58 protein-coding genes (2 of these 58 cut by a window edge) are annotated in these 57,671 nt (G+C 38.4%); 34 read left to right on the forward strand and 24 right to left on the reverse strand.

What is annotated here, in order from left to right:
• On the reverse strand, positions 1-82 hold the 5' end (the start) of the coding sequence (locus QEN48_RS05140; RefSeq protein WP_280107830.1) for an LSM domain-containing protein. It extends 140 nt beyond the left edge of the window; 82 of the gene's 222 nt are visible here — the first part of the coding sequence; the start codon lies at positions 80-82; its stop codon lies off the left edge, out of view.
• Entirely contained in the window at positions 61-1,647 is a 1,587-nt protein-coding gene (tes, locus tag QEN48_RS05145; protein WP_280107831.1) for a tetraether lipid synthase Tes, read from the reverse strand. The genes QEN48_RS05140 and tes overlap by 22 nt, the downstream gene beginning before the upstream one ends.
• A 325-nt stretch (positions 1,648-1,972) precedes the next feature.
• Between tes and QEN48_RS05150 the strand changes: the two genes are divergently transcribed.
• The 9 genes from QEN48_RS05150 (at position 1,973) to serA (ending at position 10,507) form a co-directional block, all read left to right on the forward strand.
• Positions 1,973-2,584 (forward strand): DUF502 domain-containing protein, encoded by a 612-nt coding sequence (locus tag QEN48_RS05150; protein ID WP_280107832.1) that lies wholly within the window; start codon positions 1,973-1,975, stop codon positions 2,582-2,584.
• A 148-nt stretch (positions 2,585-2,732) separates the two neighbouring features.
• Positions 2,733-3,605, forward strand: a complete 873-nt coding sequence (locus tag QEN48_RS05155; protein WP_280107833.1) for an RIO1 family regulatory kinase/ATPase — start codon at positions 2,733-2,735, stop codon at positions 3,603-3,605.
• Between the two features lie 114 nt (positions 3,606-3,719).
• Positions 3,720-4,937, forward strand: a complete 1,218-nt coding sequence (locus QEN48_RS05160) for a DUF460 domain-containing protein (RefSeq protein ID WP_280107834.1) — start codon at positions 3,720-3,722, stop codon at positions 4,935-4,937.
• Between the two features lie 233 nt (positions 4,938-5,170).
• On the forward strand, positions 5,171-5,617 hold the full coding sequence (locus tag QEN48_RS05165) for a hypothetical protein (RefSeq protein WP_280107835.1): 447 nt from the start codon (positions 5,171-5,173) through the stop codon (positions 5,615-5,617).
• A gap of 103 nt (positions 5,618-5,720) precedes the next feature.
• On the forward strand, positions 5,721-5,891 hold the full coding sequence (locus tag QEN48_RS05170) for a 4Fe-4S binding protein (protein WP_280107836.1): 171 nt from the start codon (positions 5,721-5,723) through the stop codon (positions 5,889-5,891).
• Complete coding sequence (locus QEN48_RS05175; RefSeq protein ID WP_280107837.1) at positions 5,888-7,066, forward strand: NAD(P)/FAD-dependent oxidoreductase; 1,179 nt, start codon at positions 5,888-5,890, stop codon at positions 7,064-7,066. Before QEN48_RS05170 ends, QEN48_RS05175 begins: the two co-directional genes overlap by 4 nt.
• A gap of 113 nt (positions 7,067-7,179) precedes the next feature.
• Entirely contained in the window at positions 7,180-7,854 is a 675-nt protein-coding gene (gene rnhB, locus QEN48_RS05180) for a ribonuclease HII (protein ID WP_280107838.1), read from the forward strand.
• On the forward strand, positions 7,847-8,692 hold the full coding sequence (locus QEN48_RS05185) for a TatD family hydrolase (RefSeq protein ID WP_280107839.1): 846 nt from the start codon (positions 7,847-7,849) through the stop codon (positions 8,690-8,692). The genes rnhB and QEN48_RS05185 overlap by 8 nt, the downstream gene beginning before the upstream one ends.
• A gap of 237 nt (positions 8,693-8,929) precedes the next feature.
• Entirely contained in the window at positions 8,930-10,507 is a 1,578-nt protein-coding gene (gene serA / locus QEN48_RS05190) for a phosphoglycerate dehydrogenase (protein WP_280107840.1), read from the forward strand.
• Between the two features lie 361 nt (positions 10,508-10,868).
• Here serA and QEN48_RS05195 read toward each other — a convergent pair whose 3' ends face one another.
• The 3 genes from QEN48_RS05195 to QEN48_RS05205 all read right to left on the reverse strand — a co-directional run bounded on the left by QEN48_RS05195 (position 10,869) and on the right by QEN48_RS05205 (position 12,605).
• Positions 10,869-11,291 carry a translation initiation factor IF-2 subunit beta gene (locus QEN48_RS05195; RefSeq protein WP_280107841.1) on the reverse strand — a complete coding sequence of 141 codons (423 nt, stop codon included), beginning with the start codon at positions 11,289-11,291 and terminating at the stop codon, positions 10,869-10,871.
• Positions 11,292-11,295: 4 nt separating this feature from the next.
• Positions 11,296-11,820: a 50S ribosomal protein L16 gene (locus QEN48_RS05200; protein WP_280107842.1), complete on the reverse strand. Its 525-nt coding sequence runs from the start codon at positions 11,818-11,820 to the stop codon at positions 11,296-11,298.
• Between the two features lie 92 nt (positions 11,821-11,912).
• Positions 11,913-12,605 carry an RNA methyltransferase gene (locus QEN48_RS05205; RefSeq protein WP_280107843.1) on the reverse strand — a complete coding sequence of 231 codons (693 nt, stop codon included), beginning with the start codon at positions 12,603-12,605 and terminating at the stop codon, positions 11,913-11,915.
• A 353-nt stretch (positions 12,606-12,958) separates the two neighbouring features.
• Here QEN48_RS05205 and QEN48_RS05210 point away from each other — a divergent pair, with 353 nt between their 5' ends.
• The 12 genes from QEN48_RS05210 (at position 12,959) to rpoP (ending at position 20,384) form a co-directional block, all read left to right on the forward strand.
• Positions 12,959-13,786, forward strand: coding sequence for a hypothetical protein (locus QEN48_RS05210; RefSeq protein ID WP_280107844.1), 828 nt, complete (start codon positions 12,959-12,961; stop codon positions 13,784-13,786).
• Between the two features lie 16 nt (positions 13,787-13,802).
• On the forward strand, positions 13,803-14,570 hold the full coding sequence (locus QEN48_RS05215; protein WP_280107845.1) for a metallophosphoesterase: 768 nt from the start codon (positions 13,803-13,805) through the stop codon (positions 14,568-14,570).
• Positions 14,571-14,812: 242 nt separating this feature from the next.
• Entirely contained in the window at positions 14,813-15,484 is a 672-nt protein-coding gene (locus QEN48_RS05220; RefSeq protein ID WP_280107846.1) for a hypothetical protein, read from the forward strand.
• A gap of 21 nt (positions 15,485-15,505) precedes the next feature.
• The gene (locus tag QEN48_RS05225) at positions 15,506-15,838 is read left to right on the forward strand and encodes an Rpp14/Pop5 family protein (RefSeq protein ID WP_280107847.1); all 333 of its coding nucleotides are present in this window, start codon (positions 15,506-15,508) and stop codon (positions 15,836-15,838) included.
• Between the two features lie 51 nt (positions 15,839-15,889).
• On the forward strand, positions 15,890-16,657 hold the full coding sequence (gene psmA / locus QEN48_RS05230) for an archaeal proteasome endopeptidase complex subunit alpha (protein ID WP_280107848.1): 768 nt from the start codon (positions 15,890-15,892) through the stop codon (positions 16,655-16,657).
• A gap of 12 nt (positions 16,658-16,669) precedes the next feature.
• Positions 16,670-17,371: a ribosome assembly factor SBDS gene (locus tag QEN48_RS05235; protein WP_280107849.1), complete on the forward strand. Its 702-nt coding sequence runs from the start codon at positions 16,670-16,672 to the stop codon at positions 17,369-17,371.
• Positions 17,372-17,377: 6 nt separating this feature from the next.
• Complete coding sequence (gene rrp4, locus QEN48_RS05240) at positions 17,378-18,046, forward strand: exosome complex RNA-binding protein Rrp4 (RefSeq protein WP_280107850.1); 669 nt, start codon at positions 17,378-17,380, stop codon at positions 18,044-18,046.
• Positions 18,047-18,090: 44 nt separating this feature from the next.
• The gene (gene rrp41 / locus QEN48_RS05245) at positions 18,091-18,816 is read left to right on the forward strand and encodes an exosome complex exonuclease Rrp41 (protein WP_280107851.1); all 726 of its coding nucleotides are present in this window, start codon (positions 18,091-18,093) and stop codon (positions 18,814-18,816) included.
• Between the two features lies 1 nt (position 18,817).
• Entirely contained in the window at positions 18,818-19,609 is a 792-nt protein-coding gene (rrp42, locus tag QEN48_RS05250) for an exosome complex protein Rrp42 (RefSeq protein ID WP_280107852.1), read from the forward strand.
• A 12-nt stretch (positions 19,610-19,621) separates the two neighbouring features.
• Entirely contained in the window at positions 19,622-19,897 is a 276-nt protein-coding gene (locus tag QEN48_RS05255; RefSeq protein WP_280107853.1) for a 50S ribosomal protein L37ae, read from the forward strand.
• A gap of 37 nt (positions 19,898-19,934) precedes the next feature.
• Positions 19,935-20,183 carry a KEOPS complex subunit Pcc1 gene (locus QEN48_RS05260; RefSeq protein ID WP_280107854.1) on the forward strand — a complete coding sequence of 83 codons (249 nt, stop codon included), beginning with the start codon at positions 19,935-19,937 and terminating at the stop codon, positions 20,181-20,183.
• 63 nt (positions 20,184-20,246) lie between these two features.
• Positions 20,247-20,384 (forward strand): DNA-directed RNA polymerase subunit P, encoded by a 138-nt coding sequence (gene rpoP / locus QEN48_RS05265; RefSeq protein WP_280107855.1) that lies wholly within the window; start codon positions 20,247-20,249, stop codon positions 20,382-20,384.
• 160 nt (positions 20,385-20,544) lie between these two features.
• Here the strand turns inward: rpoP and QEN48_RS05270 are convergent, their stop codons facing one another.
• Positions 20,545-21,408 (reverse strand): ABC transporter permease subunit, encoded by an 864-nt coding sequence (locus tag QEN48_RS05270; protein WP_280107856.1) that lies wholly within the window; start codon positions 21,406-21,408, stop codon positions 20,545-20,547.
• A gap of 1 nt (position 21,409) precedes the next feature.
• Positions 21,410-22,321, reverse strand: coding sequence for an ABC transporter ATP-binding protein (locus QEN48_RS05275; protein WP_280107857.1), 912 nt, complete (start codon positions 22,319-22,321; stop codon positions 21,410-21,412).
• Between the two features lie 160 nt (positions 22,322-22,481).
• Here QEN48_RS05275 and QEN48_RS05280 point away from each other — a divergent pair, with 160 nt between their 5' ends.
• Together QEN48_RS05280 and QEN48_RS05285 are read left to right on the forward strand one after the other, a co-directional pair.
• A complete protein-coding gene (locus QEN48_RS05280; protein WP_280107858.1) occupies positions 22,482-23,012 on the forward strand; it encodes a CDP-2,3-bis-(O-geranylgeranyl)-sn-glycerol synthase in 531 nt (176 codons plus the stop codon).
• 91 nt (positions 23,013-23,103) lie between these two features.
• A complete protein-coding gene (locus tag QEN48_RS05285) occupies positions 23,104-23,625 on the forward strand; it encodes a nitroreductase (protein ID WP_280107859.1) in 522 nt (173 codons plus the stop codon).
• A 164-nt stretch (positions 23,626-23,789) separates the two neighbouring features.
• Here the strand turns inward: QEN48_RS05285 and QEN48_RS05290 are convergent, their stop codons facing one another.
• From QEN48_RS05290 to QEN48_RS05305, 4 genes are all read right to left on the reverse strand, one after another.
• On the reverse strand, positions 23,790-24,191 hold the full coding sequence (locus tag QEN48_RS05290) for a hypothetical protein (protein WP_280107860.1): 402 nt from the start codon (positions 24,189-24,191) through the stop codon (positions 23,790-23,792).
• Between the two features lie 96 nt (positions 24,192-24,287).
• Positions 24,288-25,496: a peptide-modifying radical SAM enzyme CbpB gene (gene cbpB, locus QEN48_RS05295; protein WP_280107861.1), complete on the reverse strand. Its 1,209-nt coding sequence runs from the start codon at positions 25,494-25,496 to the stop codon at positions 24,288-24,290.
• A 186-nt stretch (positions 25,497-25,682) separates the two neighbouring features.
• On the reverse strand, positions 25,683-26,393 hold the full coding sequence (locus QEN48_RS05300) for a DUF4010 domain-containing protein (protein ID WP_280107862.1): 711 nt from the start codon (positions 26,391-26,393) through the stop codon (positions 25,683-25,685).
• A gap of 3 nt (positions 26,394-26,396) precedes the next feature.
• Entirely contained in the window at positions 26,397-26,927 is a 531-nt protein-coding gene (locus tag QEN48_RS05305; RefSeq protein ID WP_280107863.1) for an MgtC/SapB family protein, read from the reverse strand.
• A 252-nt stretch (positions 26,928-27,179) separates the two neighbouring features.
• Here QEN48_RS05305 and QEN48_RS05310 point away from each other — a divergent pair, with 252 nt between their 5' ends.
• Together QEN48_RS05310 and QEN48_RS05315 are read left to right on the forward strand one after the other, a co-directional pair.
• On the forward strand, positions 27,180-28,553 hold the full coding sequence (locus tag QEN48_RS05310; RefSeq protein WP_280107864.1) for a dihydrolipoyl dehydrogenase: 1,374 nt from the start codon (positions 27,180-27,182) through the stop codon (positions 28,551-28,553).
• 23 nt (positions 28,554-28,576) lie between these two features.
• On the forward strand, positions 28,577-29,380 hold the full coding sequence (locus tag QEN48_RS05315; protein WP_280107865.1) for a 4Fe-4S binding protein: 804 nt from the start codon (positions 28,577-28,579) through the stop codon (positions 29,378-29,380).
• A gap of 9 nt (positions 29,381-29,389) precedes the next feature.
• Here QEN48_RS05315 and QEN48_RS05320 read toward each other — a convergent pair whose 3' ends face one another.
• The 5 genes from QEN48_RS05320 to QEN48_RS05340 form a co-directional block, all read right to left on the reverse strand.
• Complete coding sequence (locus QEN48_RS05320) at positions 29,390-30,736, reverse strand: PAS domain-containing sensor histidine kinase (RefSeq protein WP_280107866.1); 1,347 nt, start codon at positions 30,734-30,736, stop codon at positions 29,390-29,392.
• Between the two features lie 338 nt (positions 30,737-31,074).
• Positions 31,075-32,220, reverse strand: a complete 1,146-nt coding sequence (locus QEN48_RS05325) for a hypothetical protein (protein WP_280107867.1) — start codon at positions 32,218-32,220, stop codon at positions 31,075-31,077.
• Positions 32,221-32,270: 50 nt separating this feature from the next.
• Positions 32,271-32,837, reverse strand: a complete 567-nt coding sequence (locus tag QEN48_RS05330; protein WP_280107868.1) for a thiamine-phosphate synthase family protein — start codon at positions 32,835-32,837, stop codon at positions 32,271-32,273.
• Positions 32,838-32,851: 14 nt separating this feature from the next.
• Positions 32,852-33,877, reverse strand: coding sequence for an AIR synthase family protein (locus tag QEN48_RS05335; protein ID WP_280107869.1), 1,026 nt, complete (start codon positions 33,875-33,877; stop codon positions 32,852-32,854).
• A 105-nt stretch (positions 33,878-33,982) separates the two neighbouring features.
• Positions 33,983-36,736 (reverse strand): DEAD/DEAH box helicase, encoded by a 2,754-nt coding sequence (locus QEN48_RS05340; protein WP_280107870.1) that lies wholly within the window; start codon positions 36,734-36,736, stop codon positions 33,983-33,985.
• Positions 36,737-36,880: 144 nt separating this feature from the next.
• On the opposite strand from QEN48_RS05340, the gene QEN48_RS05345 reads away from it, so the two are divergent.
• Positions 36,881-37,909: a PAS domain-containing sensor histidine kinase gene (locus QEN48_RS05345; protein WP_280107871.1), complete on the forward strand. Its 1,029-nt coding sequence runs from the start codon at positions 36,881-36,883 to the stop codon at positions 37,907-37,909.
• A gap of 124 nt (positions 37,910-38,033) precedes the next feature.
• Here the strand turns inward: QEN48_RS05345 and coaBC are convergent, their stop codons facing one another.
• Together coaBC and QEN48_RS05355 are read right to left on the reverse strand one after the other, a co-directional pair.
• Complete coding sequence (gene coaBC / locus QEN48_RS05350; RefSeq protein ID WP_280107872.1) at positions 38,034-39,242, reverse strand: bifunctional phosphopantothenoylcysteine decarboxylase/phosphopantothenate--cysteine ligase CoaBC; 1,209 nt, start codon at positions 39,240-39,242, stop codon at positions 38,034-38,036.
• A 141-nt stretch (positions 39,243-39,383) separates the two neighbouring features.
• Positions 39,384-43,364 (reverse strand): PAS domain S-box protein, encoded by a 3,981-nt coding sequence (locus tag QEN48_RS05355; protein ID WP_280107873.1) that lies wholly within the window; start codon positions 43,362-43,364, stop codon positions 39,384-39,386.
• 253 nt (positions 43,365-43,617) lie between these two features.
• On the opposite strand from QEN48_RS05355, the gene pylSc reads away from it, so the two are divergent.
• On the forward strand, positions 43,618-44,436 hold the full coding sequence (pylSc, locus tag QEN48_RS05360; protein WP_280107874.1) for a pyrrolysine--tRNA(Pyl) ligase large subunit: 819 nt from the start codon (positions 43,618-43,620) through the stop codon (positions 44,434-44,436).
• Entirely contained in the window at positions 44,423-45,508 is a 1,086-nt protein-coding gene (gene pylB / locus QEN48_RS05365) for a methylornithine synthase PylB (RefSeq protein ID WP_280107875.1), read from the forward strand. Before pylSc ends, pylB begins: the two co-directional genes overlap by 14 nt.
• Before the next feature lie 107 nt (positions 45,509-45,615).
• Here pylB and QEN48_RS05370 read toward each other — a convergent pair whose 3' ends face one another.
• Positions 45,616-45,927 carry a hypothetical protein gene (locus tag QEN48_RS05370; RefSeq protein WP_280107876.1) on the reverse strand — a complete coding sequence of 104 codons (312 nt, stop codon included), beginning with the start codon at positions 45,925-45,927 and terminating at the stop codon, positions 45,616-45,618.
• 47 nt (positions 45,928-45,974) lie between these two features.
• Positions 45,975-47,225 (reverse strand): radical SAM protein, encoded by a 1,251-nt coding sequence (locus tag QEN48_RS05375; protein ID WP_280107877.1) that lies wholly within the window; start codon positions 47,223-47,225, stop codon positions 45,975-45,977.
• A gap of 222 nt (positions 47,226-47,447) precedes the next feature.
• Here QEN48_RS05375 and QEN48_RS05380 point away from each other — a divergent pair, with 222 nt between their 5' ends.
• Complete coding sequence (locus QEN48_RS05380; protein ID WP_280107878.1) at positions 47,448-48,188, forward strand: ABC transporter ATP-binding protein; 741 nt, start codon at positions 47,448-47,450, stop codon at positions 48,186-48,188.
• The gene (locus tag QEN48_RS05385; RefSeq protein ID WP_280107879.1) at positions 48,164-49,384 is read left to right on the forward strand and encodes a SufD family Fe-S cluster assembly protein; all 1,221 of its coding nucleotides are present in this window, start codon (positions 48,164-48,166) and stop codon (positions 49,382-49,384) included. The genes QEN48_RS05380 and QEN48_RS05385 overlap by 25 nt, the downstream gene beginning before the upstream one ends.
• Before the next feature lie 197 nt (positions 49,385-49,581).
• Here the strand turns inward: QEN48_RS05385 and QEN48_RS05390 are convergent, their stop codons facing one another.
• Genes QEN48_RS05390 through QEN48_RS05405 form a run of 4 tightly spaced genes read right to left on the reverse strand, consistent with a single transcriptional unit; the run spans position 49,582 to position 53,539 of the window.
• Positions 49,582-50,580 carry an isocitrate/isopropylmalate dehydrogenase family protein gene (locus tag QEN48_RS05390; RefSeq protein WP_280107880.1) on the reverse strand — a complete coding sequence of 333 codons (999 nt, stop codon included), beginning with the start codon at positions 50,578-50,580 and terminating at the stop codon, positions 49,582-49,584.
• A complete protein-coding gene (locus QEN48_RS05395; protein WP_280107881.1) occupies positions 50,565-51,077 on the reverse strand; it encodes a 3-isopropylmalate dehydratase small subunit in 513 nt (170 codons plus the stop codon). The genes QEN48_RS05390 and QEN48_RS05395 overlap by 16 nt, the downstream gene beginning before the upstream one ends.
• Positions 51,078-51,079: 2 nt before the next feature.
• Positions 51,080-52,309: a 3-isopropylmalate dehydratase large subunit gene (locus QEN48_RS05400; protein ID WP_280107882.1), complete on the reverse strand. Its 1,230-nt coding sequence runs from the start codon at positions 52,307-52,309 to the stop codon at positions 51,080-51,082.
• Between the two features lie 3 nt (positions 52,310-52,312).
• On the reverse strand, positions 52,313-53,539 hold the full coding sequence (locus tag QEN48_RS05405) for a hypothetical protein (RefSeq protein WP_280107883.1): 1,227 nt from the start codon (positions 53,537-53,539) through the stop codon (positions 52,313-52,315).
• Positions 53,540-53,824: 285 nt separating this feature from the next.
• On the opposite strand from QEN48_RS05405, the gene gatC reads away from it, so the two are divergent.
• The 4 genes in view from gatC to QEN48_RS05425 are tightly spaced (each overlapping or abutting the next) and all read left to right on the forward strand, a layout consistent with a single transcriptional unit that may run on beyond the window.
• On the forward strand, positions 53,825-54,121 hold the full coding sequence (gatC, locus tag QEN48_RS05410; protein WP_280107884.1) for an Asp-tRNA(Asn)/Glu-tRNA(Gln) amidotransferase subunit GatC: 297 nt from the start codon (positions 53,825-53,827) through the stop codon (positions 54,119-54,121).
• Positions 54,118-55,524, forward strand: a complete 1,407-nt coding sequence (gatA, locus tag QEN48_RS05415; protein WP_280107885.1) for an Asp-tRNA(Asn)/Glu-tRNA(Gln) amidotransferase subunit GatA — start codon at positions 54,118-54,120, stop codon at positions 55,522-55,524. Before gatC ends, gatA begins: the two co-directional genes overlap by 4 nt.
• On the forward strand, positions 55,521-56,927 hold the full coding sequence (gene gatB, locus QEN48_RS05420) for an Asp-tRNA(Asn)/Glu-tRNA(Gln) amidotransferase subunit GatB (protein ID WP_280107886.1): 1,407 nt from the start codon (positions 55,521-55,523) through the stop codon (positions 56,925-56,927). Before gatA ends, gatB begins: the two co-directional genes overlap by 4 nt.
• Positions 56,924-57,671: the 5' portion of a DNA topoisomerase I gene (locus QEN48_RS05425; protein WP_280107887.1), read on the forward strand. It continues 1,325 nt past the right edge of the window; only the first 748 of its 2,073 coding nucleotides appear in the window; it begins with the start codon at positions 56,924-56,926; its stop codon lies beyond the right edge, outside the window. The genes gatB and QEN48_RS05425 overlap by 4 nt, the downstream gene beginning before the upstream one ends.

Raw genomic sequence — 57,671 nt, forward strand, 5'->3', positions numbered from 1 at the left:
CTTCTAATAACAAGTTTTGTTCTTTCATTTCGACTCGGATTTTGTTGTTTATTAGTTCTTTTAGTTTTTCGTTTGGGAACATTTTGGTTTTTCCTCCTTGTATTTTTTTATTTTTCCTTTTTGTTTTTTCCATTCTTTTATTGGTATGCTATGTTTTTGTTCTATTTGTTGTCGGTATGTGGGGCCGCTGTTGTAGGCGCAGAATGGTATTATTTTTTTGTCTGGGGTTGCGTAGTGTATGACGCATCGTTTTACTCTTTCTATGTCGTAGTTGTAGTTGTCTTGGAAGTGCATTGTTCCGATGAATAGTGTGTTCCAGTGGAAGTCTCCGACTGCGTCGTAGTTTTGTTCTCGGAATATTCGTTTGATTTTTTTGTAGAAGTTTAGGTTTTTTGGTTGTTTTTCTTTGTCGATTGTTTTGTTTATTTTGTGTAGTGCTTTTGTTATTGCTTTTGTTTGGCCGATTTTTTCTGTTGTTTTTGATGCTCTTCCTTTTCCTAGTTTGTCTGATAGTTGGAATATTAGGCCGTTGTTTATTTCTTTTGCTAGGTTGTTTAGTGTTTGGAAGAATTGTTTTACGTCTACGAATCTGTTGATTGGTTGTATGCCGTTTTCGGTGATGAATAGGTAGGTTGCGGCTCCGCAGTTGGGGTGGCTTGAGAACTCGACTTGTGGTTTATTGGTGAAGGCTTCTACGACTTTTGAGATTGCTATGATGCTTGGTACTGGATAGAAATCTTTTTTAAGTATTTCTCCGTTGGATTGTTTTTCGAGTGTTTGGGCGAGGTCTGGTATTGTGATTCGTTTGTTTTTTCTTTCTTTGTTTGAGGCTGCTCCGGTGAAAGCTATTGGCTGGAAATTCACGCCCCGTATTATATCTACGTTTTTTGATGCGTATTTGATGATGTCGTAGAGTTGGTCATCGTTCTTCCCCTTTATTATGGTTGGTACTAAGACTACTCCTAACCCGGCTTCCCGACAGTTTTCGATTGCTTTTTTCTTGATATCTATGTAGGGCTCCACGTCTTCTGTTAGGCCATCGAAATGTAGGTATGCGGTGCTTAATTCAACTTTTTTGAGTTTTTTAGCGAGCTCTGGCTCTGTTCCGAGTTTAATTCCGTTTGTTGCGATCTGTTTTTGGACAAAACCTAATTCATCGGCTTTTTTAATTATTTTGGGGAGGTCTTCTCTTAGTGTTGGTTCTCCACCTGAAAACTGTACTGCTGGCGTTGGAACCGGCTTTTCCTCTCGAAGCGTCTCTAGCATATCAACTATTGTTTCATAGCTTGGTTCGTATACATAACCTCTAGCTTCCGCGTGGGCGAAACAAAAACTACAACTCAAGTTACATCGATTGGTCAAGTCTATATTTGCAAGCGCGGTATGACTCTTATGTGATGGACATATGCCACAGTCACTTGGACATCCATCCTCAACCTCAGTCTGTGGGTTATCTATTCCCCGACCATCATACCAATATTCTTGAAAACGCAAGTACATCTCACGATCCGACCAATAAACATCACTAAACTCTCCGTGATCACTACACTCCTTAAATATATATACTTCACCATCAACTGACCTAACTTCAGCGTCAACAACTTCTTTACATTCCGGACAGATAGACTTAGTTTTCTTAGGGAGCAAAACACCCCTCCATTATCAATAAATCAAATCAAAGATCCATAACAAAACACAAACATTATAACTTTTAGAGAGAAAATCCTCTCTCCTCTATACTATGATTCTAGACACTAAAAATCTTATCCACAACCGACTAAACACCATTAAACAGCGTTATGATACTTTATTCAACCATAGATTGGTTAATTATAGTTATTACTAGGGAAATATTTAGGTTTATATTTTTGGAGTCTTTTTTTATGGATTAATTTTGTTTGTTTGGGTTTTTTGTTTTGTTGGGTGGTAATTGTTTTGTGTGTGTGGGGTTATTTTTTGGTTGGTGTTTTTGTTGGGTTTGTGGGAGCGTTTTAAGGGGTATTTTGTTACGGGTGTTTTGGCTGTTGTTCCTTTAGCTGTGACTGTTTTTGTTTTTTGGTGGATTTTTATTACTTTGGATAGGATTTTGCGGCCGACTTTTGAGGTGTTTTTTGGTGAGTATGTTGTTGTTGGTATGAGTTTGTTGTTTACTTTTTTTATTATTGTTTTTGTTGGTTTGTTGATTCGTGAGTTGGTTGGATATCAGGTGTTGTATTATTTTGATAGGGTTGTTGAGAGGGTTCCGTTTGTTCGGGAGTTGTATGGTGGGTTGAAGCAGATTACCTTGGCAATGTTTGCGAGAGATGATTTTGAAAGTGTTGTTTTGTTGGAGTATCCTCGTAGAGGTTTGTATACGATTGGTTTGATAACTGGGACTGAGTTGGATGAGATACAGGAGATGACTAATGAAGATGTGATTAGTGTTTATGTCCCAACCTCACCTAACCCTACTTCGGGCTATATGTTGTTCATTCCTAAAAGTGAGTTGATGTTTCTTGATATGGAGGTTGATGAGGCGATTCGGTTAATAATTTCAGGTGGCTTTGTACCTCCGGAAGAAGCCGAAAACAAACTCAAAAAATAAAAAACCCCAGAAAAACCACATAAATAACAAGGTCCGTTCGTAACAGGGCTTTAAATATAAAGCTTTAGGTAATGGGTTTTTGGTGGTTTTATTTGTTTTTTTGTTGGGGTGTGGGTTTTTTGTGTTTTTGGGGTTATTTGTTTGGTTGATGGTTGATAGGTTTATTCGTGAGTTTGGTTCTTTGGAGAAGGATGATTTTAGGGTGTTGCGTGGTGTTGAGGAGGGGATGAAGACTAGGGATTGGGTTCCTGTTAGGGATGTTTCTGTTTTTAGTGGTTTGCCTGTGGATGAGGTTGAGTTTCGTTTGGGTAGGGTTGGTGGTTTGGGTTTGGTTGAGCGTAGAGGTATGGATCGGGTTCGTTTTCGTTTGAGTTATAATGGTTATGATGTTTTGGCTTTGAATGTTTTTGTTAGTCGTGGTGTTGTTGATTCGTTGGGTGGTGAGTTGGGGGTTGGTAAGGAGGCTGAGGTCTATAGTGCTTTGATTGATGGTGAGGAGGTTGTTTTAAAGTTCCATCGTGAGGGCAAGGTTAGTTTTAGAGATATAAGGCGTTCTAGAGATTATTTAGGAGATAGAGAGCATTATAGTAAACTTTATATCGCGAAGTTAGCTGCTCAAAGAGAGTATAAATATCTAGATCGGTTGTTTGGTGAGGTGAGGGTTCCGGAGCCAATTAGTTGGAACCGTCATTTAATTGCAATGGAGAAGTTGGAGGGCCGGGAACTAAGTCGTGTTAAATTGGATAACGACCCCCAGTTTATTTTAGAGATAATTTATGAAGAGATTGAGAAAGCATATGACCTTGGGGTTGTTCATGGAGATTTAAGTGAATTCAACATCCATATTGCTGAAGATGATTTAAGAATCATCGACTGGCCTCAAGCCGTTCAAACCACCCACCCTGAAGCAGATAACTACCTAAAAAGAGATATAAAGAACATAACAAAATATTTTGAAAAAAAATACCAAATAAAAAAAGATCCAGAAGAAATCTATAAATCAATTACAAACCAAAAATAAAAATAAAGGTATGTTAGGGTCGATTGATTATTAATCTGAATAGTTATTTTGGTGAATTATCATATATAGTGAATTATGATTTTGGTGGTTTGGGTTTGTGGTTGATTAGTTTGTTTGGTTTTGGGTTGGGTTGTTGTGGTTAGGCGTAAGTATTTGTTTGTTGGTGTGGATCCTGGTACTACGACTGGTATTGGTGTGTTGGATTTGGATGGAGAGTTGGTTGAGGTTTGTTCTGCTCGTGATTTGAGTTTTAATGATGTTGTTGAGTTTGTTGTTGATTTAGGTAATGTCGTTGTTGTTGCTACTGATGTTTCTCCAGCTCCTGATTTTGTTGAACAATTAAGTACTGTTTTAGATGCTGTTTTATGGGTCCCTGACTCCAGTTTAAAACAAGAAGTTAAAAGGGATTTGGTTAGAGAGTATAGTTGTAGTGATAAACATCAGGTTGACGCTCTTGCTGCAGCTATCAAAGCTTATAAAACTATGAAATCTAAATTGCAGCGAGTTGAAAGTAATATCCCCAGTGACATTAACGAGCGAAAAGCAAAACGACTAGTATTAAAGGGAAATAGTTTACGTGAAGCAATAGATGAACTAAGAGAACCAAAACAAGAGGATAAAAGGGAAAAGGAACAGGAGTTTGACCCTGAGGTCAATCAACGTATCCGGGGTTTGGAGAAAAAGGTCCGGGAATTGCAGGAAACCTGTAGAAAACTACGTAGAGAAAAAGAAAATAAAGAAAAAGAAATCACCGAACTAAAAAGCGAGTTAGCCCGCATCAAAAGCAAACGATTTCTACACGCAATAACCTCCAGAGAAGTAGAAGACAAAAAAGAAAAAATAAACAGTTTAGAACGAGAACTAAAAGAAGAAAAACAAAGAGTCCAATGGCTAAAAAACAAACTACAAGACGCAGAAGAAATCGATGAAGTCAGAAACAAAGAAAACATAACCGTAATGAAAAAACTCCCCTCATTCACAATGAAAAAAATCAAAGAACTCGAACAAGGAATCGGAATAAACAAAGGAGACATAATCTACATCAAAGACCCAAGCGGCGGAGGAAGCACAAACGCAGAACGCCTATCCAAAGTAAAAGCAATCGCACACAAAGGAAAACTATCACACCCAGCCAAACAAAAATTCCAAGAAAAAGAAACACCAATAATAAAAACCAACCAAATCAAAGACCACGGAAACTACGTAACAGCACCAAAAAAACACATAAACCAAAAAATCCAGAAAGCCAAAAAACAAATACAACAACAAAAGAAAAAACAACTAGAATCACTAAAAGAAAAATACGGACACGACAAAGACATAGAACTCTAAACACAAAAAACCAAAAACCCCTACTATCTAGAAAACCCAAAAAAATCTAGAAAGCAAGAAAATAGAAATATCCCGATTCCCAAAAAAATGGTTTTTTAACTAATATTCTGAAGACTATCAATTAAAACAAGAATAAACAACAATAGTTAGGTAGGGAGAGTGGGGCGGGAAAAGTAATTTCTTGGTGAAGGTTGATTTTGTTTTGTGTATATAGTTTAGTGGTTTTGGTATTTTTGGATAGGATTGTATTGTGTGGTTCGCTGGATTTTACTAGGGAGATTGGGAAGGTTAGGCGTAGTCTTGAGAGGTTGGGTTTGGAGGTTGTTGTTCCTAAGACTTCTGAGATGATTTTAGATGGGGATGTATCGCTTGAACGTATTTTGCATGAAAAAGAGAGTGGTGAAATCGTTGATAGGGCTCGTAAACTTGATCCTTTAACTTATTATTTTAATGAAATTAAAGAGTCGGACGCTATATTGGTTTTGAACTTAACTAAAGATGGTGTGGAAGGTTATATTGGTGGGAATGTGTTAATAGAGATGGGTTATGCCCACGCCTTAAACAAACCTATCTACCTATGGAACTCAATACCAAACCTACCCTATAAAGATGAGATAGAGGTAATGAATCCAGAGGTCATCAATAAGGATCTCTCCAAACTAAAAACCATACTTGAATAACTTTTTTCTATTAAATTTAATTTTTAGTTTTTTTGGGTTTTGGTGGTTTTGGGGTTGTTTTTTCCTAAAATTTTATAGTTGTATTCTATCAATGGTATTGTTGATGATTGAAGTTGACAATGAGCTCTGTGGACATTGTAGTGCTTGTGTCGGTGTTTGTCCGGAGAACGCTCTCGACTTAGTGGGGTATAAGGTCGAGGTTGTTGGTGAGTGTATCGATTGTGGTAATTGTGAGGATACTTGTCCCCTTGGTGCTATTGTGGGGGGTGTGTGAGTTTGTATGATGTAGTTGTTGTTGGTGGTGGTCCTGCTGGGGCTTCTGCTGCGCGTTATTCTTCTGAACTTGGTTTGGATACTCTTTTGGTTGAGAAGCGTCAGGAAGTTGGGACTCCGGTTCGTTGTGCTGAGGGTGTTGGTAAGAGGGTTGAAGATTTTATTGATGTTGATGAGAAGTTTCTTTCTAAAGAGGTTGTTGGAGCCCGGATACATTCACCAGAAGGTCGTTATCTTGAGATGAGTGATGAGGATGCTGGTGATGAGGTTGGGTATATTCTTGAGAGAAAGATTTTCGATCGAGAGTTGTTTAAGTTAGCTGGAATGGCTGGAGCGGAAACTAGGTTAAGGACCAGGGCAACCAACCTAACTAGAGAGAATGGTGTTGTTGAAGTAGATTTACAGCGAAATGGTGATTTAGAGACAGTTCGCTCTAAAATCGTAGTTGGTGCAGATGGTGTTGAATCCCGTATCGGCCGGTTTGCAGGTATTCCAACCAACCTAAAGCTCGAGGATATACAGAGCTGTGCACAATACTTGATTACCGATATAGATGTTGACCTGGATTACACACATTTCTATGTAGGTACAGATGTAGCGCCAGGTGGTTATGCATGGATATTCCCAAAAGGCAACAACAAAGCAAACGTAGGATTAGGAGTATCCCCGGCAATAACAGATAAACGGGCCAGCCAACACCTAGATGAATTTATTCAAAACAATCCTGAGTTAAGCCAGGGCAGTATAATAGAAGAGGTATATGGTGGAGTACCCGTATCCGCACCACTCAAAGAACTTACCAGTGACAACGTAATGTTGGTTGGAGATGCAGCACGCCAAGTAAACCCAATAACCGGTGGAGGAATCATCAATGGAATGGAAGCCGGTAAAATGGCAGCAGAAACCGCAGAAAAAGCAATAAACAACGAAAACACAACAAAACAAGGCCTAAAACAATACGAACAAAAAAGACAAAAAATAGCCAAAGAAAACCAAAAATACTATAAATTCAAAGAAATCTTCCAAGAACTCGAAAACCAAAAATTCAATAGCCTAATAAAATCACTAGAAAACGTCAACATAGACGAACTCTCAGTAGCAGGTCTCGTCACAAAAATAGCAGTCAAAAACCCCTGGGTAAAAGACAAAATACAACAAATACTAAAAACACCCTAACCACCCCTCACTCACTTCTTATTTTTTTTGTTTTTCATTGTTATTGGTTTTATTTTCTGTAGGGAGTTTTTTTGTGATTTGAGCCTCTCTTTTTTTGGGAGAGGAGGGTTTTTATGTTGGTTGTTGGAGTTGATGAAGCTGGTAAGGGCCCAGTAATAGGGCCGTTGGTTGTGGCCGCAGTTATAGTGGAAAGTAGTGGGAACTATCGGGAAACACCTAATGACTTTAGTGGTTTGGGTCTTAGGGATTCTAAGAAAATCGATAAAAGGGTTCGAGATTCGATGGAACGGAAAATTAAAGAAAAATCCATTGATTATAATGTTGTTTCTGTAACTGCTGAACAGATCGATGAGTTGCGGCGTGTGATGACTATGAACGACATTATGGTTAAGGCTTTTACAAAAGCCCTTAAACCAATAGATTTTGATGTTGCGTTGTTGGATGCTGCGGATGTAAATGAGGATAGGTTTGCAGATAAAATCCAGAGAGAGTTGGATAGCGATAAGGAGTTTATATCGAAACATGGAGCAGATGATATATATCCGGTTGTCTCTGCAGCCTCAATTCTAGCTAAGGTTCAGAGAGACCGGGAAATAAAAAAACTAGAAAAAAAGACGGGTCGGGTGATTGGTACTGGATATCCACATGACAAACGCACAATCAGGTATATCGAAAACCACCTAAAAAAGACAGGAGATCTACCACCTAACACTAGGAGGTCATGGAAAACAGCTACCCGCTTGCTCAAGAAATACAAACAAAAAAACCTAAGTGATTATGATGACTGAATTACCAATTCTTGATAACCATATGCATTTAAGGCCTGATGGAAAGGGAGTTGAAGCTGTAAAGGAGTTTGAACGAGCAGGTGGAACGCACATAATGCATGTATCACTTCCATCATGGAACTACAACATCGACCCCCGTCAAACTGGGTATGAACCGGCATACGAAAAAGCAATCCAATTAACAAATAAAGCTATGCAAGAAACAGACATCCAAGTATATAATGTTCTTGGCGTACATCCAGCAGAACTAACCAAATGGATTGGAATGGGAATGACCCTTGAGGAAGCGAGTGAGATGATGAAACAAGGAATCACAACGGCTAGAAAGTACGTGGAAGAAAACAAAGCAATAGCCATAGGCGAGGTCGGAAGACCGCACTACGACGTAAAACCCCAGATCATGGAGGAATCAAACAAAATAATGAAACATGCATTTAACCAAGCAGCAGACATAGACTGTCCAGTACAACTACACACCGAATCCATGAACCAACAAAAAACCAAACAACTCCAAAAAACCATAAAACAAACCAAACTACCAGAAAACAAAGTAATACAACATTTCGCAAACCCCAACCAACACCAAAAACCAGATAACCAAATAACACCATCAATAGTAGCATTCAAAGACAACCTCAAAAAAGCACTAAAAAACAAACAAAACTTCATGATGGAAACCGACTACATAGACGACCCCGAAAGACCCGGAGCAGTACTCGGACCAAAAACAATACCAAAAAGAACCAGATGGCTACAAAACCACACAACAAAACAAAAACTACTCCAAATACACAAACACACACCAGAAAAAATCTACAACATCCAAATAAAACCCTAAACAGACCTCACCCTAAGAGAGAAACAAGTCTCTTAGACCTGAGTTAAGATAAAACCCCAAGAAAAATATTTTACTATATTGTTTGTCGTTGTTGGTTTTGTTGTTTTTGTAGGGTTGGTGACTGGGGGTTTAAATGGCTGGGTTGGTTGGGTTGGTTGGGTTTCCATTTTTTTCCCTAAAAGTTAAATTAGGTTAGGACTATTTTTTGTCGAGTGTTTTATTTTAAGGGGTTTATAGATGAAGATACTTATTAGTGATGAGATTGATGATGAGGGTGTTGAGGTACTTAGGGAGAACGCTGATATCGATATAGAGACTTCGTTGTCGCATAGTGAGTTGGTTGATGTAATCGGTGGTTATGATGCTATTATTGTTCGGAGTGGGACAACGGTTGACAAGGAGGTTTTAGAGGCTGGTGACCGACTTAAGGTTGTGGGTCGTGCAGGAGTTGGAGTTGACAACATAGATGTTGATAAAGCAACCGAGTTAGGGATTATTGTGATTAATGCACCTGAAGCCAGCACCGTCTCCGTATCTGAACACACGATGGGTCTATTGTTATCGGCTGCGAGAAATATCCCACAAGCCAATATGTCTTTAAAGGAAGGTAGGTGGGAGAAAAGCAGGTTTTTAGGAGAAGAGGTCTATGGTAAAACACTCGGCACATTCGGTTTAGGCCGGATCGGTGCAGAGGTTGCTAAAAGAGCTCAAGCTTTCGGAATGAACGTAATCGCCTTCGACCCCTACATATCACAAGAAAAAGCAAGAGAAATAGGAGTCGAAATAACCGATAAAAACGATTTATTAAAACGTGCAGACTTCGTAACATTCCACGTACCACTAACAAGCGAAACAAAACACATGATTAGCGATGAAGAGTTCAAGTTAATGAAAAAGAACTCAGTAATCCTAAACGTAGCTAGAGGCGGAATAATAGACGAAAAAGCACTAGAAAAAGCCCTAAAAAACAATGAAATCAGAGGAGCCGCATTAGACGTATTTGAAGCAGAACCAGCAACAAAATCACCCCTACTAGAACTAGAGAACGTAATCACAACACCACACCTCGGAGCATCAACAGAAGAAGCACAAGAAAACGTAGCCATATCAATCGCAAGCCACGTACTAGAAGCCCTAGAAGGCAAACCAGTAAGAAACGCACTAAACGTACCAGCAGCCTCCTCAGTAGAAATCGACCGAATAAAACCATACCTAACACTAAGCGAAAGAATGGGAGCATTCGCAGCACACTTCATAGAAGGATCAGTAGAACAAATCGAAATCACCTTCGCCGGAAACCTATCAAACGAAAACACAGAACCAGTCAAAATATCAGCACTCAAAGGATACCTCGACACAATACTACAAGACCCAGTAAACTTCGTAAACGCACCAGTAATCGCCCGAAACAGAGGAATAAAAGTAATAGAAAGCAAAACAGAAGAATCCGGAGACTACAACTCACTACTAACCATAAAAATAACAAACCACAACACCGACATCAAAATATCAGGAACAGTATTCGGAAAAGAAGACGAACGAGTAGTACAAATCGGAGACTACAGAATAGAAACAAAACTAACCAAAAACATGCTATACACAAAACACACAGACCAACCCGGAGTCATAGGCAGAGTAGGAACCCTACTAGGAGAACACGGAGTAAACGTCGGCTCAATGCAAGTCGGCAGAATAGCAGAAGGCGGAGAAGCAATCATGATAATGAGCATAGACGAAAAAATCCCACAAAAAACAATGCAAAAACTACAAAACATACCAGAAATCAACCAAACAAAACAAATCACAAACATCTAAACACAAACACCCAAAAACAAAAAAATATGGGGGGGTCAGGAAACCAAAAAACCCCCAAAAATACACCACCCAAACCAACTAAATAAAACAACCACCAAACAATAGAACATAAACCAAATACAAAAAAATAGAATAGAAAACCAAAAAATAAGTTCTATATAAACAACAGTCTTTTAGGTTTAGATCGTTTTTGTTCTGGTTGGTTTTGGTTTTGGGAGTGGTTTGTTGGGGCCACTCCTTCCTTTTTTTTGTTTTATTTTTAAACTAGACTTAATAAATTTCTTTTTTTTGGTTTTGGTTGTTATCTCGCTTCAGGCCCTCGCTTCAGGCTTAGAGGGCTCTTCATAGGGGAGGGGTCACTTCACTTTGTTACGCTTTGGAGTGATTTTCTTGCTCCGCATGCGTCGCATTTTAGCATTTTTACTTCGTCGACTTTTTGGAATCGTGTGTCTGGGCTTCCGCATTCGTAGCAGAATAGGTATGTTTGTGTGTATTCTTTTATTCTGTTGTTTATGTAGTTTTGTGAGAAACTGCCTTTGAATGATGCTTTTTCGTCTTTCTTTTTTCCTGATGTTCCTAGTTTGTCTGCGAGGAATTTTATTAGGTGGTCGGGGTCTCTGTTGAATTTTTTTGCGATTGTTAGTAGGTTGTTTATGATTGTTATGTTTCCTTCTTTGTATACGTCTGCTTCTGGTATTTCGAATCGTGATTGTTGTAGTTTTTCTAGGTCTCCGATTTCGTTGTGTGCTTTGTCTAGTAGTTCTTCGTATTCGTATTCGGACATTGGATCACCCGATTAGTTCTTGTCCTTTGTCGAATACGACTTTGCCTGGTGTTGGTAGTTTCATTACTGCTCTTTTTAGTGCTTTTCTTGCGTGTTTGTAGTCGTTTGTGTTTACTCTTGCGCTGAATATTTTCTGGCCGCTGTCTATTCGTGCGGCTGTTCCTACTGGACTTCCAAACGCTAGTCTCATTCCGTCTTGAACTCGGTCTGCTCCTGCTCCGGTTGCCATTTTGTTTTCTCTCAAGACGTGGTGTGGGTAGGTACGTAGTTTTAGGAAATAGTTTTTTGGTCCGAGTTGTTTGTTTAGATAGCTGTTCGCTGCGATACGTGCTGATTCAAGTGAGTTATGTGAAATCTGAACCTCTTCTTCAGATAACAACGACATCTCAACGGGGAAATTGTCTTTTTCATCTCTGTTCCCCATGTCAAATGAAACTATTTTGTTGCCAGGTACACCTGACATATATTCTTTTCGAGTGTAAGCTTGACCTTTAACTTGTCGATACATTTTTCCGAATTTTTCTCCCAAAATAAACACCTCAATAAAAAACTGTATATCTGAGTATTCAGTTTAGACCCTAAACGTTATTAACTTTTATCCCAAAAACCCAATCCATTTAACTATTTTTCCTTTAATTTACGGATTGTGTCTCTAAGTATTCCAAGCAATGTATATGTTTCACGTTTAGTTAGGCCTGCTCTCCCTATTATTCTCTTCATCATTAACTTTGTTTTGCCTTTCTTATGGCTTGGATAATCTATTAACTCTAAAACCTGGTTGATTTTTTTATGTAATACATCCATTTCTTCCTGACCAGGCACCGGTATCTCAGCCTTCTCAAAATCGCTTAGTTCATAAAGCAAGATACCTACCGCGTGACTTAAATTCATCACTGGATAGTCACTGGAGGTCGGTATTGAAACAACAAACTCACATTCCCTAACAACCTTGTTCGGCAACCCATGGTCCTCACGACCAAAAACCAAAGCCACATCCCCACCAAAACCATCCAACCGATCCCCTAACTCCTTAGGACTGTAATAAGGCATCCGTACATGACAACTATCAGTAACCCCAGGAACACCAGTCGTAGCAACCTTAACATCAACTCCCTCAACAGCATCCCAAAAAGAATCAACAACCAACGCATCATCAAGAATATAACCAGCATTCGAAGCATATATCCAGGCCTCATCCCCCAACTCAACAGGGTCAACCAAAACAAGATCATCATAACCAAAATTAGCCATCAACCTAGCCACAAAACCAACATTCCCCTCAAACTTCGGATTAACCAAAACAACACGAACCAAACAAAACCACCAACAAAAAACAAACCCAAAACTACAAAAAACAAACCCACATAAACCCCACACCAAAATCACTTTCGCTTAAATTATTCTATAACAAATATAGTTTTCCAGCTTTTGTTTTATACATTTTATAACAGATTTAGTGTTTTATGTCAGGTTAATAACCAAAAAATGTAACATCCCGTCCCTGACCCCTATATCTGCCTCTAAAAAACTTACTTTTTTTATTAAAGGGGGTTAGGTAGTATTGGTTGGATGGTGGCTTCTGTTTTATTTTAAAGTTTTTTTTGGTTAGTGTGTTTTTTTGGTTTTGGGTGGAAAGTTATTTCTTTTTTTGTGGTTATTATTTGTTGATGAATAGGGAGACAGCTTGGCGTGTTTTTGGTAGGGAGTTTAATTTAAGTAGTTGTTGGTTGGAGTCTGAGGAGGAGATGGCTCCTAATTATTTGGTTACTCCTTCTGGTGCGCTTTGTAATAGGGTTTTTGTTGTTGGTGTTTTGGTTGGTGTTGAGGAGGCTGGTAGTGGTATGTTGAAGGGGTTGGTTAGTGATCCGACCGGTTTGTTCCAGGTTTATGCTGGTAGGTATCAGCCTGAGGCTCGTGATGTTTTGGAGGGTTTGGAGCCTCCTGTTTATGTTGCTGTTACTGGTAAGGCGAATGGATATAGGACCGATGATGGTGGTTTGTTGTGTTCTATTCGGTTGGAGGAGATTTCTAGTACTGATGAGCGGGCGAGGGTTAATTGGGCGATAAATACTGCTTGGCGAACTGTTGAGAGAATGAAGGCTTTTAGAATGGCTTTGGATTCTGGGATTGAGGAGCAGGAGAAGTTGGTTAAGTATCTGGAGTCAGGTGGGGTTCGAGAGGATCTAGCTCGCGGTATCTCTATTGCCGTTGGACATTATGAACCAGGTTTGGATGAGTTGCAGTCGATTGTTAAGGAAGGGTTAAGTTCTTTTAGTGATGTTGAGTTTGATGAAAGTGAATTAACTCCTAAAATCGCTGTTAAAAACTCAATCAATGAGTTGGATAATGGAGATGGAGCCCTTTATTCAGAGATTATTGAACATGCAATTGAAAACAGTAATTATGATGAGGAAACGGTTGAACGTGCCTTAAATGATTTATTGAAGAAAGGTCGTTGTTATGAACCTGAGCCAGGCCAGATAAAACTGATCTAAAAGAAAGGTGGTTTTTTTGGCTTCAATCAATCCAGTTCCAGGAGAACCCGCTGCATTAATCAACGATATACTGGTAATTGCAGACCTACATCTCGGTGTTGAAACCTCCTATAGAGAACGAGGAGTGATGATACCAAGCCAAACAAATAAAAACCTAAAAAGAATCACAAAACTCATCAAAAAACTAGAACCAAACAGGTTGTTAATTCTCGGCGACTTTAAACACAACGTCAAAGGAAGTTCATGGCAAGAAAAAGATGAAATCCCCCCACTCCTAGACAAACTAAGCGATCTACTACCCATCTCAATAGTTCCTGGAAACCACGACGGAAACCTAAAATCACTATTACCAAGAGATAAAGACATCAAACTACATAGTAACAGAGGAACTGTAATAGAAGATATAGGCCTAGTCCATGGACATACATGGCCAAAACCAGAAATAATAAACTCCCCAAAAATATTAACCGGCCATAACCACCCAGTAATCCAATTTAACGATAACTTAGGCAGAGAACAAAGAAAAAAAGCCTGGATACGAGCCCCACTAAACAAAAAAACCACCCTAAACCGATACCCAGAAATAGACTGGAAAAACCAAGAAATAATCATCCAACCCGCATACAGCAACCTAGTCGGAAGCGCAGTATTCAACAAACAAAACAAATTCCTAGGCCCACTATTCAACCAAAAACTAATAAACCCAAAAAAAATGAAAGCACATCTACTAGACGGAACATACATAGGCCAACTAACACCACAACCCAAAAAAGACAAACCATAACCTAAAACTCAATAACTTAGTAGTTATAAATAGTAGTTATAAGTTATAAGTAATAATTATAAATAGTAATTAGTTATGTGTTAGTTCGGTATTAGTGGGATTTTTAGAGGGGTATGGTGTTTTTGGGTTTTTTGTTTGTTTTTTGTTGTTTTTTGGTTTTTTTTTGTTTTTTGTTGTTTTTTGGTGTTTTTTTGGGTAAACTTCAATTTGTTTGATGTATTATTGTTTTTGTGTTGTTTTTTATGAGTGTGTTGTTGTGTAATTCTGGATCTGGGTTTGGTGTTTTGGGTGGTGAGGCAGGTAGGTTGGGGTATGGTTGTTTGGTGTTTTTGGTTTCGCCGGATAGGTTGGGTGATTTGCCTGATTTGGATGTTGGGGTTGATGTTGTTTGGGGTGTTTTGTTGGAGCCTGGTTCTGTTGGTGAGTTTAAGGGTTTGGTTGGTGGGTGTGGTGATGTTGATTTTGTTGTTGTGAGGTCTGTTGGGGATGTTGATGTTGATCGGGCTGTTGTTTTGGATGGTCGGGTTGATTTGTTGTTGTTGGGTGGTGGGGATGTTGTTGATTATGTTTTGGCTAGGGAGTGTGGTGAGAGGGGTGTTGGTGTTGGTTTTGATTTGAAGGAGTTGTTGGATTCTAGGGGTTATCGTCGTAGTTTGTTGGTGCGTAGGTTTAGGAAGGATGTTGAGGTTTTGGGTAAGTATGGGTGTAGTGTTGTTCCGTCGTTGTTGTGTAGGGATAGGTTTGATGTGAAGGCGCCTAGGGATTTTAGGTCTTTGTTGGGTGTTTTTGGTTTTGATGTTGGTTTGTTTGGTGATTCTAGGGAGTTTATATTGGATAGGGTTTCGTATAATAGGAGGGGGGGTAGTTCGGGTTTTGTTGAGCCGGGGATTGAGGTTGTTGATGATGAGGATTAGTGTTGGGGGTGTTTTTTGGTGTTGCCGGTTTGTTTAAGGGAGAGTAGGAGGTATTTGGCTGTTCGTGTTGTTTGTGATGGTGATGTAGGTAGGGGTGATCTTGTTCATGGGGTTTGGGGTACTGCTGTTTCTTTGTTGGGTGATGTTGAGGCTGGTGAGTCGGGGTTGTGGATTTATGGTTTTGATGGCCGTTTTCTTGTTGTTGGTTGTTATGATGGGTATGTTGATAGGGTGAGTGGTGTTTTGGCTTGTGTGCGGCGTGTTGATGGTGTTAGGGTTCGTCTTGATGTTTTGGGTGTTTCTGGGACTATGAAGAAGCTGAAGAAAAGATTTATACAAAAACAAGATGAATGATTTGGTAGATTTAGGTTTATATGTTTTTATTTTTAATTAATTGGTGAAATTATGCAGCAAAGTCCAAAGATGGGATATGATAGGGCTATCACTGTTTTTAGCCCGGACGGTAGATTGTTCCAGGTGGAATATGCGAGAGAAGCGGTTAAGAGAGGTACAACTGCCATGGGTATTAAGGCAGAGGATGGCGTGGTACTGATAGTTGATAAAAGAATTTCCACCGAGCTTCTTGAGCCACGGAGTATTGAAAAGATATTTAGTCTTGATGACCATATTGGGTCGGCTACAAGTGGTTTAGTGGCTGATGCCCGTGTCTTGATAGAGAAGGCAAGGGTTGAGTCACAGGTTAACCAGATGACCTATAACGAACAAATTAGTGTTGACACCTTGACAACCAAGGTTTGTGAACACTTACAGACCTACACCCAGTATGGAGGAGTACGTCCTTTCGGTACCGCCTTACTTATAGCTGGAGTTGACAATGACGCTCCTAAATTGTTTGAAACAGACCCAAGCGGCGCAATGATGGAGTATAAAGCAACCAGCATTGGTGAAAACCGACAAGAAATCATGAAGTACTTCGAAAAAGAATATAAAGAAGACTTAGATATAGATGAAGCAATAACACTTGGTTTACAAGCATTGGTTAAAGAACTGGATGAAGATCCAACCGTTGAATCACTCGAAATCGGTATAGCAAAAGTAGATACAGGTAAGTTTGAAAAACTATCCGAAGAAGAACTCAAAGAACACATAAGCCATTTAGAAGAGCTTGAAGAAACAGAAGATGAAGAAACAGAAAAAGAAACAGAAGAGTAATGGGGTTTTTTTATGGTCTCCCTCGATGAAGCCGTAACTGCTAGAATGGAAAGCCATGGTACGAGGTTCGAGGTCTTGGTAGACCCGGACCTAGCTCTAGCACTTAAAAACGGTGATGAAGTAGATTATGACGAACTACTTGCTATAGACAAAATCTTCAAAGACGCATCGAGAGGAGATGAAGCCTCCGATGAAATGATGAAGGAGGTTTTCGATACAACCAATCCCCAGGAAATCACAGATACAATAATAAAGGAAGGAGACATCCAACTAACAAGCGAACAGAGAAAAAGAATCCAAGAACAAAAAAAGAAGAAAGTGATAAACAGGATAGCGAGGAACGCAGTCAACCCACAACAAAACGACGCTCCACACCCACCCAACAGAATCGAGAAATCAATGGAAGAAGCAGGTGTCCGCATAGACCCATTCGTCTCAGTAAGCGAGCAAGTAGAAGAAGCCCTAGACGCAATCCGCCCAATCATACCAATAAAATTCAAACAAAAGAAATTCGCAGTCCTAATACCAGGCGAATACTCCGGACCAGCCTACGGACAGATGCAGAGCTTCGGTAAAATCGTAGACGAAGAATGGCAAGAAGACGGTTCCTGGATAGGCGTAATAAAATGTCCAGGCGGAATCAAAAAAGAGCTAGAAAACTTGGTAGCAGAAATAACTGAAGGAAAAGGAGAAGTAAAGGCATATGGAGATTGATAAAACATGGTACACCGAGAAACCGTAATACCCGGCGAAAAAATATCAACAAAACTAAAGCCAGGGAAAAACACCTACAAAGAAGGAAACAACATATACTCAACCATATATGGATTCAAAAACAAAAGAAACGACACAATAGAAGTACTACCAATAAAATCCAAATACATACCAAAAAAAGGAGACAAAGTCATAGGAATCGTAACAGACATAAGCTTCAACAACTGGTTCCTAGACATAAACTCACCATACGACGCAAGACTACCCGTATCACTACACCCAGAATACATCGAATCAGGAGACCTAAACCAACACATAGAGATCGGAGACGCAGCAATAATCGAGATAGTAGAAGTCGACAAAGAACTGCAAGCAGACGCAAACATGGACGGCAAAGAACTCAAAAAAATAACCCAAGGAACAATCACACAGATAACACCAACAAAAGTACCAAGAGTAATAGGCAAAAACGCATCCATGATATCAATGCTCAAAAGAGAAACAGACTGCGAAATATACGTAGGACAAAACGGCAGAATCTGGATCAACGGAGAAAAACAAAACATCGATAAAGTCACCAAAGCAATCCAGATGATAGAAAAAGAAGCACACAAATCAGGCCTAACAAACAAAATCAAAACATACCTAAAAAACAACCAACAACAAGAAAAATAACCAACCCCCTTAAACCAAAGTTTAATATTAAAGAGCGTGATTTTATGAAAACTAAACAAAAACCAGAACGTTTTATAGATGATGAAGGTAAGCGAGTTGATGGTAGAAATCCAGACGAATTAAGACCAGTTCACATAGAGAGCGGTGTATTAAACCGCGCCGACGGTTCATGCTACATAGAGTTAGGAGACAACAAAATAATGGCCGCAGTATACGGTCCAAGAGAAGTACACCCAAGACATCTAGCAGAACCCGACCGAGCAATAGTACGATACAAATACAACATGGCCTCCTTCTCCGTATCAGAACGGAAAAGACCCGGACCCGGACGAAGAGACAAAGAAATCTCAAAAGTAAGCGCAGAAGCACTAGAATCAGCAATATTCCTCGAAAAATACCCAAACTCAGTCATCGACGTCTTCGTCGAAATAATAGAGTCAGCAGCCGGAACAAGAGCAACATCACTCACAGCAGCATCAGTAGCCTGTGCAGACGCAGGAATACCAATGAAAGACCTAATAGCAAGCTGCGCATCCGGAAAAGTAGACGACACAATAGTACTAGACGTAAACGAAGTAGAAGACAACTACGGACAAGCAGACCTCCCAATAGCAATAATGCCAAAAAACGAAGAAATAACACTACTACAAATGGATGGAAACCTAACACGAAACGAATTCGAAAAAGCAATAAAACTCGCCAAAAAAGGATGCCACCAACTATACGAAGAACAGAAAAAAGCCCTAAAAACAAGATACGGAGGCAACTAAAATGGAAGAAGAACTAATCGCCGAAATAGAGAGAGAACACATAACAGAAATGATCCGCAGAGGCCAGCGACAAGACGGCCGAGACCTAAAAGAAGCAAGAAACATAGAAATAGAAACCGACATAATCAAAAAAGCAGAAGGCTCAGCAAGAGTCAAACTCGGAGAAACAGAAGTCGTAGTCGGAATAAAAATGGAAACCGGCGACCCATTCCCAGACACACCAGACAAAGGCGTACTAATAACAAACGCAGAACTAAACGCCCTAGCATCCCCAACATTCGAACCAGGACCACCCGGAGAATACGCAACAGAAATCGCAAGAGTCGTAGACCGAGGAATACGAGAATCAGAAGCAGTAGACTTCACAAAACTATGCATAACAGAAGGCGAAGAAGTCTGGATGATATTCGTCGACATACACGTACTAGACCACGACGGAAACCTATTCGACGTATCAAACATAGCAGCAATATCAGCACTACTCACAGCAGAAATACCATTCGAAAAATACGAAGTAGAACCCGGAACAAACACAATAGACGTAAAAACAATACCAGTCAGCACAACATTCATGAAATGCGGAGGAGAACTCCTACTCGACCCCACACACAACGAAGAAATGATAGGAACAACAAGACTAACAACAATAACAAACAGCGAAAACGAAATAGTAGGAATGCAAAAAGGCCTCCCAGGAACCTGGAGCGAACAAGAAGTATACGAAGTCGTAGACACAAGCATAAAAAAAGCAGAAAAAACAAGACAAATAATAAAAAACAACATACAAAAATAAAGGTGACCAAAAATGCCCAAAAAAACAAAATCAGACCCATCAAAAAGATACAAAACAAGATACGGAAGCAAAATAAGAAAAAAAATAGCCGAAATAGAAAGAGAATCAAAAGCAACACACCAATGCCCAAAATGCAAAACCCAATCACTCAAAAGAAACGGAACAGGAATATGGAAATGCAGAAAATGCGGCAAAAAAACAGCAGGCGGAGCATACAAACCAAAAACACCAATCGGCGCCAAAGTAAAAAGAACACTCAAAGAAGTAACAGAAGAAAAAGAAGAATAAAAAGGGATGGAACAAAAAACCCCCATCCCCAAAAACAATGCACACACTAACACTCACAATAAAAACCAACAACCCAGAAACAACATACAAAGCAATCAAACCAGAAATAAAAGACTCACCCTCAAACAAATCAAAAATACAACTAAAAAAACAAAAAAACAAAATACAACTACACATACAATCACAAGACACAACATCACTAAGAGCAGCAACAAACTCATGGCTACGATGGATAATGATAACCCAAGAAACAAACCAAATAACAAAAACCACCAAACCAAAATAACCACAAACAAAAAAACAAAAAAATATAAAATTAAATTAAATTAGATTGAATGGAGGAAATATAATGGGATATAGATGTGCAAGATGTAACGAAGACGTGGAACTTGACCAAGAAAGAACCGGAGTAAGATGTCCATTCTGTGGATACAGAATATTAATGAAAAAACGTGGCAGCAATCCAAAACACGTCAAAGCAAGATAAACCATATAGAACATTTCAACTAAAAATAGGTAGTGGGGGAGAGGAAAAACCCCATACCCCTACAAAACAACTGTTTCTAAAAATCTCTATAAACAATACAGATTCATTATCTGAGCAGTTATTGATTTTTAAACAGTTTTATTGGTTTTCCCTGGTTTTTTTAGGTTATGTCTGATTTTTTGAAGTATATGTATCCAAGTATTACTGGTATTATCATCCAGGTTAGTAGGTATAGTATTAGGGCTGGTTCTTGTAGGTAGAAGGGTAATGTATCTTTTCCTGTTAACATTAATGGGTTCATGAATTCGTGGAATTGTTCGAGGCCGATGTAGTGTTGGGATAGGTATCCATATGCTGAGATTGGGTTTATGCTGTCAAGCCAGACCAACCATTCGGGCCATTGTCCGAATCCGGGCACTCCACCTTTAAGGATGTAGTGTATTAGTAGGTAGATGATGTCCCAGAAGATTAGGAAGAGTAGGTATACACCTGCTGCTAACCCAATCGCCATGGTTCGGGTTTTTGCGGCTGCTGAAAAACCGATTCCGATTCCGATAAATGACCAGGCAAGCAGGATTGTTAGTGCTATGAAGATTAGGTAGTTGGTTATAAATAGTTCTTCATAGAAACCGATTATTACGAGGGTTGCTACGGCGAAACCGATTAATATTGGTATTGTTACGACTAAGGCTCTTCCAATAAATTTACCTAATACAACATCGAGTCGTGTGTATGGAAAGCTAAGTAAGACACGTAGGCTGTTTGAATCTCTTTCACCAGCGATTGAATCGAAAACCGCAACCAACGCAATCAAAGGTACAAAAACAATGAATATGGATTGTAGGGCAATTAAAGCAAAGTCAGATGTGAGAGGTATCTGTTCTCCGAAAAAACCCTCAGGTATTAATGTAACAGTGTAGACACCGCCGGCAACAATAACTATGAAGGCAGCAACTAAAACTAAGAATACTTTAGAGCGAATAGCGTCTATAAAATCTTTTTGAGCTATTAAAGGCCATTTCATTTCAATCCCCACCAGAGATATAGCTTGCGAACAGGTCTTCCAAAGTAACTTCCTTGGTCTCGAAATCGATTACGTCGGCTCCAGCCTCCTTAACGGCTTCAAGCACCTTATTTTTCGATACCTCATACCTCAAGGTTAGATGGACATTCTTTCCTTCAACACCAATGTTCTCCACACCATCCACTCTAGATAAAGCTTTCTCTAGGTTAGGTGGAATTTCCTTTAACATTAATTTAAGTCCTGATTTACTACCGACTTCACGACGCAACCCCTCTATGGTGTCGATAGCGATTAAACTACCAGACTTTAGTATTGCTACTCTATCACAGACACGTTGAACTTGATCGAGTATGTGGCTTGAGAAAAAAACTGTGGCACCTCTATCCCTTTCTTCAAAAACAATGTTTCTGACCTCAAGAGCACCATTTGGATCTAAACCACTTGTAGGTTCATCAAGAATAATTAGTTCAGGACTACCTGTCAAAGCCATACCAAGACATAAACGTTTCTTCATACCTTTCGAGTACCCACCAGCTTTACGTTCAGCGGCATCTAAAATCCCAACACGCTTCATAACACGTTCAGGGTCATCATCCACATCCTTAGAGTTAATAGCAAACTCTATATGCTTCCGGCCAGACAACCGACTATAAACACCACAACGCTCAGGCAAAAAACCTGTCCTTTTTTTAACCTCAACACTATCCAACTGACAGTCATAACCAAGAATCTCTGCCTTCCCTTTGGAGGGACGGACTAAATCAAACAAAATATTAATGGCCGTACTCTTACCAGAGCCATTAGGCCCTAAAAAACCAAAAATCTCACCCTCCCCAACATCGATATTTAAATCATCAAGCGCAACAACATCACCATAACACTTAGAAAGCCCTTCAGTAGATATAACAGACATAACTAGAACTAAATAAGAAACAAAACTACATAAAACTACCCAAAACAACCAAATGATTAGTTCTAGAATTTTTCTATAGTAAGTTTTTTGTGTTTTCAAGTAATTAGATTGTTTTAGTTCTTTAAAAAACGTTGTTAAATGTATATCTAAGGTTTTTATGATGATTGAATTGATAATCACCGCTTTATGGCTTGTCATACCTGCTTATGTCCCTAACTCTACAGCCGTTTTATTCCAAGGGAAAACACCAATCGACTTCAACAAGGACTTCATAGATGGAAACCGATTACTCGGAGACGGTAAAACAATTCGTGGTTTTATTGGAGGCGGATTATGCGGAACTATAACAGGAGGTATCCAGATATATTTAGCCCCAACACTAGGCCTTCCAGACTTTAACACAAACATCTTCTTAGTTGCCTCCCTAGCTTTCGGAGCGTTGTTAGGAGATATGTTTTTCAGTTTCCTAAAAAGACGTTTAAATAAAAAACGTGGATCACCATTCCCTGGAGTCGATCAACTCGATTTCTTAATTGGAGCTTTATTAGTGACATGGTTATTATATCCATCATGGTTCACCACAAACTTCACACCTCAAGTATTATTGGTAGTTTTTGTATTAACTCCCGTAATACATATATCGGTCAACCTAATCGCCTATAAACTAGGGTATAAAAACGAACCATGGTAACAAAACCAACAAAGAAAAACCATTTAACTCCCCCCTTTATCTATTTTTTCTCCTAAAAATTGATTAAGTGTTACAAACTTAATTATTTGTTATGAGCAATGTATTGGACTGTATAGTTGACCGGCGAAGTATCAGAGAATACAAAGATGACGAAATTGACAACAACCGTCTTTACAGTATCCTTGAGGCAGGTCGTTGGGCCCCAAGCGGATTAAACAACCAGCCATGGCATTTCATATTGATCGATGACCAAAACCAGATATCAAGACTTTCCAAACTCACAAAATACAGAGAAACAATGGAGATGTCAAAAGCATTAATAGCAATCTTCTTAGATAAAAATGAATCGTACAACAGAACAAAAGACATACAAGCAATCGGAGCAGCATGCCAAAACATGCTATTAGCCATCCACTCACTTGATTTAGGCGCAGTATGGAATGGCGAAATACTAAATCAAAAACAAGAAGCAGAAAAAGTCCTAAACACTCCTGATAACCTTGAATTAATGGCTGTCATATGCATCGGCAAACCAATCGAAAAAGAAAGAAAATCAGATAGAAAACCACTAAGCGAAATCGTACACAAAAACAAGTATGGCCAGGAAATCTAGCCAACCAAACACAACAAAAAACCAAACCAAGATATAGAAAAAGGGATATAGGGTTATCTAAACTCAGATATTTAAACCCCCTTTTCTCTGTAGAGATATCAGGATTTCACTGGTACATTAAATTATGGAGAATATTTCCCTTCATTCAATGAGAGGGAGTATTTTCAACCTATGATTTGGCTCATTGCTATTAAACCGATTACTAAACCAACTACTCCACCAATTATTGGGTTAAATGTTAGTAATGTAGCGAAGTAGGCGCCTAAGGCTACAACTATCAACAGGAACCCACCGAACACCAATACCCTAATTAAGAAAAACAAGGTTGATAGTATGCTGATTAGAATAGCCATGCCAACTAAACCTATTATTATTCCGGCTACACCACCATATAACGGGTTTAATCCAAAGAAACCACCTGCAATTGCTCCCGCTAAAGCTAGAACCGGTAAAACCAAGGCATAAGCAATAATCTTTAACATAATAATCCATATGTAGTTACATATGTAAATAGGCTTTGTTAAACCACCAAAAACATAAACTATCGTTTTTTCTGGCCATGACATATGTAACTAAGATACCTCATTTTTTTCTAGGATAATCCTGGAAATCGAATATTAAAAATAAAGGTAGGGAGGAAAGGAGTGGAGAGGTGGTTTTTGTTATGCATGTGGTTTTGTTGTCACTTCATGGGTCTTTTTTAGGTTTTCTAGTTTTATTACGTGTTTTTCGTTACCTGTTTTGATTGTTTGGAATGCGTGCTCGATGATTGATTTGTAGAACTCACAGTAGGGGCTTTTTAGATTTAGTTTTCCTTCGGAAGCGTAGACTTCGGCTGGACATGGCGCTCCACATAGATGTCTATATTCACATTCATCACATTCATCGATGTCCTCTACCTTACGGTTTGTGACTTTGTTGAATGCTTCGTGGTTCAATGCGTCCTCTAGATTTTTATTAAATTCTTCTAGACCTATGAACTCAGTGCAGGGATATACACCGCTTGGAGTTATGGAGATAAATCTACGGCCTCCACCACAAGGAGAGACATCGCATTGTAGTACACGGCTGGCAGGAGCCAGTATACCTAAAACTATGTTTGCATAATCACCTATAACCGTCCTGTTTCCATTTTTCGTATGCTCCATAGCTCTTTCAACTGCATTCAGAAAGTTCTCGGTCAGGTTGGTGGGACGTAGGTCCCGTCCACCAGGACTTGTTCCTCTAACTGGATTCATCAATAAAGTTTCAACATAACTTGAGAGGTGGTCAACCATATCGGTTAATAGATGTTCGTTATGTTTGTTGATGGTTGTTATAACGCTAAGGCCTGGATATCCCTTTAACTCTTCAAGCAACTTCATTGTGTTATCGTAATGTCCCTCGCTTCTCAAGAAATCGTTAACTCTTGGGTCTGGAGCGTCTAAAGAAAGTCCTATATTAGAGCCAACATCCTTCAGGAAATCGATATCCTGTTTCTCCAGCAACAGGCCGTTTGTCTGTAAACCATAATTGAATTCAGGATAGTCTTCCATAACACTGAATATTAAGTCTTTTTTAATCAAGGGTTCAACGCCGTGGAACAAAACCCTCTTAACGTCTGTATCAAGTAGCCTATCCATTATATTGTTGACCTCTTCTCGAGTCATTGTTTTACCAGACTCTCGTTTTTCTTTAGGAACATAACAATATGGACAGTCGGCGTTACAAGCCTCTGTTACATTAAAATAAACAAACTCAATGTTTTTTTCAAACCTATAGTTCTCTATCTCTTGTTTTAACTCACCCTCTATATCGCTGTAATCAGGTGTCTCTCTAAACCAATAAAAACCCGTTTCTGGGTCATAAAAAGTATCTTCCTCAGTCCACACAAAAAACTCCTCCATAAAAAAAAGGGTTTAGAAGGGGGCGTCTTCCCCCTTCGTAACAAAGTGTGTTAAACCACCGTTCTCAGACCTGCATCTATATCTCATATAACTCATTTGGTATTCACCAAACAAACATACTGCACACAACCACTTATAAAAGAGAATACGTAAATCAATCGTAACACAGGTTTAAAATATAATTATTAGTCCTAGACCACCCAGACCTATCATAATCAACAATAAGTTCCATAGGAAAACAGAAACTGTTATTTCACGTGCATTAACAACAGCAAACAACGTCTTAACCAAGATACTTGCGATCGTTCCCACAATAACTCCTAACGCAGCTATCTCACCACCGATCTGGCCGGTTCCAAACAAAGCAACAGCTGTCGTAGTTGCAGAACCACTGCTAACAAGACCAGCAATGAACATTGTCGCAATAAAACCAGCTTCACCCAACGCCACATTAGCCCAAGCCGACAACAACAAGACCAACAAGAAAAATCCACCAAACAACAAAGCGTTCTTAATACTAAATGGAGACTTCAACTCAGTTGGAGCCTCAACACCTCCAAATGGATTCATAAAGTAAGCAATCAAAACACCAACCAAACCAATTAAACCCAAAGGCACAAACACATCAACAAAAATCACTGGTACAAATAATACAGCCAAAACCAAGTTCCGGAAAGCCATAGCGCTGTTAGCCAACAAAATAGTACTAACTGCAGTCCTATCACTTCCCTTAAAATCACCAACCCTATTCGTGATCGATACAACAACAGCCGTAGAGTTAACCAAACCTCCGAAAAAACCAGTAGCCCAAAAACCCCTTTCCTCATACTCACGAACCAAAATATAATTCAAAAAACCAATACCACTAATCGCAATAACCAACAACTAAACCAACCTAGCATCAATAGCATTCCAAGGACCAAACGGTTCACTAGGAAGCAATGGATAGATCACAAAAGCAATTACAGCAAACTCCGCAGCACTCTGCAACTCCCTCTTACTCAAATTCAAAGCAAACATATGCAACTCACGCTTCAAAACCAACAACAACGCCGCTAAAAACGCAATAGTAACACCCTCAAGATAAAAACCCAAACCAACCAAAACACCAACACCATAAGCAACAACCATAGAAACACTCGTCGTTAAAAACAAGCCAGTGAACTCTTCACCACTAACACCCCTATACCCAACCAAAACAGCCATAGCAATAATCAACAACACACCCATAGCAATAACTAACTCAGAATCCAAAATCCCAAAAATACTACCAACCAAAGCAATCAAAGCAAACGTACGAATACCAGCAGGCTTCTCCGACCACTCACGCTCCAACCCAAGAAACAACCCCAACAACGTAGCAGAAACCAACTTAACAATCGTAGGAGGCACCGCCTCAATAAACTGCTCAAACATACAAAAAAACATATAACACCAATACACTATCTATCTTACCTAAAAAAACCAAAACCCAATCACACTTTACAGCAATAAACAGACAAAAAATAACTAAACCCAAACCAAAAAACCCCCAAATCTAGAACCTTCCCACACCAAACCAAACCAAACCAAACAAAACTACATTATTAACCTAAAATTGATTATGGTTAAGTTTGCCAAATTGATATTAAGGATTGTTTATATAGATTTGGGTTAAGGTAGTTTTAGATGAAGGAGTATGATGTTGTGGTTATAGGTGGGGGTTCAGGTAGCCATATCGTTGATGTAGCGTTGCATCATGATTTATCTGTCTGTTTAGTGGAGATGGATCAGTTGGGCGGGACATGTCTAAACTATGGTTGTATACCAACCAAGATGTTAACATACCCCGCTGACCTAGTCTCGATAAAAAATAAAGCTATTTCTCTCGGAATAGATATGGAAGTAAACTCAATCGACTTCAATTATATAATGAATCGGATGAGGAAAAAAGTAAACGAGAGCGTTAAAAGAGATATGGAAAACGCTAGAAATATAGAGGGCGTTGATTTCTATAATTCGATTGCTAAATTCATTGATCAAAGAACATTAATGGTAGATGGTGATGAGATAACTGGTGAAAAGATCTTTTTAGCAACTGGTGCTAGACCATTAAAACCACCGATTAAAGGAATAGATGAAGTAGAGGTTCATACGAACGAGACATTACTTCAAATCACTGAAAAACCGGAATCAATAATAATGATAGGTGGTGGCTATATCTCAATTGAGTTTGCACATTTCTTCAACTCAATGGGAACAGATGTAACGATAATTCAAAGAAACAAAGACCTAATACCCGATATGGAAAATGAAATTAAAGATATTTTGGAAAAAGAATATGAAACAAAAATGAACATCCATACAAACACAGAGGCAATAGAGATAGAAAATAAAGGTGATAAAAAAACTGTTTATGCAACCAAAAACGGAGAACAAAAAGAGTTCACGGCAAACGAGATATTGGTTGCAACCGGCCGTAAATCAAACGCCGACCTCCTAGACCTACATAACACATCGATAGAGACAGATGAAAAAGGATACATCAAAGTGAATAAAAAAATGGAGACAACACAACCAAATGTTTGGGCGTTAGGCGATGCAACAGGCCAACATATGTTTAAACATACAGCAAATCGAGAAGCAAGGATCGCAGCAGAAAACGCCTTCCATCAAGCCGATTTAGAGATGGATTATAAAGCCGCTCCACAAGCAATATTCTCAAACCCACAAATCGCTTCAGTAGGTCTTACAGAAAAACAAGCACAACAAAAACACGATATATTGGTTGGAGAAGCCAGATACAACGAAGTAGCTAAGGGGGAGGCAATGAAAGAAAAAACCGGTTACGTAAAAACAATCGTAAAACAAGAAACAGAAGAAATACTTGGGCACCACATAATAGGTCCCTACGCACCAATACTAATACAAGAAATAATAACGATAATGGATGCAAATGGAACAATACAAAACGTATTCGCACCAATGCATATACATCCAGCACTACCCGAAATAAACCAAAAACCATTCACAAACCTAAAACCACCACAAAAAGAAAAATAAACCTTTTAATGAGTTGACCAAAATTGGTAGAAAGAGAGATAATTGACATAGACCATGATTTATGTGATGGCTGTGGAGACTGCATACCTGCATGTCCAGAAGGCGCAATACAAATAATAGACGGTAAAGCCAGGCTTATCAACGAATCTTTTTGCGATGGATTAGGCGCCTGTCTCCAAGAATGCCCCAAAAACGCAATCAAAATACAAAAAAAAGAAGTAGAGCCATACAACGAAGAAAAAGTGATTGAAAAAATGGTTGAACAAGGCCCTGAAGTTCTAAAAGCCCACCTACAACACCTATCAAACCACGGTCAAACCAAATTACTTGAAACAGCGATAGACCACCTAAAGACCTTAGGAGTCCAACCACCTAAAATCAAGATAAATGAAGACCTAAAGCCAGAGATAGGGTGTCCCGGAACCAAAATACAAACAAATAAACAAAAAATATCCAGGAAGGAAGTTGGATCAGGCCAATGGCCACTGCAGTTATCACTGGTTCCCGTTAAAGCACCATACCTAGATACAGATCATTTAGTTTTTGTTGCGGACTGTGTTCCACCAACCTATCCAAACCTACATAAAGAGATAATTAAGGGCCAGCCAATCGTTTTAGGTTGTCCAAAACTGGATGACCAACAAAAATACATCAATAAACTAACACAGATATTGGAAAACAACCCGATACAAAAAATAACCTCACTCCATATGGAAGTCCCATGTTGCCATGGAGTTAACCAAATAATAGAGAAAGCAATTAAAAAAACAGATAGAGAGATAGAAACAAACGAGATCGTGATTTCCATAGAAGGAGATAGAAAATAAATAGGTTTTTTATTTGTTTTTTGGTTTGGGTAGTGTTATCTGGAATTTTGAGCCTCCTAAATCTGAATCACTGTATGTGATGGAGCCTTCGTAGTTTTCTATTATTTTTTGTGATAGGTAGAGGCCGTGTCCTAGTCCTTGTTCTCGGTCGGTTGTGTATCCTGGTTCGAATATTTTTTCTCTTGTTTCTGGTGGGACTCCGGTTCCGTTGTCTTCGATGTTTATCTTGATGTTGTTTGGTGTGGTTTGGGTTGTTATTTTGATTTTGTCGCAATCTGAGTGTTGTATTGCGTTTTCTATTATGTTTTTGATTACATCTCTGATTACTTCTCCGCCGATTGTTTTGGTGTTTTTGGGTATTTTGTTGGTTATTTCGATTTCTTGGTTTTCTAGTTTTTTCTCTATTTTTTTGGTGATGTTGTTCACCATTGTTTGGATGTTGATTGTTTTTTTGTCTGCTTTATCTGCTTTTTTTAATATTTTTATGTTGTTGATGAGGTATTCAAGTTCTTTTTGGCTTGTTTTGATTTTGTTTAGATATTTTTGTTGTTTTTTTGAGAGGTTTTTTTGTTGGAATAAGTCGAGGTAGCCGTTTATAACCATTATTTTGTTTTGGATATCATGTTCGATTAAATCCTCGATTAGGTTTCTTCGTTCTATAGCTTTTTTTCTATCTGTTACGTCGTTTAAACTTAAAATATATCGTTCAATCTTGTTTGGAGTTTTGTTTAGTTTGTATTCTATCCATAACTCATTATCTTTTATTTTTATTTTCTGGACACCTTCTCCAGAGCTATCTAACTCTATATCAAGTTTTTTCAATAATTTAGGGCCTAGTAACTCTTTTTCTGGTATTCCTAATATCTCTGTTGTTTTTTTGTTAACTTTAAGGATTTTTCCTTGGTTGTTTAACTCTATCAAGCCGATTGGTGAGTTTTTAAATAACTCGTTTAGTCTTAGTTTGATTAGGTATTTGGAGTGGCTGATTAGATAGCTTGCACCTATTAAGATTAATACTGCGGTGAGGTATACAGGTATGTTGACTTGAGGGCTTGAAATAAATAGGGTTGTCAATATAGCTAAAAAGAGATATAGATTCAATAGCCTTAGTTTCCAGTTTGCATCGAAAATCAAGTTAATTATTAAAGCAACCAGTAATATGCTTAAGGCATAATTTAGAGTATAATCATAGATATAGGCCATGTAGGTGAGTTGTGTGAAACCTAAGACGACAATTAGATACATTAAATCCGTTATATTATCTTTAACAAAACTAGAGATATAACTTAAGACAAAAAAACCTAATAAACCAGATGAGCCAATTACTCGATGCAACAATGGCATTGGATCTTCCATACCATATGTATGGTAAATGGCTCCAAATAAGAGGTATGAGATACCTGCAACGAACACGATGACGCGGTAGTAAGTAAGGTTGTTATATTCATCCAGGGAGTTTAGAACAGTAAGTTTGTCAAGGTTTTTTAACTTGTCCTTAAAACCTTTTAGAAAATTAAACATTTAGTTTCCTAACAATTGTTGTTGAAAAAATAATATAAAATCTTTCTTATCTACCCCATATTTTTTGCATTTGTTTTATAGATGTCTTTTTTTGGTGTGTTTGTTTTTAGGTGGTTTTTTATTTATAATCAGGTATTAAGACCCTTTTTTTCTCTTTAGGGTGTGGGGTTGTTTTATAGTCTTTGTTGGTCGATTTTGTCTAGTTTTTTTAGGGGTTTTGTGTGTCCGAGTTTTTTGAGTGTTCTTGCTGCGTCTAGCTGGATTTCGTTGTATTCGTCGTCTATTAGTTTTGTGATTTTTTTGGTGTGTGGTTTTGTTGTTTGGGGTGATTCGTTTGTGATGTGTTTTATGGTTTTTATTATTTCTTTTCGTACGCTGATTGATTGGTTTGTGAGTTCTGGTATTAGTTTGTCTATTTGGTTTGTGAGTTTTTGTGGTTTGTGTTTTGCGATGTTTTTGAGGGTTTGGGCTGCTTCGGCTTGTATTACCCAGGATTCTTCATTTAATATATCTATGATTTTGTTGGTGTGTTGAATTAGTTTTTCTGGGTTTTCTTTGGATATGTTGTTTATTGTTGAGGCTGTGTTTGCTCTTACTCTCCATCTTTCGTCGTTTAGTTTTTCTATTATCTGTTTTGTGTAGTGGGTTAGGTGTTTTGGGTTGTGTTTTGCGATGTTTGATATTGTGTGCATTGTGTCTATTCGTATTTCATCGTCTTTGTGGTTTATTTGGTTTATTAAGTTGTCTGTGTGTTGAATTATTTTTTCTGGGTTTTGGTTTGATGTGTTTTTGATTATTTTTGTGGTGTTTTTCTTTAGTTGATCTGTATCTGTTTGGAGTGAGGGTAGTTTTTTGATTAGGTTTTTGGTTTTTTCTGGTTTTTCTTTGGATATTTCTGCGATTATTTTTGTTGTATGGATTTGGGTTTCAAGGTCGTTTTGGTTTAGGTTTTTCTTTATCTCTGGTAGGTATTTTTCCAATGTGTTGGGGTTTGTTTCTGAGATATTGCTTAATATTTTTAGTGTGTTTGTTCGAACCGTTTTTCCTTTTTCCATTGTCTCTATTAGTTCAGGGAGGTTGGGGGTTATTTGGTTTGGATATTTTATTGTTAGATTGGTTACTGCGATTGAGATATCGTTTTTAACTATCCATGGTGCTGAATCTATTATCTCGATTAAAATGGGTATGTGATTAATCAGTTGTTTTGGATTTTCCCTACTTATCTCTAGTATTTGGTAGGAATCTTCTTCGTTTGGATCGTTTTGCAAGTTATTGATTAATTTTTTTATTTTGTTTGTTTGGGTTTTGTTTTCAGGCATTTTACCTCAATCTTATTCTTTAGGGAAACTGATTTTGGTTTTATTTATTTTTAGGGATGGTTTTTTGTTATCTCTATGGCTGTTTCTGTTATTTTTAGTGGGTCGGTTCCGATGAGGACGTATAGTGGTTCTTTTCCATATCCGGGTGTTTCGTAGAATATGTTGGGGATTTCTCCATATTTATTTTTTAGGTACTGTATTTTCCAGGGCATTGATTTTTTTTGTCCTGTTTTTTGTGGTTCTGGTTCTCTGGTTCTATCGATTTCACCGATCTCTGTTTGGAGTGTTTTTTTTATTGCCTTGGTTGTTTTTTTGTTGTATCTAAGGTTGATTCCACTAGTTATTTCTGGGCGGTGTTTTTTTATCTCTATTAATGCTCTGGCCATATGGTCTGAACAACCTATTTTTGGTTTTCCTGTGGCTTTTGGCTTATCGTTTATGACTGTGATTCTTCCATCTATTGCTGCGACTTTATTTGGATCTGTTTCGTTTGGTCTGCAGTAAACGATGTTTGTTCTTACTTCAGGTATCAGTCGAGTGAATCTGGGTGTGTTCTCTATTTTGTGTATTGCTTGTAGTAAGCCGCCGTATAACTCTCTCTCGCTCTCTATATCCATTTATATCACTTTGTTTAGTTTTTTGGGGTTTGGAAGAAGGTTTTCCAGAAAGGATCGGTTTTTATTGGCTGTAGTTTTTGTTTGTTACCTTCTTTATCGATTATGGTTTTTTTGTTTTCTGTGATTTCTCCTATTACCCAAGAGGGGATGTCTTTTTTTTCTAGTTGTTTTTTTATTACTTCGGTGTTTTGTGGTGGGCATGTGAGTAGTAGTGTTCCTTCGCTTATGCTTGTGAGTGGATTGATTTTATGGTGGCTGCAGACTGCTTCTATTTCTGGTGGGAGAGGGATTTTGTTTTCGTGTATTATACATCCATTGTCACTGGCTATAGCTATTTCGTGAACACCGTTGAGTACACCACCCTCTGTTGCGTCATGCATTGCGTTTGAATGTTCTCGTGCAATAGCTGCGTCTTTTATAACGGTCATCTGATAAAAACGGTTTTTAGCCTTCTCAATTAATTTTTCTCCATATTTTTCCTTCAATTCTTTCTCTGATTTATGTGCCAGTATGCCTGTTGCTTCGATTGCTGGGCCTTTTGTCATCATTATTTTATCACCGACCTCTGCGTTTGTCGGTGGAGTTAGGTCCTGTTTTTCTCCATAACCTATTACTGTTCCACCACCGTTTAGGGGTGCGGGAATTCCGGGATAGACGCCTGTATGACCCCCAACCACTGTTATACCCAGTTTTTCACATTCACTGTGGATTTGGCTCCAGATTGTTTCGAATTGTTCTTGTGTTGTTTCGGGGGGTAGTAGTAGACATAAGGTTATGTATTCAGGATCCACTCCTAAGACGGCGACGTCGCTAGCACATATATGGACGATTGACCAACCGAAGTCATCTAGCATCGATGGCATAGAGAATGTAGGGTCTTCAGAAACCACCATCACCTGATCTTGATTAATTTTAATTGCTGCAGCATCGACACCATGTTGCGGCCCGATTAATACGTCTTTATTTTTTGCACCGAGTTTTTGGTAGATTGTTTTTTCAAAAAACTCTCTATTTATCTTACCTACGTCTGGTAACTTCATGAATATACAGCTCTCATTATAACTAAAATGATGTATAGGGTTTAAGATACATTTATTTTGTTTTTAACAGAGTTAATAAGGATTTGGTTTGTTTTTTGTTTCGTTTTAGTCCCAAAACATATGTGTGCGGGCGTATTTTCTTTCTTCATTGTATATTTTTCGATATAGGTCGTCGCCGTCAGGTAAGTCTCTTAATATCCGTGACGCGGTTGTTGGCCCGATCCCACGGCCAGCTAAAACTGTTACTCCATCTTTTCCATGTGATAATACGATGTTGGCGCTTTTTATAAGGTTTTTCACATCTTTGTCATCAACACCTTCTTTGTATTTCTTGATTTTTTCTTCTTCCCATGGTTTTAACGCAGCGATATATTTGGAGTTACATAATGGACATTGGGGGTCACCCCTAACATGCCGCACCTTCTTTGTTGTCTGCCAATCTTCACAGTGTATGCAGAAAAGAAGTGTTCGGTCGTTTTTTATACGTTCTTCTATAGTTCTTATTATCGATTCATCTGTTTCTTCAGGTGAAATTAAATCGATACCTGATTCCTTGCCTAAACGACCGATTGGACTGAACCCCTCTACCCATTCAACAGTTATTCCAGTTCCAACCGACTCTAAGACTTTGGTTGTCTGATTTATATCAAGTTTATAATTCAATATCTCCTTCATGGCCTCACGATACATAGGGCTGTCTCTATATATCTCCATCAACTTCTCGGTGTCATAAGATGTGTAGTCAGCGTCTTTACGGACTACACCAAATTTTTTAGCAACCTTCATCAACTCCCACTTAAACTGGGATGTATTCTTTAATGACATCGATAAAATCGGTTTTAAGTGCTCCGGATCAATTGGAAATATATCCTTGATTATCGATGTACGTTTTTTACCCGGCATCTTAAGTTTGATTCGATATGGATCTACATCAAGTCCAACGCTACTTCCAATCCTTGAAGCCAGTAATGAGGTGATAGCCTGTCCCAATGTTTTATTAACTCGATGGCCAAAACAACAGTTCATTATTATCTCTTGTCTACCCAACTCAACAACAATTTTTTTGTCAGTTGGAACTGGATATCCAAGATCAGTTTGTTTCTCAATGATATCTCTTAGTTTATCGATTGCATCATCATTGAGACATAACCCACTATAATCTACTTTAGCTTTATCTAAAACATCATCCATTACTTCTTTCCTAGTTCTACCGACAGATTGTGCAACCATGTATGGAACAGGAATTTCTTCACCAACCCAGTTTGGAACTGTTCCTTGCGGGTCATTGATTTCCTCAACCGTAATCGAGTCATCTTCCATACTTAAGATACGCCACATCTTACCTTCTGTTATAAAAACCTCACCGGGTTTGGCAAAACTGGCTACGAAACTTTCGTCAAGCCTTGCAAGTGGACGGCCGCTTGCAACGTCCTTCACTTCGTATGTCCTTTCATCTGGAATCATACTGAGGTTGGTGTAATAATATTTCCATGTTGAACCCCGCCTCCTAACTTGATCTTCTTTGTGTGAGAGAATTCGGGCTTGGCTTAATTGGTTTAAAACTTCCTTTAAACAATTTTTGGTTAGGTTTCGGTATGGATATGCTTTTTTAAAGATTTTAAGTGCTCTATCTATGGTTAAGTCATCGATTTCAAGGCTTAAACCACATAACTGATTGGCTAAAACGTCGTAACACTCTTCCCTTGGAACTATGTCTTCAAGGTCAGTTCCAAGTGCTTTCCGTACTATCACACCGGACTCCATTATGTCGTCAGGGTTTCCCGATAAAACAACGCCCTTAGAATCTTTTTCTATGGAGTGGCCGGATCTACCTACTCTCTGCAACAACCTAAAAACCTGTCTGGGAGAGTTATATTGTATAACCAGGTCTACATGACCAACATCTATACCTAACTCCATAGAGCTTGTGCATATCAAACCATCCAGTTCACCACTTTTAAAACGATCCTCAACCTCTATACGACGTTCTTTAGATAAAGAACCATGATGAACACCAACCTCACGACCCATTAGGTTCATCCTGCTAGAAAGGGTTTCAGCCATCTCACGGGTATTAACAAAAATCAATGTAGAAACATGACTATCAATCAACTCAATTATACGATGTAAATGACCAGACATCTCCAGCGACAACATAGTTTTCCGCTTCACCCGCTCCGCCTCTTCACCAGGAACAGGAGATTCAATCTCGAAACCAAATGGCTCAGAAGACTCTATCCAAACCAACTCACAATCCCTCTCAACACCAACAAGCAGGTTCATGATGTCACGTGGATTACCAACGGTAGCAGATAAACCAAGACGTTGAAAACCACCAGCAATGGCTTCAAGACGTTCAAGAGCAAGAGACAACTGAATACCACGTTTAGAATCCGCTAAATCATGAATTTCATCAACAATAACATGACGTACATACCCGAGATGCTCACGCATCCTCGAACCAGGTAAAATAGCCTGCAGAGTCTCTGGAGTAGTAACCAACAAATCCGGTGGATCCAAAGCTTGTTGACGACGCCTATAACTAGAGGTATCACCATGACGGACCTCAACATCCAACCCCAACTTATCCCCCCACCACTTAAGCCTACCAACAATATCCCGATTCAAAGCACGCAAAGGAGTTATATACAAAGCCTGAATCCCATCACCACCATCAATAGAACTTAAAACAGGTAATGAAATAGCCTCAGTCTTACCAGAACCAGTAGGACTAATTAAAAGCAAATTACCCCCCTCAACAACCTTAGGAATAGCACGACGCTGAGGCTCAGTAGCTACCTCAAAACCACGCTCCCTAACAACTTCAAGAACATCCTCACCAAGAACATCAAAAGGCATAAACCACCAACCTCAAAACAAAAACCCAAACAAACAAAAACCCTAAATCGATATCACTTTTACCCCTCAAAAAACCCAGCAACAAAATAAACAAAGAATAATAAACATAATATGATATAACTTACAGAGGTTTTTGGTGTACCTATGTCCAAACAAAATGACTTAATTAAACTTTCCAGCATGGTTATGGACAGCGTAAACGACCATATAGCAATAATAGACAGTGATGGAGAAATTATATTGGTCAACGAAGCCTGGAAGAATTTCGGAGACCAAAACGACCTTCAACACAATGAGTATTGTCTTGGTGAAAACTACATAGAGATATCCAGAGACGTAGACGAAGAAAACAGTGCTGGAAAACATGTCGCAGATGAAATACAAAAAGTTTTAAAGGGAAAAAAACAATCCAGCCAAATCGAATATCCATGCCACAGCCCTAAAACCAAACGTTGGTTCATTTGTGAAATAACACCTATCGAGCTAGACGAAAAATACGCCGTAATAAAACACATAAACATAACAAAGAGAAAAAAAGCTGAAGAATGGGCAGAGTTCATGCGCTCAACCATGAACCACGACCTCAAAAACAAAATACAACTAATGGAAGGATACATCGATTTACTCCAAGAAAAACTAAAAAACCCAGGAAAAACAGAACAAAACTACCTAAATAAAGTAAAAACCTCAATAGAAGACACCAAAAAACTAATAAAAAAAATACAGGACATCGAAGGAGTAAAAAAAGAAGAAGTAGGGCCAACAAAAATACAGCCAGTAATCTGGGAATCAATCAAACAATACGAAAACAACCTCGAAGAAAACAACATAACACTCAATAAAAACATCTCCGACTGCACGGTAAAAGCAGGTCCATTACTTAAAGAAGTTTTCAAAAACCTAATAACCAACTCAATAAAACACGCAGAATGTAACGAAATAAAAATAAAAACAACCACCCAAAAAAATAAATGCAAAATAACCTACCAAGACAATGGAAAAGGAATCCCAAACCAATTAAAAGAAAAAGTTTTCGAAAAAGGCGTAAGCAGTCAAGGCGGATCAGGACTCGGCCTATACCTATGTAAAAAAATCATAAACAGATATGACGGAGAAATCGAACTAAAAAACAACAAAGGAGCTAAGTTCGAAATAACCCTAAACAAAAAATAAACAACAAACACCCAACACACACAAAACCTAAAAAACTCAGAAACAACCCAACCCCCCAAAAAAAGGGTGATAATGCTTTAAAAACAAAATAAAACAATAATTAACCCAATAATTAACTAAAAATTCAATTGTTTTTCTGGATTTTGTTTAGTATCTCGTTGGCTACCTTTTTTTTATCTCCTTTTATGTGGTTGGAGCCGTTTTTTGATACTAGGTAGGCGTTTGTTTCTTCACTACCCATCGTTGAAACGGGGTTTGCGACTATTAGGTCTAATCCGATTTCATTTAGTTTTTTTTCAGCTGACTCTAAACTTTCTTTTAATGTTGGTTCAAGTTTGAAGCCAACGACCTTTGTATCTGGATATTGTTTAATTGCTTTTTTAATTATTTTTTCAGAAGGCTTTAGATTGATTTTACGTGGCTCTCCAGACCTTATTTTTCCATCAACTTTTTCGGGAATGAAATCAGATATTGCAGCAGCAGAAATAAATACATCAACGCCTTCTTCAAATTCTTTCATCACTTCTTCTTCCATCTCTAAAGCGCTTTCAACCTTCTTTGTTTCTACTCCAACCGGTGCATCTACAACAGATCTACCCAAAACCAATTTGGTGTCTGCACCTCTTAAATAGGCCGATCTAGCTATCTCAACACCCATACGTCCTGAACTCCTATTGGTCAATATACGTACATCATCGATTGACTCAGCAGTAGCACCGCCTGTAACCAAAACTTTCTTACCTCTTAAGTCGTTTTCACCCAACATACGTCTTGTTTCAACAACAATCTCGTTTATAGAAGCCATTTTAGCTTTATTTTCCTCTATCTCAGGCCCAATAAAACATACATCAATATCCATTAATTTATCGATGTTTTTTTCAACAAAAGGCTGTTTATACATAGATAGATCCATAGCTGGTACAACCACTATCGGTATGTCTCTGGATAAGGCTGTTGTAGCGTATGTTGTAACTGTTGTGTCGTCTATACCTGAAGCGATCTTCCCTATGGTGTTTGCTGTGGCAGGAGCAATCAAAAACAGGTCCGCAGTGTTATCTCCACTGAGATCTCTAACATGCTCAACCTTACCGGTGAGTTCAGTAACCACAGGCTTCCCAGTTGCATATTCAAGCGTGTTCTCATGAACAATGTTTTCAGCATAACCAGTCATAACAGCTTGAACACTGGCTCCATGCCGAATCAATTCACGAGATAGTTTTACAGACATAATAGCTGCTATACTACCCGTCACACCTAAAACAATCTTTTTACCCATCAAACTATCAGATTTAACAGCCTGAATATCATGTGTAGGGTGTTTATCAAAAGACAAAACATCATCACTCCAAAAACTCAATCTAAAAATCTATCTAACAAGAACATAAAACCAACCTAAAATTTTTTGTGTAAGCAAACTTGGCCTCTTTATTCTTATCTTAATTGGGGTAAGACCTCACTTCTTCAATGGGGGGGGTTATGTGGGTTTCTCCAAATGTACTTCTATTTTGGCGCCACCCATCTTGGACTCACCTGGTTCTATAGATCCATTATATCGATTTGTGATTTTTTTGGCGAAGTATAGACCTAACCCCGATCCGGCTTCACCTCCTTTTTTAAATCCCTTTTCAAATAACTCTTTATCTGTTGTTGGTAGGCCGACTCCATCGTCTTCAATTGTTATTATATATTTATTTTTTTGAGTGGTTGTTTTTATTTGAATTAGGTTACAACTTGAATGTCGAATTGAGTTTTCCAAGAGGTTGGAAAACAGTTCATTTAGTAAAGGCCCGCCATATACTTTCTGGCGGTTGGGGGTGTATTTGATTTCTATGTTTTTTTGTTTTGCATGGGGTTTTTGTTGTCTAACTACCTTTTCTAGAACTTTGTTTAACTCGATTTCCTGGATTCTTGTTTTCTCTTCAAGTTTATTTAATATCTTTATTTTCTTTGTTATATCTATACTGTCTTCTATTGCTTGTTCGGATTTATCTAGATATTTTTTAGTTGTTTTGGGTAGTTTTTGTTCTCTAATGAGGTCGTGGTATCCACGTATCAACTGAAGTTTGTTACGCACATCGTGGCGTAATAAGGTATGTAAGAATTCACGTCTTTCTTCAGCTTTTTTTCGAGTTGTTATATCTTTATAACTATTTATATAGCCTATAACGCTTCCTTTTTTTGTTTCAATCGTGCTAGAAGCTATTTCAACCCATAATTCCCGGTTTTTGGCCTCAATCTTGGTTTCTTCACGCCAATCACCTTTTTCAATAACCTTTTGATGTATCTCATTGATCTTTTGTTTTATATCTTGGTTATCTATTAACTCAGTTTGGTTTTTATCGATTGCTTCCTTTTTTTCATAACCGAATAACTCCGTCCAAGCAGGGTTAACATATGTATATCTGCCTTCAGGCCCTATGATAGAGATTGCGTTGGTTGAAGAGTTTATCGCTTTTTCCTTAGTTTTCAGGTCTTTTTCTATTTCTTTTCTTTTTGTTATGTCTCTTAAAACTGCAACAACTCCTTTAACGCTATTTTTTCTTCTCAATGGATAATATCTGATATCGAAGTATTTTTCATCTTTTTTCCCTCGTTTCATTTCATATTGAATTGTTTCTCCATTCAGGGCTTTATTTATGTTTTTAGTTATTTTCTGGAGTTCTTTCCCACTATAGACTTGATTCAGTTTCTTTCCAACCAGGTTTTCTTGTTTATCTATGTCAAGGAATTTAAGGTATTTTTTATTTGCGAATATATACTCTTTATCAAGGTTTACTGCAGCCATAAGGTCGGTTGACCCCTGTACTGCTCTTTTGTATTCCTTTAGTCTCTCTTCAAGTTTTTTGCTATCGGTTATGTCTTGGATGGTTCCAAAAACAGAATTGGGTTCAAGATCATTATATTCTATAAATGCTTTTTCATGTACCCATTTAACTTCGCCATTGATTAGTAATCGATGTTCGATGTCATAATAACCGGTTTCAAGCGCTTCCTGTCCCCTGCTTTCAACATACTCCCTGTCTTCTGGATGCACATAATTTAAGAAATCTTGGTATTTTAAATCAACATTAGAGTTTATTTCAAAGATTTTGGATGCCTGTTCAGATAGTTCTATTTTGTTGTTTGTTAGGTCTAACTCCCAACTACCGACTTTAGCAATCTCTTGAGACCTCTTCAACCGTTTCCTGCTTTTTTTAAGTGATTCTCTAGCTTTTTTCATCTCAGTAATATCTCTAAAGAAAGCAAGGACAGCGTCCTCGTTATCGATTTTTATTTTACGCAGTGAAACTCTGACAGGATAGGTGGATCCGTCTTTACATCGGTGTTCAGTTTCGATAGTTCTAGATTTACCGGTAGTAACTTGATTCCAAAACTCTTTAAAGGGATATTTATCATGGAATACTGGATCTATGTCACGAGTCTTCATTTCTTGTAGCTCTTTTTTTGTGTAACCAAGTAGGTTGGATGCTTTTTCGTTTGCAAGAATTATATCTCCCTCCAGGTTATGGACCAATATTCCATCGGGAGCGTTTTCAACAAAACTCTTAAATTGTTTTTCAACTTGTTTACGTTCAGTTATATCTCTGATATTACATTGAATAACTTTTTTTTCTCCAACAGAGTATGTATTGCTAACAAACTCGACGTAAACTTCATCTCCATATTTAGATTCAAGAGGTAGGTCTTCATAACGAATATATCTTTCATCGACCAGTTTTTGGTATCTTTTTTTGTTTTCTTCAATGTCTTTTTCCCGACCTAGTTCCCATAGTTTCTTTCCAACCAAATCAGATTTATTGTAGTTCAATAGTTCTTGGATATAGGGGTTTGCATCTTTTATCTCCCCAGTTTCAGCATCTATAATCAACATTCCATCTTGAGCGGTCTCAAAAAGCCTTCTATATCTCTCTTCACTTCTTTCTAACTGTTTTTTAGTTTTTTTCTTCTCTAAAATCGAGCCAATACGGTTCGTGAACTCATTGAACAACTGCTTCTCTTCATCTAAAAAAACATCTCCCTTCATCCAGGCCTGTTCACTAGGATAGCAGATTTCTACAAAACCCTTTTTTTCACCTGAAACAAAAATATCGTTCCTTAGATAATAATCACCATCTCTATAATCACTAGATAAAAATTCATTATCATTATAGACTATTTTAGCCTCAGCGTTCCCTGGATACCTAAATGATGGAGGCAGTAGTTCAACAGCATTACCTAAAAACTCATCAAGTGATTCTACGTCTTCTTCAAGCTTAGATAATCTATAGAGAAGGTTTAGTTCTTTAACTCTTTCTTTCAATTGTTTTTGAGTTTTTATCCTATCACTGATATCTCTAACTACACTTAAAACCGCCTTATCCCCCCGATAATTGATTAAACTAAGACTAACTTCAACAGGTATTATCTCACCATCACTATTCTTATGTGTGGTTTCAAAGACATCGGCACCCTCTTCAATAACCTTATTTAATTTATCTTTAACCTCGATTTTACTTAATGAACCATCGATTTGACTTGTTCCCATACTGAGTAATTCATCACGCGAATAACCCAATTTTTCAACAGCTGTCTCGTTAACCTCAATGATATTACCTTTTAAGTCAATTAACCAGATTGATTCGTTCATTGAATCTAAAACGGATTTATATTCCTTTTTAGATTCCTCAAGTTTTTTTATAACAACTTTCAAATCAGTTATATCTTGAGTCGCCTCAACAACACCAATAACCTCTCCATCACTATTTTTAACAGGATTTGCAGAAATCAACCAATACCTACCATCAGGAGATTCAACCTCTCCCTGATGTTTCTTACCGGTATCTAATGCCTTAAGTACTGGACACCTTTGACATGGATCCTCACGGCCATGCCAAACTTCATAACACTTACATCCCTCTATCTCACCAGGTTTTCTATCTACGGACCTCGCTGCAGCCTTGTTAGCCCATAAAATATTCATCTCAGTATCTAAGTAAGCTATTAAATCTGAAGTGCTGTCCAAAATTAATTTTTTCTCCCTTTCAGACCTCTCTAACTCAATTTCGGTCTTATATGATTCGTATTCCTGTTTAATAGCCTCAGCCAAAACTTCATACTGAGATTTAGGAGCCCCTCCCTTCTGTAGATATCGATCTGCCCCCAAATTGAGAGCATTCATAGCAACCTCCTCACGACCCTTACCAGTAAACATAATAAAAGGAATATCCAGATTCAACTCATTACGCACAAAATCTAAGAAATCAAGGCCATCCATCCCAGGCATCTGATAATCAGATACAATACAATCAAATTCATGTTCCCTAAGAAGTTCAATACCCTCTTCAGCTGAAGAAGCAGTGTAAACAATAAAATCCTTCTCCCCAGTTTCTATAAACTCCTTAGCAAGGTCAAGGAAACCAGGCTCGTCATCAACCAACAAAACAGATATACCCTCTCCTCGAGATAAACCAACCATAGAATTCATCTCTATCATTCTATTAAAAACATAGTATTACAACTTATTAAACCACTCAGTCAACTTCTAATTATACTTTGCTAACTAACTAATCGATTTGTATTTTTCTTTTATTTTTTTGGTTGTTAGAAAAAACTAAATGTTTTTGGGTTTAACTCAATGTGTTGTGGGGGACTGGTCGGGGTGACCACGGAGGCCCTAGATTTATGGGGTTACCTCCCTTAGCCGGGTTCAACTCCCGGGTCCCTCGTTTATGGAGTTCACCGTATCTCAGAAGCAAAGACTGCAGGAACTTGGGTATGAAGGCGATTTTCCCTCCGGTTTTAGTGATGTGGATGAACGGAACCGTTTTTTTGAAAAACTTGTTGATGATGTTAGGGAGGAGAATAGACAGCGTTTTAAGCGTTTAAATAATGATAAGGTTCCTTTTTGGCGTCAAGTATCCAGTGACCTAAGGAAGGGTCTTTATGAACTTGGTTTTGTTGAGGTAAGGACTCCTGAGATAATATCTTATTCGATGTTAGAGAAGATGAATATAAGTGATGACCTTAGGGAACAGGTCTATTGGCTTGAAGAGGAAAACCGTTGTCTACGTCCAATGCTTGCGCCAAACCTATATAATGAGTTAAGGCATTTCAAAAGGATCTCTAATGAAGATAAAGTACGGTTGTTCGAGATTGGAACATGTTTTAGGCGTGAGAAAAGCAGTACAGAACACCTAAATGAATTCACTATGTTGAATGCTGTTGAGATGGGAGATATCAGAGATACTGAAGAAAGACTAGATATATTGATTGAAGAAATCTTTGGAAACCTAACCACATACGAATTGGTTGAAGAAGAATCAACACTTTACGGTAAAACCGTAGACGTATTAATAGATGGAATCGAGGTCGCTTCATGTATCGCAGGACCACATCCATTAGACAGCAATTGGTCAATAGATAAACCCTGGGTCGGAATCGGTTTAGGTGTCGAACGTCTCGCCATGATATTAGACGAAGGCTCCACAGCCAAAGCATATGGAAACAGCTATATATATCAGGATGGGGTTAGACTTGACATCAAGTGAACTAAAAACACAAACAACTGAAAACTTTGAAACAGCCCTCACAAACACATTAAACAACGAATATACTGTAGAAGACCTAATGAGGTTATTAAAACCTCAAGATAAAAAAGAAGAAAAAAAACTCTATAGGGAAGCACGGAAACTACGTCAAAAAAACTTCCCCAACGGCATATATCTATATGGATTCGTCTATTTCTCCACAAACTGCCGAAACAACTGTAGATTCTGTTACTACCGAAAAAACAACAAACACTCCGAAAGATACAGAAAAACAAAAAAAGAAATAACCAAAATATCAAAAAAATTCATAGAAGAAGGCGTACACCTACTAGACCTAACCTCAGGAGAAGACCCATACTACCACAACGAATTCAATAGATTCACAGACATAATAAACGAAATCAAAAAACTAAACACACCAACAATGATAAGCCCCGGCGTACTAACACCAAAACAAATAAAAAAAGCCAGAGAAGCCGGAGCAGATTGGTACGCCCTATACCAAGAAACACACAGTAAAGAACTATACCAAAAATTAAGACCAAACCAACCATATAAACAGAGATATAACGCCAGAAAAAACGCTCAAAAACATGGATTATTAACAGAAGACGGAATGCTACTAGGAATAGGAGAAAACCTAAAAAACATAGCTAAAACAATCAAAGAGATGTCAAAACAACAAACAAGCCAAGTAAGATGCATGAAATACGTAAAACAAAAAGGAATCCCAATACCCCCACAAAAACCACCAACAAAATACAGCACAGTAACCGCAGTACTAAGACTAACAAACCCAAACAAACTCATACCCGCCTCACTAGACATAAATGGATTAAAAGGAATCCAAAAACCCCTAAAAGCAGGAGCCAACGTAGTAACATCACTCGTAATATCCGATTCAGGCCTAAAAGGAGTCGCCCAACACGAATACGGAATAAACACCGGAGAAAGATCACCAAAAAACGTAATAAAATACCTAAAACAAAACAACTACAAAATAAACACCAAAAACAACCTCAAAAAATACATCAAACAAAACAAAAACAGAAACAGAAACAAAGAGAGATAAAGAATTAATTCAATCTTGAAATATAAGGCAGGGTTGATTGGATCCTATAGTTTTGTAAACAGGTCTAAAACTATAGAGACCCTATTTTTCAACTTTAATTAGTTTTTTTATCTTTTGGGGCTGTCTCCAAAGTCTTTGAGGTATTGGTTTATTATTGAACTCATGTAGTTGTCTAGTGCTTTTGATTCCATTTTGTTTCTATGTTTTTCTAGTAGGAATTCTGTATCGCATTTTGGACAGCGTACGAACTCACATCCATCGATGGCGTGTGGACAGCCTTTACATGCGAAGGCTCTTGAATAGAATAGGTTGAATACGTTTGCGCATTCTGGACATTTGAGGTTGTCGTGTTTTGACTCCATCATACTCCGGGAAATCCCTTTTCTCTGGAGATCGTCATTAAATACGAACTTTCTCATACAGTTATACCATAATGTTTCTCAACATTTAAAATTTCCTAAAAACTTTAGATCTGTCTTGGGGTTGCGCCTACTAAATGGTTTTCTTGGAATTTATTCAATAAAGTCATAACTATCTTTTTAGTTCCCATGCTAGCTATTTCTAATCCTTGGTTTGTTAGTTTATATCCGTTATCTGTAGGCAGTATCAGGTCTAATGTGGTTAATAGTTCTATTAATTCACCTATATCTTCTTCCATCGGTTTACCAAAACATTTTTTGTAATCGGTTTTATTTATCTCTGTGAAGTAGAGGTTTCTTATGAACCAGAGTTTTTTGTTGTCTTCTCCAAGGAATTTGGTTCCAACAGATATGGGTAGGCCTTGGTTGGTTGCTTCGTTGTAGTCTTTTAGGTTGGCTGTGTTCAGGTAGAATGATTTTTCGAGATAACTCCAGTTTCCAGGTCCAATTCCGATGAAGTCACTTGAATGCATATATTCTCCTCTATACTCATCCGGTTGTTTTGAGTAACTCCATATTGTTATCATTTCATAGCCATTGTTCGTTAATTTGTTTCGTATTGCATTGTACATCTCTTCTTCGTTATCTGGTATTTCTGTTTCACCTTTATCGACTCTTGCGTATAGTTGGGATCGTGGTAACAACATTAGGGGGAATGTTGTAATGCTTGGTACATCAAGTTCAATTGCTTTATCTATAGTGTTAACTACGTCCTCAACCGTTTGATTCGGTAGACCATACATCAAATCGATGTTTACATGTTTAAAACCGTGTTCCAGTGTTCTCTTCACTGCATCGATAGCTGTTTCCCGATCATGGTCTCTACCAATATCGTTTAATACATGGTTTTCAAAAGATTGAATCCCAATCTTAAGTTTGTCAACACCAATCTCATCTAGATAGTTAAGAGATTCAGGTGTTAGGTCATTTGGATGGGCCTCAGTCAAAACCTCACCATCGAAACCATATTCATCTATTAAGTGGGTTATTATTTCTGCTAGGCGTTCCGGAATTTGAGTAGGGGTTCCAGCAATGAAATAAACAGTCTCTATTTCAGGATAACTCATCCCCTTCATATATAAATCAATTTCTTGGATAACCGATTCTATAAACTCATCAAGTGTATCTGGATTAACCCTACTATCCCCATACAAACAATAATCACATTGATTGCTGCAGAACGGTATCCTAATATTAAAACAAACCGTATCCTTCTCTGCTAACTCAAAACTAAAAGACCGGTCAAACTCAATGTTACCAAAATTTTCTTCAATGATGTTGTCGATAAAACCTTTCATACCGAACTCAAATCTATCTGTAAAACTACAAATAACTTTCGAAAAAACAATACATCCAAACCGAATACATCACAAATAGATTATTAAAGTTTTTTTGTTAACCGATAAGTATTTAATTTAGTTTAAGCAATTGAAAACAAGTGTTTATTAATCTAGCACACCCCTGATTTCTTAGAGTAACTGTATGTTTTTTGGTGTGATTGGATTTTTTGGTGAATATATATGCTTGAGATTGAAAATTTAACGGTTTCTGTTGAGGATGAGGTTATTTTAGATAACCTTGATCTCCGTATTGATAAGGGAGAGGTTCATGTTTTGTTTGGCCCTAATGGCTCGGGGAAATCTACCTTGCTTAAAACCATTATGGGGCTACCTGGATATAATGTGTTGTCTGGGAAAATATCTTTTAAAGGAAAGGATATAACAGATTTACCTGTGAATGAGAGGGTAGAACTTGGTTTAGCCCTTGAATATCAACATCCACCAGCTATAGATGGTTTAAAACTCAGAGATCTAGTCGATTTAATTGGAAAAGAATCCATTGATGAAGTTAACAGAATGGTTGACCAACTTAATCTAACCGACCACATGGATCGTGAGGTCAACGTTGGTTTTTCTGGCGGTGAGGTAAAGAGGTCGGAGATTTTACAGGTATTCTCACAAAACCCCGACATGGTACTTTTCGACGAACCGGACAGCGGTGTGGACGTAGAGAACGTTGAGTTGTTAGGGAAAATAATTAACCAAATGCTGGATAAAGAAAAAAAACCAAGTGACCGTAAACGTTCAGGATTGATAATAACACATCACGGAAGTATACTAGACCTAGTAGATGTCGATAGAGCTCATGTATTGTACAACGGATCGATTATGTGCTCAGGAAAACCTAGAGAGATACTTGAAGAGATAATAGAAAATGGATACGAGAACTGTGCAAAATGTTATCGAATAGAACAGAATTAAGGATTAAAGATAGAGCTGAAAAATACAGAGACGTTCCAGCTAAATACGGAGTCGACATAGACCTAAGCAAATATAAAATTCCAGCCAAAAAACGTCAGACAGAAACAAACCCAGATAAAGTAAAAAAAGAATTCGGTAATGATTTAAGTGAAGTAGGAATCGATTTAGATAAATCCTCAGGCTCATACATCCAAGTAGACGGAGACGTCGTATACAAAAAAATGTACGACGACATTGAAGTATTATCAATAACTGAAGCTCTACAGAAACATGACCTATCAGATTACTATTGGAACGCCGTAGAAATCAACGATAAATATACAGCCCGAGTCGAAAACGAGATGACTGAAGGATACTTCATAAGAGTACCCCAAGGAGTTAAAAAAGAAATCCCAACACAGACATGCCTCCTTCAAGAAGATGAGAAAGCAACACAAAACGTCCACAACATCATAATAGTAGAAGAAGGAGCAGAACTCCACGTCATAACAGGCTGCACAAAAACACGAACAACAAAAGAAGGACTACACCTCGGAGTATCAGAGTTCTACCTAGAAGAAAACGCAAAACTAACATTCACAATGATACATAACTGGGGAAAAAACCATCACGTAAGACCCCGAACAGCCGTCAAACTAAAAGACAACGCCACATTCATCAACAACTACGTACTTGCAAGCCCAGTAAAATCAATACAAAGCTACCCAACAGCATACTGTAACGGAGAAAACTCCAAAGCATCATTCCAGACAGTAGTATATGCAAAAGAAAATTCAAATATGGATCTCGGCTCACAAACAGTATTACGAGGCAAAGGCAGCAAAAGCGACATGATCTCCAGAAGCATATCAAGAGACAAATCAAACGTAACAATCAGAGGCAGACTCGTAGGCGAAGAAGAAAACATACAAGGCCACCTAGAATGCAAAGGAATAATACTATCAGACCAATCAAACCTACTCACAATCCCCGAACTAGAAGCAAAAAAATCAAACCTAGACCTATCCCACGAAGCCGCAGTCGGAAAAATCAAAGAAGAACAACTAAACTACCTAATGTCACGAGGGCTAACAGAAGAAGAAGCCATATCACTAATCATAAAAGGATTCATGACAATAGACATCAAAGGCCTACCACCCGAATTAACCAAAAAAGTCGAAAAAATGATAGACATGACCGTTGAAAAAGCAATCTAAACCCCCTTCCTCTATTTATTATTTTTACCACAAAACTTAGACTAAAAACCCTTTTATACCTAGTTTATAAAAAACTTAGACTAAAAATCCTTTAATATCTAGTTTATAGAAACCTATAAAAACCTATAAAAACCTGAAAAAAATAAAAAATAAAGATAGGTAGTTGGCTGTCGGGTTCTAATCGACAAACCTTTTCTTTAGAGTTTAGATGCTACGTATTCAGCGTATTCCTGTGTTCCAGCATCCCCACCTAAATCGTATGTGAGTTTCTCTCCCTCTTGAATTGCTTCTTCAACAGCCTGATATATATTGTTAGCTGCTTCTTTTTCTCCAATGTGTTTTAGCATCATTGTGCCTGTAAGTATCTGTGCGGTTGGATTAACTTTATTTTGGCCAGCATATTTTGGTGCGCTACCGTGTATTGGCTCGAAAACTGCTTTATCATGGCCATAATTACCGCCTGGCGCAACACCAAGCCCACCAACCAATCCAGCGCATAGGTCGGATAATATATCTCCAAACAGGTTTGTTGTCACAATAACATCGTATAGCTCTGGTTTCTGAACCAATTGCATAGCCATGTTATCAACAATTCTATCCTCAAACTCGATTTCTGGGTAGTCACTAGCAACTTCTTTTGCGGTTTCCAAGAAAAGGCCGTTTGTAGCTTTAAGTATATTCGCTTTATGAACGGCTGTTACTTTTTCACGACCTTCCTGCAATGCATATTCAAATGCAAATCTTACAACTCGTTCACTAGCTTTTCGAGAAATTATACAATGAGATTCAGCCACTGAATGATCTTCGTCACAATAATGCTCCACACCACTATAAAGACCTTCAGTGTTCTCTCTAACCGTTACTAAGTCAGCGTCTTTCACTCCAATACCAGGTAGGTTTTTAGTCGGCCTTACATTAGCAAACAACTTCAATTTCTGTCTAATTGCAACGTTAACACTGCGGAACCCAGAGCCAACTGGAGTGGTTATTGGACCCTTCAAAGCAACCTTATTCTTCTCAACAGACTCAATAACCTCATCAGGCAACGGCGTTCCTTTTTCCTCCATTACACCTGCTCCAGCTTCAACCACATCATACTTTATGTCAACACCTGCAGCATCAATAACCGTCTTCGTTGCCTCAATAACCTCAGGACCTATACCATCACCAGGAATCAAAGTTACTCTGTGGGCCATACAAAATCACCTCGGTTTTTAATGTAGTTTGGAAGACCACCCTCACCAAGAACAGTCAACATGAAGCCAGATAATTTCTCACCACTATACTCTTCACCAGTAGTCAAATTTTTAACAACACCCTCTTCAGCATCAACCAATAGTTCATCCCCTTCATCAACATTACTTGAAATCCCTGGAACCTGAACTATCGGTAAACCAACATTAATAGCATTCCTGAAAAATATTCTGGCAAAAGATTCAGCCACAACACAAGAAATACCAGCATGCTTTATAACAAGAGGCGCTTGCTCCCGACTACTACCACAACCAAAATTCTCACCAGCAACAATTATATCCCCTTCATCAATACGTTCATAAAAATCAGGATCAATCCCCTCCATCGCATGTCTAGCCAGCTTATTCATATCCAACGTATCAAACTTATACTTACCCGGAATAATCGCATCAGTATCAACATCATCTCCATAAGCACGTGCAGTTCCTTCAAAATTCATGTTTAAACATCCTCCGTAGCTATCTCACCATGAATCGCAGTAAACGCAGCAGTTTCAGGCGAACCTAAATAAACCTCAGCATCCGTACTACCCATACGTCCCTTAAAATTCCTGTTAGTAGTAGCAAGAGCCTTCTCACCCGGCGCAAGAATACCCATATGCGTACCCGGACAAGGACCACAACCAGGATTACAAACAGTAGCACCAGCATCAACAAGAGTCTGAACAACACCCCTATCAATAGCTTCCCGATAAACAGACTTAGAAGCAGGGAAAACAAGGAACCTCACACCATCAGCAACCTCACGACCCTTGATTATGTTGGCTGCAGCCTCTAAATCTTCAAAACGACCATTAGTACAAGAACCCAAAACAACCTGATCGATTTTGGTGCCTTCTAGTTTGGTTATGTTGTGTACGTTGTCTACTTGGTGTGGTGCTGCTATCTGTGGTTCTAGTTTGGATACATCGATCTCAATCTCCTGTATGTAATCCGCGTCGGGGTCGGATTTTAGCCATTCTGGTGCCTCAGCACCGGTGTATTGTTTTGTTTTTTTGTCTGGTTCTATTATTGCTGTTTTTCCGCCCATTTCTATTGCCATGTTGGTTATTGTTGCTCTGCTTGGTATTGTTAGTTGTTTTGTTGTTGGGCCTGTGAATTCTATTGCTTTGTATAGTGCTCCGTCGGCTCCTATTTTTCCGCATAGTTTGAGTATTATGTCTTTGGCGCTTGTGTTTTTTGGTAGTTTTCCGGTTAGGTTTACTTTGATTGTTTCTGGTACTTTGAACCATAGTTTTCCTGTTGCGAATGCTGCTGCCATGTCTGTGCTGCCGACTCCTGTTGCAAAGGCGCCTACAGCTCCATATGTACATGTATGGCTGTCCGCACCAATCACCAACTGCCCTGGCTTAACATGGTTCTCCAACATCAACTGATGACAAACACCCTCACCAACATCATAGAGTTTTATGTTGTTTTCTTTAGCGAACTCTCGCATCATTATGTGGAGTTCTGATGCTCCTTCACTTTTGCTTGGTGAGATATGATCTATAACCAATGCCAGTCTTTCTGGATAGGCAATATCCATGTCCATCTGTTTAAATGCGTTTATTGCCAGTGGTGCTGTGCCGTCTTGAGCCATTGCTAGGTCAACGTCTACAAGTACTACGTCTCCAGCTTTGGCTTCTTCTCCAAATTTTTCTGAAAATATATTTTCTACTATTGTTCCCAAAATTTAAACCTCCTTATCGAAATGTCTATTCATTATTTCTTTGAATTCTTTGTCAAGTATGCAGGAGCTTCTTTTGTTTTCTTCATATAACTGCTGTATATCGTTATAAATCTCTTTAATCCGTTTATCGTTTTTATCGACTTTTAACTCGATGTTTTGTTCTTTTAATATGTCGTTGGTTTTTTTAGCTATCACTTCACGCCCGGATGAGTCACCGATCATGAATTTTCGTTTAGCTCCAACCATCTCCGGTGGGTATGGTTCATATGTGAATGGGTTTTTGATAACTCCATCTGTGTGTATACCGCTTTCGTGTGCAAAAACGTTTTCTCCAACAACTGCTTTGTTGTATGGAACGTGGTAGTTTGCGTTTTCTTCGAGATAGTTGGCTAGGTCTTTGAGGACCGTTAGGTCATATTTATCTATTCCAAGTCGGTCGGTCAGGAATAACAATACTTTCTCTAGCTCGGCAACTCCTGCCCTTTCACCAAGCCCCATAACGGTCATGTTGCCCCAGTTTGCTCCATTCCAAAACCCTGATAACACATTTGCAACCCCTAATCCATAATCATCGTGTATATGCAGTTCAATGTCCTTTACTCCAAGGTCTTTTATCTCTCTGACTAACTGGGGAATAGAGTAAGGTAGTTTTCCTTCAAAAGGAATTCCGTAGTTAAGGGTATCACAAATTCTGATTACTGCATCAGAATCTATCTCAATAATCTCTTCTATAAATGGAAGTACGAAATCTTCAACTTCAGCTCTCGTTACGTCTTCAACGTGACATCTAGGCGTTATTCCGTGATCAACAACCCCTTGCACAACCTCTAGATAACTCTCTTTAGCTTCCTCTCGACTTTCAAAACCTATTTTATCAAATAGATGGCAATCAGAAACAGAAGTTAATATACCCGTTTCTTCAATCCCATCCATACTTGTTACAAGCTCGATATCTTTTTTAGAAGCCCGGATCCACCCCGTTACCTCCGGTTTATCATAACCTAAATCAATCATCTCACGAGTAACCTTCCGGTCCCTATCACTATACAAAAAGTTCTCAACCTTCTCAACCCCGATTTGATGTAAGTATTTATATATCTGAAGTTTATCCTCGCTTTTTATGACGACACCGGGCATTTGAGCACCCTCTCTTAAAGTACCGTCACTTATCTTAATCTCTTGATCAACTGGTAACTCAATATTTGGAAGATCTTCATATGATGTGATCATTTTAACCGCCTACTAAATTATTAAGACCCATCGAGTCATTAAGAAAAAAACCCTAGCTAAAACAATGAGCCCTATATAATGTAACGCTTAACCCTACCGTTTTCCCAAAACACTTATTCTTTTATGAAGATATAACTTCTCCAGAACCACCAAAGAATCCATAAATAGATAGGTCTTTTTGGTTACAATAGTTCTCGATAACCCAATAATATTTACTAGTTAACTTGAAAGTTTTTGTAAACACCATGGGTTTTGAGAGTTAATAATTTAGCTGGATGTGTTTCTATGTCAGGTAAAAAAATTACAGAAAAAGAGGTTAAAAATATCTCGGATTTCGCTAGAATCCACCTAGATGAAGAGGAAATAAGTAATCTAGTACCACAACTAAACGAGATACTTGATTACTTCGATAAGATAGATGAAGCCGATACAGAGGGATTGGAGCCATTGTTTGGAATCCACAGCCAAACAAACAAACTGCGAGAAGACGAAGTTGGAGAGAGTCTAACACAAAATACCGCTTTAAGCAATGCAAAAGATATTGAAGACGGATACTTCAAGTCACCGAGGGTGAGAGATTGATAGAAGCATGGAAAACAACCCAAAAAATAAAAAACGGCGAAACCACCTCAACAGAAGTTGTAGAAAAAACAATAAAAAAAATAGAAGACAAAGAACCCCAAATCAACGCATACATAACCGTTGAAAAAGAAAAAGCCCTAGAAAAAGCCAGAGAAATCGATCGATTAATCGAAAAAAATGAAGACCCAGGGATGTTAGCCGGAATACCTGTCGGAATGAAAGACGCAATATCAACAGCTAAAACAAAAACAACCTGCGGCTCTAAAACACTTAAAAACTACAAACCACCATACGACGCATACGTAGTAGAACAAATAAAAAACGCAGGCGGCATAATAATTGGAAAAACCAATTGTGACGAATTCTGCATGGGAAGCACAACCGAAACAAGCTATTTTGGAGCAACCAAAAACCCCATAAACCCCGAACTGGTTCCAGGAGGATCATCCGGAGGAAGTGCAGCCGCAGTAAAATATGGAGGAGCATCAATAGCCCTAGGATCCGATACAGGCGGGTCAGTAAGATGTCCAGCAGCCTTCTGCAGCCTAGTAGGCCTTAAACCAACATATGGACATATCTCCAGACATGGATTGGTAGCATACGCAAGCTCACTAGACCAAATAGGCCCAATAACCACAAACGTTAAAGACGCAGCCCTAACATACGACGTGATATCTGGAAAAGACCCAAACGACCCAACTTCAACAAAATCTAAACAAAACCACTATCAAAACCTAAAACCCGAGACAGAAGTCACACTCGGAATACCAAAAGAATTGATGGAGGAAGGCATCAATCCCGATGTCAAAAACAAAGTAAAAAACAAAATAAGTGATCTAGAAGACCAAGGCGCAAATATAAAAACGGTGAGTATACCAAGCCTGGAGTATGCATTACCAGCCTACTGCATAATAAGCATGAGTGAAGCCAGCAGCAACCTAGCCCGATACGACGGAGTAAGATATGGATATACTACAGGAAAAAATGACGACTGGAACACCGTTTACAAAAAGACACGAGCCCAAGGATTTGGAGATGAAGTAAAAAGACGGATAATACTAGGGTCATATGCATTAAGCGCTGGATATTACGACCGTTACTACAACAAAGCACTAAAAATACGTCAACTACTTAAAAAAGAATTTGAAAAAGCCTTTAACAAAGTAGACGCATTAATAGCTCCAACAATGCCATACAAACCATTCAAAATCGGAGAAAAAATAGATGACCCATTATCACTATACATGGGAGACGCATTAAACGTACCCGTAAACATGATAGGCAGTCCATCAATAACAATACCAACAAGCCATAACGAGCCAGTTGGAATACAGATAATAGGCAACCACCACCAAGAACAAAAAATACTGAACATCGCTTACGCAATGGAGGAAACAAAATGACAGAGGTCGACACAACAATTGGATTAGAAGTACATATACAGCTAGACACCGAAAGCAAGTTATTCTGCAGCTGCAGCACAGACTACCGAGAATCACCCCCAAACACCCATACCTGCCCAACATGCCTTGGACTACCAGGAACCCTACCCAAACTAAACAAAAAAGTAATTAGATACGGCGTTATGGCAGCATACGCATTAAACTGCGAAATAGCAGATAAAATGAATTTTCATAGAAAAAACTATTTCTATCCAGACCTCGCAAAAGGATTCCAAATCACACAATACGACAAACCAATCGCCCAAAACGGAGAAATAAAACTAAAAGACGAAACACCCATCAGAATACGTAGAATACAGATAGAAGAAGACCCCGGCAGACTCATACACCCAATATCCTCAAGATACACATACACAGACTACAACCGATCCGGAATGCCATTACTTGAAATCGTCACAGAACCCGACCTATCAACACCACAAGAAGCAAGAGAACTCCTAAACAAAATACGAGAAATACTAGAATACCTAGGAATATTCAACGGAGCCCTAGAAGGCTCACTAAGATGCGACGCAAACATATCAATTGAAGGAGGAGGAAGAGCAGAAGTCAAAAACATATCATCATACAAAGGAGCAGAAAAAGCCCTCCAATACGAAATAACAAGACAAAAAAACCTCCGCAGAAGAAACAAAGAAGTCAAAAGAGAAACCAGACACTTCGATGAAGAACAAGAAATAACACGATCAATGAGAACAAAAGAAGAAGAACACAACTACCGATACTTCCCCGAACCAGACATACCAACAATCCAAATAACCCAAAAAATCAAAGAAAAAGCAAAAAAAGACCTCCCCGAACTACCAGAAGAAAAAAGAAAAAGATTCATCAAACAATACAAAATCACATCAGACCTAGCAAAATCACTAACACAAACAATAAGCTGGGCCAAATACTACGAAGAAACCGCAAAACAAACAGACCCCAAAACAGCAGCAACCTGGATAGCCGATGTACTAAAAGGCGAACTAAACTACCGAGACATGACACTACAACAAAACCCAATAAAACCCAAAGAAATGGCCACAATCACCAACAAACTAAACCAAGACAAAATCACAGAAAAAGGAGCAACAACCATAATAAGAACAATACTAGACAAAGGCGGAACACCCAAAGAGATAATCAAACAAAAAAACCTCAAAGCCATACAAAAAGACCAAACCCTAAAAGCAATCGAACAAGCAATACAAGAAAACCCAGAAGCCGTACAAGACTACTACAACGGCAAACCAGAAGCAATAAACTACCTAGTAGGACAAGTAATGAAAATAACAAAAGGCAAAGCAAAACCAGATGAAACAAACAAATTAATAACCAAAAAACTGGAGGAAAACGCTTGAACAAACTAATAGTAGCTGAAAAAGACAAAGCAGCCAAAAGAATAGCTGAAATACTCTCAAAAAACAACTACAAAACCAAAAAAATAGGCAAAACAAACGTCTACGAATACAACCAAAACGGAAACAAAAACCAAGTAATAGGACTACGCGGACACATAATGAAAATCGATTTCCCAAAACAATACAAAGACTGGCAAGCCCAAGAACCAAAAGAACTCATAAGAGCAGACATAGAAAAAAAACCCCTACACTCAGGCATAGTAAAATCACTCAAAAAACTCGCCAAACAAGCAGACACAACAATAATAGCAACCGACTACGACAGAGAAGGAGAACTAATAGGAAAAGACGCCCTCGAAGTCATAGAAAACCAAAACCAAAACATAAAAAACAAAAGAGCAAGATTCAGCGCACTAACACCCAACGACGTAAACCAAGCATTCCAAAACACAGGAGAAATGGACTACAGACTATCAAGCAGCGGAGAAGCAAGACAAATACTCGACCTCGTATGGGGAGCATCACTAACCAGATATATCTCACTCACAGCACATAGATACGGAAACAACTTCCTATCAGTAGGAAGAGTACAAACACCAACACTCGCAATAATAGTCGACAAAGAAAAAGAAATCGAAGCATTTGAACCCACACCATACTGGGAAATAAACCTAACACTAAAAACCCAAAACCAAAAATTCCAAGCACAACACACAGAAGGCAGAATCTGGAAAAAAGAAAAAG

The organism is Methanonatronarchaeum sp. AMET-Sl, assembly GCF_029854155.1.
In the GTDB taxonomy this organism is placed as follows: domain Archaea; phylum Halobacteriota; class Methanonatronarchaeia; order Methanonatronarchaeales; family Methanonatronarchaeaceae; genus Methanonatronarchaeum.

What these genes read in the sequence shown, in the direction of transcription:
- QEN48_RS05335 (WP_280107869.1), bottom strand. Translation starts at nt 33,877, where the DNA reads ATGAAGTTACCAGACGTAGGTAAGATAAATAGAGAGTTTTTTGAAAAA.
- rrp4 (WP_280107850.1), top strand. Translation starts at nt 17,378, where the DNA reads ATGGTACACCGAGAAACCGTAATACCCGGCGAAAAAATATCAACAAAA.
- gatC (WP_280107884.1), top strand. Translation starts at nt 53,825, where the DNA reads ATGTCAGGTAAAAAAATTACAGAAAAAGAGGTTAAAAATATCTCGGAT.
- QEN48_RS05195 (WP_280107841.1), bottom strand. Translation starts at nt 11,291, where the DNA reads ATGTCCGAATACGAATACGAAGAACTACTAGACAAAGCACACAACGAA.
- QEN48_RS05210 (WP_280107844.1), top strand. Translation starts at nt 12,959, where the DNA reads ATGAATAGGGAGACAGCTTGGCGTGTTTTTGGTAGGGAGTTTAATTTA.
- QEN48_RS05155 (WP_280107833.1), top strand. Translation starts at nt 2,733, where the DNA reads ATGGTTGATAGGTTTATTCGTGAGTTTGGTTCTTTGGAGAAGGATGAT.
- QEN48_RS05380 (WP_280107878.1), top strand. Translation starts at nt 47,448, where the DNA reads ATGCTTGAGATTGAAAATTTAACGGTTTCTGTTGAGGATGAGGTTATT.
- rrp42 (WP_280107852.1), top strand. Translation starts at nt 18,818, where the DNA reads ATGGAAGAAGAACTAATCGCCGAAATAGAGAGAGAACACATAACAGAA.
- QEN48_RS05325 (WP_280107867.1), bottom strand. Translation starts at nt 32,220, where the DNA reads ATGCCTGAAAACAAAACCCAAACAAACAAAATAAAAAAATTAATCAAT.
- QEN48_RS05255 (WP_280107853.1), top strand. Translation starts at nt 19,622, where the DNA reads ATGCCCAAAAAAACAAAATCAGACCCATCAAAAAGATACAAAACAAGA.
- QEN48_RS05355 (WP_280107873.1), bottom strand. Translation starts at nt 43,364, where the DNA reads ATGGTTGGTTTATCTCGAGGAGAGGGTATATCTGTTTTGTTGGTTGAT.
- QEN48_RS05235 (WP_280107849.1), top strand. Translation starts at nt 16,670, where the DNA reads ATGGTCTCCCTCGATGAAGCCGTAACTGCTAGAATGGAAAGCCATGGT.
- QEN48_RS05390 (WP_280107880.1), bottom strand. Translation starts at nt 50,580, where the DNA reads ATGGCCCACAGAGTAACTTTGATTCCTGGTGATGGTATAGGTCCTGAG.
- rnhB (WP_280107838.1), top strand. Translation starts at nt 7,180, where the DNA reads ATGTTGGTTGTTGGAGTTGATGAAGCTGGTAAGGGCCCAGTAATAGGG.
- QEN48_RS05345 (WP_280107871.1), top strand. Translation starts at nt 36,881, where the DNA reads ATGTCCAAACAAAATGACTTAATTAAACTTTCCAGCATGGTTATGGAC.
- gatB (WP_280107886.1), top strand. Translation starts at nt 55,521, where the DNA reads ATGACAGAGGTCGACACAACAATTGGATTAGAAGTACATATACAGCTA.
- QEN48_RS05220 (WP_280107846.1), top strand. Translation starts at nt 14,813, where the DNA reads ATGAGTGTGTTGTTGTGTAATTCTGGATCTGGGTTTGGTGTTTTGGGT.
- QEN48_RS05375 (WP_280107877.1), bottom strand. Translation starts at nt 47,225, where the DNA reads ATGAAAGGTTTTATCGACAACATCATTGAAGAAAATTTTGGTAACATT.
- serA (WP_280107840.1), top strand. Translation starts at nt 8,930, where the DNA reads ATGAAGATACTTATTAGTGATGAGATTGATGATGAGGGTGTTGAGGTA.
- QEN48_RS05405 (WP_280107883.1), bottom strand. Translation starts at nt 53,539, where the DNA reads ATGATCACATCATATGAAGATCTTCCAAATATTGAGTTACCAGTTGAT.
- QEN48_RS05395 (WP_280107881.1), bottom strand. Translation starts at nt 51,077, where the DNA reads ATGAATTTTGAAGGAACTGCACGTGCTTATGGAGATGATGTTGATACT.
- QEN48_RS05320 (WP_280107866.1), bottom strand. Translation starts at nt 30,736, where the DNA reads ATGGAAGATCCAATGCCATTGTTGCATCGAGTAATTGGCTCATCTGGT.
- QEN48_RS05170 (WP_280107836.1), top strand. Translation starts at nt 5,721, where the DNA reads ATGATTGAAGTTGACAATGAGCTCTGTGGACATTGTAGTGCTTGTGTC.
- QEN48_RS05270 (WP_280107856.1), bottom strand. Translation starts at nt 21,408, where the DNA reads ATGAAATGGCCTTTAATAGCTCAAAAAGATTTTATAGACGCTATTCGC.
- rrp41 (WP_280107851.1), top strand. Translation starts at nt 18,091, where the DNA reads ATGAAAACTAAACAAAAACCAGAACGTTTTATAGATGATGAAGGTAAG.
- QEN48_RS05340 (WP_280107870.1), bottom strand. Translation starts at nt 36,736, where the DNA reads ATGCCTTTTGATGTTCTTGGTGAGGATGTTCTTGAAGTTGTTAGGGAG.
- QEN48_RS05280 (WP_280107858.1), top strand. Translation starts at nt 22,482, where the DNA reads ATGATTGAATTGATAATCACCGCTTTATGGCTTGTCATACCTGCTTAT.
- QEN48_RS05290 (WP_280107860.1), bottom strand. Translation starts at nt 24,191, where the DNA reads ATGTCATGGCCAGAAAAAACGATAGTTTATGTTTTTGGTGGTTTAACA.
- QEN48_RS05330 (WP_280107868.1), bottom strand. Translation starts at nt 32,837, where the DNA reads ATGGATATAGAGAGCGAGAGAGAGTTATACGGCGGCTTACTACAAGCA.
- QEN48_RS05305 (WP_280107863.1), bottom strand. Translation starts at nt 26,927, where the DNA reads ATGTTTGAGCAGTTTATTGAGGCGGTGCCTCCTACGATTGTTAAGTTG.
- QEN48_RS05275 (WP_280107857.1), bottom strand. Translation starts at nt 22,321, where the DNA reads ATGTCTGTTATATCTACTGAAGGGCTTTCTAAGTGTTATGGTGATGTT.
- pylSc (WP_280107874.1), top strand. Translation starts at nt 43,618, where the DNA reads ATGGAGTTCACCGTATCTCAGAAGCAAAGACTGCAGGAACTTGGGTAT.
- QEN48_RS05185 (WP_280107839.1), top strand. Translation starts at nt 7,847, where the DNA reads ATGACTGAATTACCAATTCTTGATAACCATATGCATTTAAGGCCTGAT.
- QEN48_RS05310 (WP_280107864.1), top strand. Translation starts at nt 27,180, where the DNA reads ATGAAGGAGTATGATGTTGTGGTTATAGGTGGGGGTTCAGGTAGCCAT.
- rpoP (WP_280107855.1), top strand. Translation starts at nt 20,247, where the DNA reads ATGGGATATAGATGTGCAAGATGTAACGAAGACGTGGAACTTGACCAA.
- psmA (WP_280107848.1), top strand. Translation starts at nt 15,890, where the DNA reads ATGCAGCAAAGTCCAAAGATGGGATATGATAGGGCTATCACTGTTTTT.
- QEN48_RS05385 (WP_280107879.1), top strand. Translation starts at nt 48,164, where the DNA reads ATGTTATCGAATAGAACAGAATTAAGGATTAAAGATAGAGCTGAAAAA.
- QEN48_RS05285 (WP_280107859.1), top strand. Translation starts at nt 23,104, where the DNA reads ATGAGCAATGTATTGGACTGTATAGTTGACCGGCGAAGTATCAGAGAA.
- QEN48_RS05370 (WP_280107876.1), bottom strand. Translation starts at nt 45,927, where the DNA reads ATGAGAAAGTTCGTATTTAATGACGATCTCCAGAGAAAAGGGATTTCC.
- QEN48_RS05260 (WP_280107854.1), top strand. Translation starts at nt 19,935, where the DNA reads ATGCACACACTAACACTCACAATAAAAACCAACAACCCAGAAACAACA.